Origin of the sequence: Flagellimonas amoyensis, from assembly GCF_003058265.1 — a bacterium.
GTDB lineage: Bacteria > Bacteroidota > Bacteroidia > Flavobacteriales > Flavobacteriaceae > Flagellimonas > Flagellimonas amoyensis.
Window position 1 is genome coordinate 1 of the sequence record NZ_QBUK01000006.1, and the last position, 57671, is coordinate 57671.

54 protein-coding genes and 5 tRNA genes (1 of these 59 running past the window's edge) are annotated in these 57671 nt (G+C 46.0%); 21 read left to right on the forward strand and 38 right to left on the reverse strand.

Annotated elements, in window-relative coordinates:
* From DB398_RS09365 to DB398_RS09380, 4 genes are all read right to left on the reverse strand, one after another.
* Positions 1-698: hypothetical protein (locus DB398_RS09365; RefSeq protein ID WP_159076385.1), on the reverse strand; the 698-nt coding region annotated here is incomplete at its 3' end.
* Positions 699-1219: 521 nt separating this feature from the next.
* Positions 1220-3166, reverse strand: coding sequence for an OmpA family protein (locus tag DB398_RS09370; RefSeq protein WP_108424143.1), 1947 nt, complete (start codon positions 3164-3166; stop codon positions 1220-1222).
* Between the two features lie 12 nt (positions 3167-3178).
* The gene (locus tag DB398_RS09375) at positions 3179-4126 is read right to left on the reverse strand and encodes a PorP/SprF family type IX secretion system membrane protein (RefSeq protein WP_108424144.1); all 948 of its coding nucleotides are present in this window, start codon (positions 4124-4126) and stop codon (positions 3179-3181) included.
* Between the two features lie 11 nt (positions 4127-4137).
* Positions 4138-7335, reverse strand: a complete 3198-nt coding sequence (locus DB398_RS09380; protein ID WP_108424145.1) for a T9SS type B sorting domain-containing protein — start codon at positions 7333-7335, stop codon at positions 4138-4140.
* Between the two features lie 406 nt (positions 7336-7741).
* Here DB398_RS09380 and DB398_RS09385 point away from each other — a divergent pair, with 406 nt between their 5' ends.
* Both DB398_RS09385 and DB398_RS09390 read left to right on the forward strand, forming a co-directional pair.
* Positions 7742-9331, forward strand: coding sequence for a peptide chain release factor 3 (locus DB398_RS09385; protein ID WP_108424146.1), 1590 nt, complete (start codon positions 7742-7744; stop codon positions 9329-9331).
* A gap of 126 nt (positions 9332-9457) precedes the next feature.
* On the forward strand, positions 9458-9892 hold the full coding sequence (locus DB398_RS09390; protein ID WP_108424147.1) for a hypothetical protein: 435 nt from the start codon (positions 9458-9460) through the stop codon (positions 9890-9892).
* Positions 9893-9932: 40 nt separating this feature from the next.
* Here DB398_RS09390 and DB398_RS09395 read toward each other — a convergent pair whose 3' ends face one another.
* The 26 genes from DB398_RS09395 to DB398_RS09520 form a co-directional block, all read right to left on the reverse strand.
* Positions 9933-10238, reverse strand: a complete 306-nt coding sequence (locus DB398_RS09395) for a DUF3467 domain-containing protein (protein WP_108424148.1) — start codon at positions 10236-10238, stop codon at positions 9933-9935.
* A gap of 50 nt (positions 10239-10288) precedes the next feature.
* Entirely contained in the window at positions 10289-14587 is a 4299-nt protein-coding gene (gene rpoC / locus DB398_RS09400; RefSeq protein WP_108424149.1) for a DNA-directed RNA polymerase subunit beta', read from the reverse strand.
* A gap of 36 nt (positions 14588-14623) precedes the next feature.
* A complete protein-coding gene (gene rpoB, locus DB398_RS09405; RefSeq protein ID WP_108424150.1) occupies positions 14624-18433 on the reverse strand; it encodes a DNA-directed RNA polymerase subunit beta in 3810 nt (1269 codons plus the stop codon).
* A gap of 128 nt (positions 18434-18561) precedes the next feature.
* Positions 18562-18942, reverse strand: a complete 381-nt coding sequence (rplL, locus tag DB398_RS09410; protein ID WP_072879628.1) for a 50S ribosomal protein L7/L12 — start codon at positions 18940-18942, stop codon at positions 18562-18564.
* 53 nt (positions 18943-18995) lie between these two features.
* Positions 18996-19511: a 50S ribosomal protein L10 gene (gene rplJ / locus DB398_RS09415; RefSeq protein ID WP_108424151.1), complete on the reverse strand. Its 516-nt coding sequence runs from the start codon at positions 19509-19511 to the stop codon at positions 18996-18998.
* A 26-nt stretch (positions 19512-19537) separates the two neighbouring features.
* Entirely contained in the window at positions 19538-20230 is a 693-nt protein-coding gene (rplA, locus tag DB398_RS09420) for a 50S ribosomal protein L1 (RefSeq protein WP_108424152.1), read from the reverse strand.
* A gap of 19 nt (positions 20231-20249) precedes the next feature.
* The gene (gene rplK, locus DB398_RS09425) at positions 20250-20687 is read right to left on the reverse strand and encodes a 50S ribosomal protein L11 (protein WP_108424153.1); all 438 of its coding nucleotides are present in this window, start codon (positions 20685-20687) and stop codon (positions 20250-20252) included.
* Positions 20688-20755: 68 nt separating this feature from the next.
* Positions 20756-21307 (reverse strand): transcription termination/antitermination protein NusG, encoded by a 552-nt coding sequence (gene nusG, locus DB398_RS09430; protein ID WP_108424154.1) that lies wholly within the window; start codon positions 21305-21307, stop codon positions 20756-20758.
* An 8-nt stretch (positions 21308-21315) separates the two neighbouring features.
* Positions 21316-21504, reverse strand: a complete 189-nt coding sequence (gene secE / locus DB398_RS09435; RefSeq protein WP_108424155.1) for a preprotein translocase subunit SecE — start codon at positions 21502-21504, stop codon at positions 21316-21318.
* Between the two features lie 89 nt (positions 21505-21593).
* A tRNA-Trp gene (locus tag DB398_RS09440) sits at positions 21594-21666 on the reverse strand.
* A gap of 67 nt (positions 21667-21733) precedes the next feature.
* A complete protein-coding gene (tuf, locus tag DB398_RS09445; protein WP_072879615.1) occupies positions 21734-22921 on the reverse strand; it encodes an elongation factor Tu in 1188 nt (395 codons plus the stop codon).
* 48 nt (positions 22922-22969) lie between these two features.
* A tRNA-Thr gene (locus tag DB398_RS09450) sits at positions 22970-23041 on the reverse strand.
* A gap of 90 nt (positions 23042-23131) precedes the next feature.
* Positions 23132-23204: transfer RNA gene (locus DB398_RS09455), tRNA-Gly, on the reverse strand.
* 80 nt (positions 23205-23284) lie between these two features.
* A tRNA-Tyr gene (locus tag DB398_RS09460) sits at positions 23285-23367 on the reverse strand.
* 22 nt (positions 23368-23389) lie between these two features.
* A tRNA-Thr gene (locus DB398_RS09465) sits at positions 23390-23463 on the reverse strand.
* A gap of 102 nt (positions 23464-23565) precedes the next feature.
* On the reverse strand, positions 23566-23868 hold the full coding sequence (hpf, locus tag DB398_RS09470; protein WP_108424156.1) for a ribosome hibernation-promoting factor, HPF/YfiA family: 303 nt from the start codon (positions 23866-23868) through the stop codon (positions 23566-23568).
* A 56-nt stretch (positions 23869-23924) separates the two neighbouring features.
* Entirely contained in the window at positions 23925-24815 is an 891-nt protein-coding gene (locus tag DB398_RS09475) for a tyrosine-type recombinase/integrase (RefSeq protein WP_108424157.1), read from the reverse strand.
* A 98-nt stretch (positions 24816-24913) separates the two neighbouring features.
* The gene (rpsU, locus tag DB398_RS09480) at positions 24914-25108 is read right to left on the reverse strand and encodes a 30S ribosomal protein S21 (protein ID WP_072879609.1); all 195 of its coding nucleotides are present in this window, start codon (positions 25106-25108) and stop codon (positions 24914-24916) included.
* Positions 25109-25178: 70 nt separating this feature from the next.
* On the reverse strand, positions 25179-26318 hold the full coding sequence (locus tag DB398_RS09485) for an acyl-CoA dehydrogenase family protein (protein WP_108424386.1): 1140 nt from the start codon (positions 26316-26318) through the stop codon (positions 25179-25181).
* A gap of 34 nt (positions 26319-26352) precedes the next feature.
* Positions 26353-27213 carry a ComEA family DNA-binding protein gene (locus DB398_RS09490; protein ID WP_108424158.1) on the reverse strand — a complete coding sequence of 287 codons (861 nt, stop codon included), beginning with the start codon at positions 27211-27213 and terminating at the stop codon, positions 26353-26355.
* A gap of 16 nt (positions 27214-27229) precedes the next feature.
* On the reverse strand, positions 27230-29293 hold the full coding sequence (locus tag DB398_RS09495; RefSeq protein WP_108424159.1) for an amino acid carrier protein: 2064 nt from the start codon (positions 29291-29293) through the stop codon (positions 27230-27232).
* Between the two features lie 206 nt (positions 29294-29499).
* Positions 29500-29727, reverse strand: coding sequence for a PspC domain-containing protein (locus tag DB398_RS09500; RefSeq protein ID WP_108424160.1), 228 nt, complete (start codon positions 29725-29727; stop codon positions 29500-29502).
* Between the two features lie 8 nt (positions 29728-29735).
* Complete coding sequence (locus tag DB398_RS09505; protein ID WP_108424161.1) at positions 29736-31016, reverse strand: DUF2851 family protein; 1281 nt, start codon at positions 31014-31016, stop codon at positions 29736-29738.
* A gap of 21 nt (positions 31017-31037) precedes the next feature.
* Entirely contained in the window at positions 31038-31349 is a 312-nt protein-coding gene (locus DB398_RS09510) for a rhodanese-like domain-containing protein (protein ID WP_108424162.1), read from the reverse strand.
* Between the two features lie 84 nt (positions 31350-31433).
* A complete protein-coding gene (locus DB398_RS09515) occupies positions 31434-32057 on the reverse strand; it encodes a thioredoxin family protein (RefSeq protein ID WP_108424163.1) in 624 nt (207 codons plus the stop codon).
* An 8-nt stretch (positions 32058-32065) separates the two neighbouring features.
* Positions 32066-32608: a TlpA family protein disulfide reductase gene (locus DB398_RS09520; protein ID WP_108424164.1), complete on the reverse strand. Its 543-nt coding sequence runs from the start codon at positions 32606-32608 to the stop codon at positions 32066-32068.
* A gap of 134 nt (positions 32609-32742) precedes the next feature.
* Here DB398_RS09520 and DB398_RS09525 point away from each other — a divergent pair, with 134 nt between their 5' ends.
* The 12 genes from DB398_RS09525 to DB398_RS09580 all read left to right on the forward strand — a co-directional run bounded on the left by DB398_RS09525 (position 32743) and on the right by DB398_RS09580 (position 43340).
* Positions 32743-33189 (forward strand): MarR family winged helix-turn-helix transcriptional regulator, encoded by a 447-nt coding sequence (locus DB398_RS09525; RefSeq protein WP_108424165.1) that lies wholly within the window; start codon positions 32743-32745, stop codon positions 33187-33189.
* A 5-nt stretch (positions 33190-33194) separates the two neighbouring features.
* Entirely contained in the window at positions 33195-33827 is a 633-nt protein-coding gene (locus DB398_RS09530) for an NAD(P)H-dependent oxidoreductase (protein WP_108424166.1), read from the forward strand.
* Between the two features lie 36 nt (positions 33828-33863).
* The gene (locus tag DB398_RS09535; RefSeq protein ID WP_108424167.1) at positions 33864-34436 is read left to right on the forward strand and encodes a YceI family protein; all 573 of its coding nucleotides are present in this window, start codon (positions 33864-33866) and stop codon (positions 34434-34436) included.
* A 237-nt stretch (positions 34437-34673) separates the two neighbouring features.
* Complete coding sequence (locus tag DB398_RS09540) at positions 34674-36071, forward strand: anthranilate synthase component I family protein (protein ID WP_108424168.1); 1398 nt, start codon at positions 34674-34676, stop codon at positions 36069-36071.
* Between the two features lie 2 nt (positions 36072-36073).
* Positions 36074-36643 (forward strand): anthranilate synthase component II, encoded by a 570-nt coding sequence (locus DB398_RS09545; RefSeq protein ID WP_108424169.1) that lies wholly within the window; start codon positions 36074-36076, stop codon positions 36641-36643.
* Between the two features lie 66 nt (positions 36644-36709).
* Positions 36710-37702 carry an anthranilate phosphoribosyltransferase gene (trpD, locus tag DB398_RS09550; protein ID WP_108424170.1) on the forward strand — a complete coding sequence of 331 codons (993 nt, stop codon included), beginning with the start codon at positions 36710-36712 and terminating at the stop codon, positions 37700-37702.
* Positions 37703-37750: 48 nt separating this feature from the next.
* Positions 37751-38146 (forward strand): four helix bundle protein, encoded by a 396-nt coding sequence (locus tag DB398_RS09555; RefSeq protein ID WP_234416177.1) that lies wholly within the window; start codon positions 37751-37753, stop codon positions 38144-38146.
* 51 nt (positions 38147-38197) lie between these two features.
* Complete coding sequence (gene trpC, locus DB398_RS09560; RefSeq protein WP_108424171.1) at positions 38198-38983, forward strand: indole-3-glycerol phosphate synthase TrpC; 786 nt, start codon at positions 38198-38200, stop codon at positions 38981-38983.
* 106 nt (positions 38984-39089) lie between these two features.
* Positions 39090-39782, forward strand: coding sequence for a phosphoribosylanthranilate isomerase (locus tag DB398_RS09565; RefSeq protein ID WP_108424172.1), 693 nt, complete (start codon positions 39090-39092; stop codon positions 39780-39782).
* A gap of 2 nt (positions 39783-39784) precedes the next feature.
* A complete protein-coding gene (gene trpB, locus DB398_RS09570; RefSeq protein ID WP_108424173.1) occupies positions 39785-40966 on the forward strand; it encodes a tryptophan synthase subunit beta in 1182 nt (393 codons plus the stop codon).
* 81 nt (positions 40967-41047) lie between these two features.
* Positions 41048-41809 (forward strand): tryptophan synthase subunit alpha, encoded by a 762-nt coding sequence (trpA, locus tag DB398_RS09575; RefSeq protein ID WP_108424174.1) that lies wholly within the window; start codon positions 41048-41050, stop codon positions 41807-41809.
* Between the two features lie 34 nt (positions 41810-41843).
* A complete protein-coding gene (locus DB398_RS09580) occupies positions 41844-43340 on the forward strand; it encodes a M20/M25/M40 family metallo-hydrolase (protein WP_108424175.1) in 1497 nt (498 codons plus the stop codon).
* Between the two features lie 71 nt (positions 43341-43411).
* On the opposite strand, the gene DB398_RS18440 is transcribed toward DB398_RS09580, so the two are convergent.
* The 6 genes from DB398_RS18440 to DB398_RS09605 all read right to left on the reverse strand — a co-directional run bounded on the left by DB398_RS18440 (position 43412) and on the right by DB398_RS09605 (position 49824).
* Entirely contained in the window at positions 43412-43582 is a 171-nt protein-coding gene (locus DB398_RS18440; protein ID WP_199913378.1) for a hypothetical protein, read from the reverse strand.
* A 93-nt stretch (positions 43583-43675) separates the two neighbouring features.
* The gene (locus DB398_RS09585) at positions 43676-44377 is read right to left on the reverse strand and encodes a uracil-DNA glycosylase family protein (protein ID WP_108424176.1); all 702 of its coding nucleotides are present in this window, start codon (positions 44375-44377) and stop codon (positions 43676-43678) included.
* 181 nt (positions 44378-44558) lie between these two features.
* Positions 44559-47105: a phosphoenolpyruvate carboxylase gene (locus DB398_RS09590; RefSeq protein ID WP_108424177.1), complete on the reverse strand. Its 2547-nt coding sequence runs from the start codon at positions 47103-47105 to the stop codon at positions 44559-44561.
* Positions 47106-47279: 174 nt separating this feature from the next.
* Positions 47280-48041 carry a peroxide stress protein YaaA gene (gene yaaA, locus DB398_RS09595; RefSeq protein WP_108424178.1) on the reverse strand — a complete coding sequence of 254 codons (762 nt, stop codon included), beginning with the start codon at positions 48039-48041 and terminating at the stop codon, positions 47280-47282.
* A 164-nt stretch (positions 48042-48205) separates the two neighbouring features.
* Entirely contained in the window at positions 48206-49234 is a 1029-nt protein-coding gene (locus DB398_RS09600; protein WP_108424179.1) for an RluA family pseudouridine synthase, read from the reverse strand.
* A 2-nt stretch (positions 49235-49236) separates the two neighbouring features.
* A complete protein-coding gene (locus tag DB398_RS09605; RefSeq protein WP_108424180.1) occupies positions 49237-49824 on the reverse strand; it encodes a PASTA domain-containing protein in 588 nt (195 codons plus the stop codon).
* A gap of 80 nt (positions 49825-49904) precedes the next feature.
* Between DB398_RS09605 and DB398_RS09610 the strand changes: the two genes are divergently transcribed.
* The 5 genes from DB398_RS09610 to DB398_RS09630 all read left to right on the forward strand — a co-directional run bounded on the left by DB398_RS09610 (position 49905) and on the right by DB398_RS09630 (position 55636).
* On the forward strand, positions 49905-50879 hold the full coding sequence (locus DB398_RS09610; RefSeq protein ID WP_108424181.1) for a D-alanine--D-alanine ligase: 975 nt from the start codon (positions 49905-49907) through the stop codon (positions 50877-50879).
* 31 nt (positions 50880-50910) lie between these two features.
* Complete coding sequence (gene coaD, locus DB398_RS09615) at positions 50911-51369, forward strand: pantetheine-phosphate adenylyltransferase (RefSeq protein ID WP_108424182.1); 459 nt, start codon at positions 50911-50913, stop codon at positions 51367-51369.
* A gap of 187 nt (positions 51370-51556) precedes the next feature.
* A complete protein-coding gene (locus DB398_RS09620) occupies positions 51557-53386 on the forward strand; it encodes a PAS domain-containing sensor histidine kinase (protein ID WP_234416185.1) in 1830 nt (609 codons plus the stop codon).
* On the forward strand, positions 53370-53783 hold the full coding sequence (locus tag DB398_RS09625) for a response regulator (RefSeq protein WP_234416189.1): 414 nt from the start codon (positions 53370-53372) through the stop codon (positions 53781-53783). The genes DB398_RS09620 and DB398_RS09625 overlap by 17 nt, the downstream gene beginning before the upstream one ends.
* Positions 53784-53860: 77 nt before the next feature.
* Positions 53861-55636 (forward strand): M14 family metallopeptidase, encoded by a 1776-nt coding sequence (locus DB398_RS09630; protein WP_108424185.1) that lies wholly within the window; start codon positions 53861-53863, stop codon positions 55634-55636.
* On the opposite strand, the gene DB398_RS09635 is transcribed toward DB398_RS09630, so the two are convergent.
* On the reverse strand, positions 55626-56225 hold the full coding sequence (locus DB398_RS09635) for an NUDIX hydrolase (RefSeq protein WP_108424186.1): 600 nt from the start codon (positions 56223-56225) through the stop codon (positions 55626-55628). The two genes, DB398_RS09630 and DB398_RS09635, sit on opposite strands and share 11 nt — an antisense overlap.
* 7 nt (positions 56226-56232) lie before the next feature.
* Between DB398_RS09635 and pyrE the strand changes: the two genes are divergently transcribed.
* Entirely contained in the window at positions 56233-56871 is a 639-nt protein-coding gene (gene pyrE, locus DB398_RS09640; protein WP_072879547.1) for an orotate phosphoribosyltransferase, read from the forward strand.
* Between the two features lie 9 nt (positions 56872-56880).
* On the forward strand, positions 56881-57273 hold the full coding sequence (locus DB398_RS09645; protein ID WP_108424187.1) for an orotate phosphoribosyltransferase: 393 nt from the start codon (positions 56881-56883) through the stop codon (positions 57271-57273).
* A gap of 195 nt (positions 57274-57468) precedes the next feature.
* Here the strand turns inward: DB398_RS09645 and DB398_RS09650 are convergent, their stop codons facing one another.
* A protein-coding gene (locus DB398_RS09650; protein ID WP_108424188.1) for a biotin--[acetyl-CoA-carboxylase] ligase crosses the window boundary here: on the reverse strand, positions 57469-57671 show its final stretch. The gene runs 544 nt beyond the window's last position; only the last 203 of its 747 coding nucleotides appear in the window; the start codon falls outside the window, past its right edge; it ends in the stop codon at positions 57469-57471.

The window sequence follows — 57671 nt, forward strand, 5'->3', positions numbered from 1 at the left end:
TTGTCCGCATCGTCCACGTTGTCCACATTGTCCGCAAAACCTGCAGGAACTCCCGTTAGGCTGCTCCACTGTCCGTCGAAATCGTCGGTGGAATCCAAGTCCAGATTGGCCGGTACGTTGGTCAGGTCTCCGAAGTCTCCACTGAAGTCATCAGTACTGTCCGTATCCAGGTTCGGGAACTCGTTGTTCACCGCAGTGGCCACTTGGGCGTCTGTTAAAGTAGTATCAGTATCAATCAATGCAGCTAAATCTGCCAAGGCAACCGAAAACGTATTTCCCTCAGAATCAGTTATCACCAAATTCGTGTTCGTGCTATCAATGCCGTATGAAGTGATAATTGTGTTGGTGTCCGTGAACGTATCACTCAAACTGCTCAAATCCACATTAACCGTACCTCCGTTCTCTAAGGTCAATGCCAACGTATTTGTTACCCCATCAAAAGTAAATCCTGTCAATTGCTGGTCATCGGTCGAGGTAAGTTCCCACGAGCTCCCATCCCAAAAATAGATAGTCCCCGTATTGGTATTCACATAAATATCTCCTGTATCGGCACCGGATGGAGTAGTCGCTCCCGGGCTGGATACTGCGGTTCCTTTGAGAACCTCGCAATTGCATTGGTCCTGTAAGGTGACCGTGGTCTGCGAAAAGGCAATTCCAGAAAACAGAAGGAACAATAGGGCTAAAATGCTCTTTTTCATGAGGTCAATATTAGTTGAGGGTCGGTATATGTTATTCTTTGCTTCAAAAGTGTGTTTCTGCAGGCTTTTCTCTTGTTCAGCACTCCGCATTTTACTACACCCTACAAAATTACCTCTACATTCAGCAGCGGAAAATATTTGTTGTGTATGCCCCATATCCAACTGTATAGTCCTTGAATTTTGAGGTTTCATACCAAAAACTGTGATTTTAAAAAACCGTTTATCGATGAAAGCAGTACAGATAGCGGTTACGAAGGGAGAGCACCTTTATGCGAAAAAGATTACATAAACCTAAAAAAAGCCCCATTTATCGAATTCATGGGTTGCATGTGTATTGTGGAGGCTTGTAGCGTTGATCAAACCAAACAGTGTTTTTGGGTGAAAATTCCCCTCATTTTGAAGATGCGGAAATGGCTTATCCCATTTGTGTCCAATCTACTGTTGACCATAAAAAAAACATGCGAACAGGTCCTTATTTTAGACTCATTCGCATGTCCGTTGCCTGTTGATGAGGCTAAAAATTATTCGAAGATGATGAACTCTGATCTACGGTTCAGCTGGTGCTGCTCGTTGGAGCATGGGACACCGTTAAAGCATTCGTTCACCAATCGGGTCTCCCCAAATCCTTCGCCTTGAAGTCTATCAGGAGATATTCCTTTGGATATCATATAATTGACCGTTGATTCCGCTCTTTTTTGTGATAACCAAAGGTTATAGGCGTCGTTTCCTCGGCTATCGGTATGAGAATTCACCTTAATCTTTAAGCTAGGGTATTTTTCCATGGCCACGATCACTTTTTGTATTTCCAGTTCGGCATCCGGACGGATGTTAAATTTGTTCAAATCGAAATAAATCGTGCTCAACTGTAGCAGTTTGGCCAAATCGTCACCAAAGCCACCCGTGATCAGATCCCGCTCCAAATAAAAATCAATAATCCTTGGTTTGCCGTAAGATTTGTTCAAATATTCCTCTGCCGGCACATAGCCATCCCTGGAAGCTCTTACAAAATTACCCTTGGAACAGTCCAATTGAAGGACATAGTTTCCGTTGGAATCGGTTATGGTGGACGAGACTTCCCTGTTTTCCTCATCGATGACCACCACAGTGGCACCGGCCAGCACTTCATTGGAAATACGGTCCCTCACGGTTCCCGTTACTTCTTGAAGGCAATCCAAGACCAAGGGCTCATTCTCCACAAATTGATAGATATCATCATCCCCCATTCCGCCTTCCCTGTTGGAAGAGAAATAGCCCGACTTGCCCTCTATGTCATAAATAAAGGAGAAATCGTCGTTGGGACCGTTGATAGGCTTTCCTACGTTCACGACCGGTTGGTCGTACTCATCAAAGGCAATCTTTGTAGCAAACACGTCCAATCCACCCAAACCTTGATGACCATCCGAAGAAAAATATAGGACACCGTCCTTGGTAATGAACGGAAAGGTCTCCCGGGCCATCGTATTGATGTTCTTGCCCAAATTCACAATGGGGCCATAGGTTCCATCACCTATGATCTGCGTCATGAATATGTCCGACGCCCCCAAGCTTCCGGGCATGTCCGAAACAAAATACAGCCGTTTTTCATCTGGGCTCAACATGGGGTGTGCCACCGAATAGGAATCACTGTTGAACGGCAGTTCTGTAATGTTGGTCCATATCCCATTGATGTTTTCCGCGCTATAGATCTTCAACCGGGTGATGCCTTCTTCATCCTTACGCTTTTTGCCATCCATAAAATTGTTACGGGTGAAGTACATCATCAAGCCATCCTTCGTGACCACAGATGTGGATTCATGGAGCCTTGTATTCACATCCCCTTCCAACTTCACAGCCCTGCCGCTCGACACACTGTCCGCATCGACCTTGTACAGGTCCAAAAAGTCCCTAGAGTTCCAGGTATGCCTATATCTGGCCAAATTCCCTGTGTCCCTATCCGAGGCAAAAATGAGCCCTTTTTCATAGTAAGAGGCAGCAAAATCGGAGTATTTGCTATTGTAGCCGAACGGTTTTACCGTATATCTTCCCGAATTCTTCTCGATCTTGGCCATGTAGTCCTCATCAATGTCAAGGTCTACGGATGTCATCTGTTTGAATTCTGCCATCAGACGGGAGGCTTCTTCGTAATCGCCCAATGTTTTCAAACTTTGTGCGTACCTGAAAATATCCTCCACTTCCATTTCATCGGGATAGGTCTCTTCCAATCGTTTATAAATGGCAGCGGCCTCGGTATACTTGGCATTGAAGTAGTATGAATTCCCCAAACGCTTCAATAGGTCCGAAGAAACGTAGCCCCTATCCAGTACTTTTTTGTAAATATCTATGGCCGGACTGAAAGAATATTCCTTGTATCGCTGGTCTGCCCTTTCCATGACCCTTTCGAGCTGCTTGCCCTGAATGGTATCCTGCCCGGACATCTTTACAACATATCCTGAAAATACAATGAGAAGTATGAGTGTTCTTTTTAACATGCTTGACCCGTATTAAAAGAATCTTGGTGACACGGTTCTTTGAAATCTCTTCAACAGTTCCAATCTGAGGAATATTTCAAACGAGCCATCGTTGAACTGGGTCCCTCCCAATTCTGTGGTCTCCCTATCGTATGCCAGACCTACCATAAGCTGTTCCGTCAACTGAAAACCTACCAGACCGCTCAGAGCGGCATCCCAGCGGTATGCAGCGCCAAAGCTGAACTTGTCGGCAAACAGAAAGCTGGCGGACATATCGACCTGCAAGGGTGCTCCTCCAACTGCCTTGGTCAACAAAGCGGGCTTGAACTTCAAATCGGGGCCCATATCGAACACATATCCGGTAATGAAGTAAAAATTCATTCGCTCCGCGGATTGAAAATTGACCGACCCATCTGAATTATCATTGTCGAAATACTCGGATTCCAGCACATTTGGTGCGGACAAGCCTGCATAAAAGCGATCGGTATGATAGTATACCCCCAGTCCAAAATTTGGATTGAACTTGTTATCGATATTGTCCTGGCTCACCACTTCTTGGTCAAAGTTCCTCAAACCATTAAAATCCAAGCTGAGCATGTTTCCGCCCAACTTCAGCCCGAAGGACAACTTGGCGTCCATGGACACTGGTATGGTATAGGATATGGCGGCATCCAAATACGTTTCCTGCACCACACCATCACCTATGTTATCGTTTACGATGGATATACCGTATCCCAACCTGCTGTTCCTGATCGGGGAGTGAAGGTTCAAGGTAAAGGTCTCCGGTGCCCCGTCCAAACCTACCCATTGCGAGCGGTATAGTCCGGCAAAGCTCAACTGCCCCCTAGATCCGGCATAAGCAGGGTTCACACTCATGGTGTTGTACATATATTGCGTGTACTGCGCATCTTGCTGGGCCATAAGGCCCTGAAATGTTATTCCAATGAACAAAAACGGAATTAAAAAACTCTTTTTTATCATTCTATCTATGGTTACCTGCTTATATATATGTATTCGGAGTCCGTAAAACTTCCTTCCGCCGTTTCATAATTAAAGATATAAAAATACACCCCGGCAGGAAGATAACTGTTCACCCCAATGGACGACCTTCCCCTGGAACGACCATCAAACACATTGTTGATATTGTCATAATTTTTTCCTTCGTAAACCGCCACACCCCATCGGTTAAAGATTTTCAGGGAACTTGACCGTATCTTGTTCACTCCCCTGATGAAAAGGAAATCATTCTTCAGATCTCCATTGGGTGTTAGCATTTGGTTCACTTCAATTTTCTCATCATCGGTACCATCATTTTCAACCTCCACCGTCACAATTGCCGTGTCGCAGTTTTCCGGATTGGCCGCTTCACAGATCGTATAGCTAATGGTATAGGTACCTTCGGCAGTATCAGGTTCCACACTTATGCTACCGTCCGGGTTGATGGTCAACACATCTGTTGGTGTGCTGGTCAAGATCACATCCGCAAAATCTATCGACTCCCCGTTCAAGGTATCGTTGGACAATACATTGCTGTCAGGGATTACCCCACCAGTCTCGCCATCCGCGGTATAGGAATCGTCCACCGCATCGATGATATTCCCCATGCCTGAGCTCACCTCAACGGTCACCGTGGCCGTGTCGCAATTGTCCACATTGGCCGCTTCGCAGATGGTATAGTTGATGGTATAGGTGCCATCGGCAGTACCTGGCTCCACACTCACGCTACCATCAGGGTTGATGGTCAACACATCTGTTGGTGTGCTGGTCAAGATCACATCCGAAAGGTCTATCGACTCCCCGTTCAGGGTATCGTTGGACAATACATTGCTGTCAGGGATTACCCCACCAGTCTCGCCATCCGCGGTATAGGAATCGTCCACCGCATCGATGATATTCCCCATGCCTGAGCTCACCTCAACGGTCACCGTGGCCGTGTCGCAATTGTCCACATTGGCCGCTTCGCAGATGGTATAGTTGATGGTGTATGTGCCATCAGCCGTTCCAGGCTCCACGCTCACGCTACCGTCCGGGTTGATGGTCAACACGTCCGTTGGTGTCGAGGTCAGGATCACATCGGAAGGGTCAATCGCTTCCCCATTCAAGGTATCGTTGGACAACACATTGCTGTCGGGAATCACCCCACCCGTTTCACCATCCGCGGTATAGGAATCGTCCACTGCATCAATGGTATTTGCACCAACTTGAATATAAACTGTTGCCGAAGCACAGACGCTAGGATCTGGCAGCACATTACATACTTCATAGACAATAGTGACCGTGGTGTTGGATTCAGATGCTACCGGGGTATAGGTCATGAAACCCGTTTCGGCATCAAAAGAAACCGTGCCCAAGGCATTTCCCCCTATTCTGGACAAATTGGTCACCCCTAAGTTATTTCCATCATTGTTTGGAAGATAATCGTCGTTTTCCAAAATATTTAGGGCCACTTCTGTAAGGGCGGGGGTAGCACCTGAATCATCCCGTGCGGTTGCCACCAAGGGGTCTGGGTCGGTTCCATTTGGATTGCCATCATCATCACAATCCAATGCGTTCCAATCGACAGAAGGTGTCAATGTAATGCTATCCGGGTTGTAATCACAAGGATCCAACGGATCGGTGCCATCCTCTTTTTCGTCTTCGTTGGTCACGCCATCGCCATCACAGTCCGATGTGTTCCATGTAGAAGATGGGTCCACGGTTTGGCTGCCCAACACAAAACTACAGGGGTCCTGAGGGTCCGTTCCGTCCTCTTCCTCATCTTCATTGGTAACACCGTCACCGTCACAATCGGCATCAAGGTAATCGCCACTTTGTGGCAAGGTCACGCTCTCTGGTTTATAGTCGCAAGGATCCAACGGATCGGTGCCATCCTCTTTTTCGTCTTCGTTGGTCACGCCATCACCATCACAGTCTGATGTGTTCCATGTTGAAGATGGGTCCACGGTTTGGCTGCCCAACACAAAACTACAAGGGTCCTGGGGGTCCGTTCCGTCCTTTTCCTCATCTTCATTGGTAACACCATCACCGTCACAATCAGCATCAAGGTAATCGCCACTTTGTGGCAAGGTGACACTCTCTGGCTTATAGTCGCAAGGATCCAACGGATCGGTGCCATCCTCTTTTTCGTCTTCGTTGGTCACGCCATCACCATCACAGTCTGATGTGTTCCATGTTGAAGATGGGTCCACGGTTTGGCTGCCCAACACAAAACTACAGGGGTCCTGAGGGTCCGTTCCGTCCTCTTCCTCATCTTCGTTGGTGACACCGTCACCGTCACAATCCGCAGTACGGTAATCGCCACTTTGTGGCAAGGTCACACTCTCCGGTTTATAGTCGCAGGGATCCAACGGATCGGTGCCATCCTCTTTTTCATCTTCGTTGGTCACGCCATCGCCATCGCAGTCTTCCTTTTTCCACTTGTCGGAAGGCTCACAGTCCTGATGCTCCAAAACAAAATCACAGGAATCTAACGGGTCGGTGCCATCTTCCTTCTCTTGGCCATTGCTTACGCCATCGCCATCACAGTCTTCCTTCTTCCACTTGTAAGAAGGTTCACAATCCTGGTGCTCCATCACAAAATCACAGGGATCCAACGGATCGGTGCCATCTTCCTTCTCTTGTCCATTGCTTACGCCATCGCCATCACAGTCATCCTTCTTCCATTTGTCGGAAGGAGTACAGTTTTGATGTGCCAATATAAAATCACAAGGATCCAACGGATCGGTACCGTCCTCTTTTTCTTTTCCGTTGGTCACGCCGTCACCATCACAATCCTCTTTTTTCCACTTGTCGGATGGAGTACAGTTTTGATGTGCCAATATAAAATCACAGGAATCCAATGGGTCGGTCCCGTCTTCCTTTTCTTTTCCGTTGGTCACACCATCACCGTCACAGTCATCCTTCTTCCATTTGTCCGAAGGTTCACAGTCCTGATGTGCCAAAATGAAATCGCAAGGATCGTTCGGGTCGGTCCCATCCTTGGCTTCTTGATCACAGCTTACACCATCTCCATCGGCATCCTTTAATGACGTTGCGGAAAATAAGCTTGCCCCTGTTCGCGGCATATACTCCTTAGTATCAAAAGAAGCATTGCTGTATGCGGAAACAGGCACTGCACTGCAATAAAGTGTTATGAATAAAATACCACGGACCGCTCTTTTTAGAGTCCGCTCAAAAGTAATGTTCTCCATAAATGATTAAGTTTTGGTCAACTAATCACCATGGCTTTGTAGTTGTTCTCGTTTGTGTAAGAAAATTGGGGTTTTCTTATTTTTTGTACTCTAGCCCTTTCGACACATGTTCATACAAAACGGTCACATAATTAAAGTTTTTGCGGTTCACCTCCTATTTTTCTCGATAAAAGGCGCAATACTCATTATTATGTACCCATTTATGATCTATTGCAGTTTTCGTCAATAGAATGTACGACACAAGCCCAACGGACAGATGTCAAAAAACAGGCTGAAATTACTTTTCTTTTCGATCTTACCCGCCTTTGTCCCATCATTTTTTTCCAATGATATCAACAATGGGATATCTCTTACAAAATGAGTACTGAAACATATAATTCCCCTATTTTTGCCCAAATTTTTGTTGATGGATTTTGAAAAGGAAATAAATAGACGAAGGACATTTGGGATCATCTCCCACCCTGATGCGGGAAAGACAACGCTTACGGAAAAATTGCTCTTGTTCGGAGGGGCCATCCAAGAGGCCGGTGCCGTAAAAAGCAACAAGATCAAAAAATCCGCCACCAGTGACTTTATGGAGATAGAGCGCCAAAGGGGAATCTCCGTGGCCACTTCCGTATTGGCCTTTATCTATAAGGACAAAAAAATCAACATTCTGGACACGCCCGGACACAAGGATTTTGCAGAGGACACCTTTAGGACACTGACCGCTGTGGACAGTGTGATTGTCGTCATCGATGTGGCAAAGGGTGTGGAGGAACAAACGGAGAAGTTGGTAGAGGTGTGCCGTATGCGCAACATCCCCATGATCGTTTTCATCAACAAATTGGACCGTGAAGGTAAGGATGCCTTCGACCTTCTGGATGAAGTGGAACAAAAATTGGGATTGTCCGTCACCCCATTGAGTTTTCCCATCGGCATGGGTTATGACTTCAAGGGAATCTACAATATCTACGAGAAAAACATCAACCTCTTTAGCGGTAGTAGCAAAAAGAACATTGAGGAAACCATTGCCTTTGATGACCTGGACAGTCCTGAACTGGAAAAGATCATTGGCACAAAGGCCGCTGAAAACCTGAGGGACAACCTGGAACTGGTGAGCGGCGTGTACCCTCCCTTTGACACCGAAACTTATTTGAAAGGACAGCAACAACCTGTCTTTTTTGGTTCGGCCCTGAACAATTTTGGAGTGCGTGAGCTGTTGGACTGTTTTGTGGATATTGCCCCACCACCGCGTGCAAAAATGGCCGAGGAGCGTTTGGTCAAAGCCAATGAAAAGGATTTTTCCGGTTTTGTGTTTAAGATCCATGCCAATATGGACCCCAAGCACAGGGACCGACTTGCTTTTATCAAAGTGGTTTCCGGCACTTTTGAACGGAACACTCCGTATCTCCATGTACGTCATGACAAAAAACTGAAGTTCTCCAGCCCCAACGCCTTTTTTGCTGAAAAAAAGGAAATCGTGGACATTTCCTATCCTGGTGATATTGTCGGGTTGCACGATACGGGCAACTTCAAGATCGGGGATACCCTGACCAGTGGAGAGCAATTGCACTATAAGGGTATTCCCAGCTTCTCCCCGGAACATTTCAGGTACATCAACAATGCCGACCCCATGAAGGCCAAGCAATTGTATAAGGGCATCGACCAGTTGATGGACGAGGGTGTGGCACAGTTGTTCACCTTGGAACTGAACGGAAGAAAAGTGATAGGAACCGTGGGCGCCCTCCAATATGAAGTGATCCAATACCGATTGGAGCATGAATACGGGGCCAAATGCACCTACGAAAATTTCCCAGTGCACAAAGCGTGCTGGGTGGAACCCACGGACAAGAACAATGAGGAGTTTGCCGAGTTCAAACGGGTGAAGCAGAAGTTTTTGGCCACAGACAAACGCGGACAACTGGTCTTTTTGGCAGACTCCCCATTTTCCCTACAAATGACCCAACAGAAATATCCCTCGGTAAAACTACATTTCACCTCGGAGTTCGAATAGAAGCTGAATTCCGAAGAAGGCATTGTGGTTGCGACCATGGGATTATTCCCTTGGATATGAGCCCATTGTACCCACCATTCATCTTTTTTTGTACATTGGCTGTAAGTAACCAATACATAAAAAGATATGACTACAACAACGGTAAAACCACCTACTTGGTTCTGGGTGGTGGGCGTTATCGCTCTTTTGTGGAACTTGATGGGTGTTTTCAACTATCTGAGCCAAGCCTTCAACAAACAGCTTATCCTGGAAGGTCTGGACGAAGCACAGCGCGGGGTTTTTGAAGGTATCCCGGCCTGGGCAACAGCTGCCTTTGCAATTGCCGTATTCTCGGGAACACTGGGCTGCATTGGTCTTTTGCTCCGAAAAAAATGGGCACGCCCCCTTTTTATCATTTCATTGCTTGCCGCGATAGCACAGTTTGGCCATTGGCTTTTCATCAACAATGCCGTGGAAGCGTTTGGCCCTTCCTCCTATGCCATGCCCATCATCGTTATCCTAATTGGGATCTATCTGATCTTCTTTTCCAAACAGGGAATCCAAAAAGGTTGGTTGAAGTAAGTACATAAAAAAAGCCCCAAACTTTGTTTGGGGCTTTTTTTTATGCTTCTCCCGTAGGTCCGAAGTTCAAGGGAATGGCAGGTTGCTCATAATCCTTGATGGTCCCGTGGGTCTTTTCGAACCGGGCCACATTATCGTTCAGTGCCTTTAAAAATTTTTTGGCGTGCTGGGGCGTCAGGATGATGCGGCTTTTCACCTTTGCCTTGGGCGCACCGGGCATCATACTGATAAAGTCCACCACAAACTCCGACACGGAGTGGTTGATGATCGCCAAATTGGAATAGGTTCCCTCAGCGGTCTTCTCGTCCAGTTCAATATTGATCTGTTTCTGTTTTTCTTCTGCCATTGGCTTATTTTATAAAAAGAAAACCCCGGCCAATGGCCAGGGTTCTTTATTTAGAATTTGAATTCCTCTTTTCGGGCCATGATCTCATCGTACTCCTCTTTGGAACCTACGATGATGCTGTCATAATCCCTCATACCGGTACCGGCAGGAATCTTGTGTCCAACGATCACATTCTCCTTCAATCCTTCCAAGGTGTCCACTTTACCGTTTACAGCGGCTTCGTTCAACACTTTGGTGGTTTCCTGGAACGATGCTGCAGAAATGAATGACTTGGTCTGCAACGATGCCCTTGTGATACCCTGAAGAATCGGAGTGGCAGTGGCTGCCACAGCGTCCCTTGCAGTCACCAAGGTCTTGTCCTCTCTCCTTAGGATCGAGTTCTCATCCCTCAATTGACGGGCCGTTACAATCTGACCAGGCTTCAACCTTTCGGAATCCCCTGCATCCTCGACAACTTTCTTACCAAAGATTTCATCGTTCTCATTGATGAAGTCATCCTTGTGCACCAATTGGTTCTCTAAGAAAGTGGTATCCCCAGAATCCTGGATCTGGACTTTACGCATCATTTGTCGAACTACAACCTCGAAGTGTTTGTCGTTGATCTTCACACCTTGCAAACGATATACTTCCTGTACTTCGTTCACCAAGTATTGCTGTACGGCAGATGGTCCTTTGATAGCCAAGATATCCTCTGGGGTAATAGATCCATCGGACAATGCCATACCGGCGCGTACGTAGTCGTTTTCCTGTACCAAGATCTGGTTGGAAAGTTTCACCAAGTACTTCTTCACCTCTCCGGCCTTGGACTCGATGACGATCTCACGGTTACCACGCTTGATCTTACCGAAGGACACTACACCGTCAATTTCCGTTACCACTGCTGGGTTGGATGGGTTACGTGCCTCGAAAAGCTCGGTCACCCTTGGAAGACCTCCGGTAATATCCCCTGCCTTGGCAGATTTACGTGGGATCTTCACCAAGATCTTACCTTCCTTGATCTTCTCACCGTCGTCCACCATCAAGTGGGAACCAACCGGCAAGTTGTATGAACGTATGGTCTCTCCCTTACCATCCTTGATCAAAAGGGTTGGAATCAATCTCTTGTTCCTGGATTCGGAAATTACTTTTTCCTGGAAACCGGTCTGTTCATCGATTTCCACCTGATAGGTCATACCTTGCTCAATATTCTCATAGGCGATCTGTCCTGTGAATTCGGACACGATGACACCATTATAGGGATCCCATTGACAGATAACGGTTCCTTTGGCTATCTTCTCACCGTTCTTGACGAACAATTGGGAACCATAAGGAATGTTATTGGTACTCAACGTAATGCCTGTCTTGGCATCCATGATCTTGATCTCAGATGTTCTGGAAATCACGATATCGGATTTGCTTCCGCCATTGTCAACTCCTTCAACAACCCTGAGGTCTTCGATCTCGGCAACACCATCAAATTTGGCTTCCAACTTGCTGTCCTCGGAAATGTTCCCTGCAATACCCCCAACGTGGAAGGTACGCAGTGTCAACTGTGTTCCAGGTTCTCCAATGGACTGCGCCGCAACTACACCAACGGCTTCACCGCGCTGTACCATTTTGTTGGTGGCCAAGTTTCTTCCGTAACATTTTGCACAGATTCCTTGGGCCGCCTCACAGGTCAATGGTGACCTTACCTCGACCTTCTCTATTGGAGCTACTTCCACCTTTTTTACATCGGCTTCAGAAATTTCCTGGCCTGCTTTAAGGATAAGCTCCTCGGTCAATGGATTATATACATCGTGCAGCGATACCCTACCCAAGATTCGTTCACCAAGGGTCTCCACTACTTCTTCGTTCTTCTTCAAGGCTTCCACCTCGATGCCCCTCAATGTTCCACAATCCTCGGTATTGATGATCACGTCTTGGGAAACATCCACCAAACGACGGGTCAAGTATCCAGCATCCGCAGTTTTCAAAGCGGTATCCGCAAGACCTTTACGCGCACCGTGGGTAGAGATAAAGTATTCCAAGATGGACAATCCTTCCTTAAAGTTGGAAAGAATCGGGTTTTCAATGATCTCTCCACCACCTGCAGTCGATTTTTTAGGCTTGGCCATCAAACCACGCATACCGGTCAACTGGCGGATCTGCTCCTTGGAGCCCCTCGCACCAGAATCCAACATCATATACACGGAGTTGAACCCTTGCTTGTCCTCACGGATACGCTTCATGGCCAATTCGGTCAACATGGCGTTGGTAGAGGTCCAAACATCAATGACCTGGTTGTATCGCTCATTGAAGGTGATCAGACCCATGTTATAGTTCATCATGATGCCATCCACCTGTTCGTTGGCCTCGGCGATCATTTCGTGTTTTTCCTTTGGAATGATGATATCTCCCAAACTGAAGGACAGACCTCCTTTGAAAGCGAAATCATATCCCATGGATTTGATCTTGTCCAAGAAATCGGCCGTGGTAGGCACATCGGTCACCGCAAGGATGTCCCCGATGATGTTCCTCAAGGATTTCTTGTTCAGAACCGTGTTGATGTATCCTGCTTGTTCAGGCACCACGGTGTTGAACAATACACGTCCCACAGTGGTCTCGATGATCTTGTTCACCAACTCCCCAGCTTCATTGAAATCCTTGGTCCTTACCTTGATAATGGCATTAAGGGCAACCTTTCTTTCATTGAAGGCAATTTCCACTTCCTCGGAAGAATAGAAGGTAAGCCCTTCTCCCATTACTGGCTCTTCTGGAGTAGATCTTTTCTCTTTGGTCATGTAGTACAGACCCAAAACCATGTCCTGGGAAGGTACGGTGATTGGAGAACCGTTCGCTGGGTTAAGGATGTTCTGCGAAGCCAACATCAATAGCTGTGCTTCCAAAATGGCCTCTGGCCCCAATGGCAAGTGAACTGCCATCTGGTCCCCATCAAAATCCGCGTTGAATGCGGTACAGGCCAATGGATGCAGACGAATCGCCTTTCCTTCGATCAGTTTAGGCTGGAACGCTTGGATACCCAATCGGTGCAATGTGGGGGCCCGGTTCAACAATACGGGGTGTCCTTTAAGGACGTTTTCAAGGATATCCCAAACTACGGGCTCCTTTTTATCAATGATCTTCTTGGCAGATTTTACGGTCTTTACGATACCTCTTTCGATCAACTTACGGATGATGAACGGTTTGTAAAGCTCAGCCGCCATGTCTTTTGGCAGACCACATTCGTACAGTTTCATTTCCGGTCCAACGACGATCACGGAACGAGCGGAATAATCCACACGTTTACCCAAAAGGTTTTGACGGAAACGACCCTGCTTACCTTTCAAGGAATCTGAAAGGGATTTCAATGGCCTGTTCGATTCTGTTTTTACCGCAGAGGCTTTTCTGGTGTTATCGAAAAGGGAATCCACAGCTTCCTGAAGCATACGTTTTTCGTTCCTCAAGATCACCTCTGGTGCCTTGATCTCCATCAAACGCTTCAAACGGTTGTTACGGATGATCACTCGTCTGTACAAATCGTTCAAATCGGAAGTGGCGAAACGACCACCATCCAACGGCACCAATGGACGCAATTCCGGTGGGATCACAGGGATCACCTTCATGATCATCCACTCTGGGTTGTTCTCACGGTTGTCCTGCGACTCACGCAATGCCTCAACCACTTGAAGACGTTTCAATGCCTCGGTCTTACGCTGCTTTGAGGTCTCGGTGTTGGCCTTGTGACGAAGTTCGTACGACAATTGTTCCAAATCGATCCGAGCCAATAGGTCGATCAAACACTCGGCACCCATTTTGGCGATGAACTTGTTGGGGTCGGTCTCTTCCAAGTACTGGTTCTCGGTTGGAAGCGACTCCAAAATGTTCAAATATTCCTCTTCGGTCAAGAAATCCAACTTTTGAATCTCCTCTCCTTCAGGACCTTTGGCAATACCGGGCTGGATAACCACATACCTTTCGTAGTAGATGATCATGTCCAACTTTTTGGAAGGCAATCCCAAAAGGTATCCTATTTTGTTCGGCAACGAACGGAAGTACCAGATGTGTGCTACGGGTACAACAAGATTGATGTGACCCACACGATCTCTACGTACTTTCTTTTCTGTTACCTCTACACCACAACGATCACAAACGATTCCACGGTAACGGATACGCTTATACTTTCCACAGGCACATTCATAATCCTTTACGGGACCGAAAATACGCTCACAGAACAATCCATCACGCTCGGGCTTGTGCGTTCTATAGTTAATGGTTTCAGGCTTCAACACTTCGCCACGGGACTCGGCCAAGATGGACTCTGGTGAGGCCAATCCGATGGAGATCTTGTTAAACCTTTTTGGTGCGTTATTGTCTTTTATTCTAGCCATAACAATATGGTGATGATATAATTAATGTATAGTGTTCTATTCTTCCAATCTGATATCCAAGCCCAAACCTTTAAGTTCGTGCATCAATACGTTGAAAGATTCCGGCAAGCCGGGTTCTGGCATAGTCTCACCTTTTACGATGGATTCATAGGTCTTGGCCCTACCGATAACGTCATCCGACTTCACGGTCAGGATTTCCCTAAGGGTAGATGAAGCTCCATAGGCTTCCAATGCCCATACCTCCATCTCTCCAAAACGCTGACCACCAAACTGGGCCTTACCACCCAATGGTTGTTGTGTGATCAATGAGTATGGCCCGATGGAACGTGCGTGCATCTTATCGTCCACCATGTGGCCCAATTTCAGCATGTAGATCACACCAACCGTGGCCGCTTGGTCAAAACGTTGACCAGTTCCACCATCATATAGGTAGGTATGCCCAAATCTTGGAACACCAGCCTTATCGGTAAGCTCGTTGATATCGTCCAAGGTGGCTCCGTCAAAAATTGGGGTACCATATTTCTGGCCCAATTTCAAACCTGCCCAACCCAAAACGGTCTCATAGATCTGACCAATGTTCATCCTTGAAGGTACACCCAATGGGTTCAACACAATGTCCACAGGGGTTCCGTCTTCCAAGAAAGGCATGTCCTCTTGACGGACGATACGGGCAACGATACCTTTGTTACCGTGACGTCCTGCCATTTTATCACCTACTTTCAACTTACGTTTCTTGGCGATATACACTTTGGCCAACTTCATGATGCCTGCAGGAAGCTCATCCCCTACGGAGATAGTGAACTTGTCCCTTCTCAGGTTTCCTTGGATGTCGTTCAACTTGATCTTGTAGTTGTGCAACAGATCGGCCACCAAAGCATTGGTATCCTCATCGGTTGTCCAGCTACCTCCTACCAAGTGGGCGAAATCGTCAACGGCGTTCAACATCTTGATGGTGTATTTCTTTCCTTTTGGAAGTACCTCTTCACCCAAATCGTTGATGACACCTTGCGATGTCTTTCCATTGACCAGACCGAACAATTTTTCGATTAGCACATCTTTCAGTTGTTGGAACTTCACTTCGTAGTCCATTTCCAACCTAGAGATCGCTTCTTTATCCTCGGAACGTTTTCTCTTGTCCTTGATGGAACGTGAGAACAATTTCTTGTCGATGACCACACCCCTCAAAGATGGTGATGCCTTCAAGGAAGCATCCTTCACATCTCCTGCCTTGTCACCAAAAATGGCACGCAACAGTTTTTCCTCAGGTGTAGGGTCGGATTCTCCTTTTGGAGTGATCTTACCGATCAAGATATCACCAGGTTTTACTTCGGCACCGATACGGATCATACCGTACTCGTCCAAATCCCTAGTGGCCTCTTCGGATACGTTGGGAATGTCATTGGTCAATTCCTCTGCTCCCAATTTGGTATCCCTTACTTCCAAGGCATACTCATCGATATGCACCGAAGTAAAGATATCCTCGCGGACCACTTTTTCAGAGATCACGATCGCATCCTCGAAGTTGTACCCTTTCCAAGGCATGAAGGCAACCTTCATGTTCCTACCCAAGGCCAATTCTCCCTTTTCGGTAGCATATCCTTCACAAAGTACCTGTCCTTTTTTCACCTTGTCTCCTTTTCTTACGATGGGTTTCAAGTTGATGCTGGTACCTTGGTTGGTCTTTCTGAATTTCACCAATTCGTAGGTCTTGGAGTCTTCTTCGAAGCTTACCAAGCGCTCTTCCTCGGTTCTGTCATATTTGATGGTGATCTTCTGTGCATCCACATATTCCACAACTCCATCTCCCTCAGCATTGATCAATACCCTGGAATCGGTAGCCACCTGTCTTTCCAAACCGGTACCCACGATTGGGGATTCTGGACGCAACAATGGTACGGCCTGGCGCATCATGTTGGATCCCATCAAGGCACGGTTCGCATCATCATGCTCCAAGAATGGGATCAAGGATGCGGAAATGGATGCAATCTGGTTCGGGGCAACGTCGGTGTAGTTGATCTCCACTGGGTCTACCACTGGGAAATCCCCTTCATCACGGGCGATGACCTTCTCCCTGTCAATGGTTCCATCGTCTTTCAATGGAATATTGGCCTGGGCGATCTTCATACCTTCTTCTTCCTCTGCACTCAGGTAGATGTGTTCTTTCACATCGACCTTACCATCAACAACTTTACGGTATGGAGTTTCCAAGAAGCCCATGCTGTTCACCTTCGCAAATACGGAAAGTGAGGAGATCAAACCAATGTTCGGTCCTTCAGGTGTCTCGATCGGACACAACCTTCCGTAGTGGGTATAGTGAACGTCACGCACCTCGAATCCGGCTCTTTCGCGGGAAAGACCACCTGGTCCTAGGGCGGACAATCTTCTCTTGTGTGTAATCTCTGCCAACGGGTTGGTCTGGTCCATGAACTGGGACAACTGGTTGGTCCCGAAGAAAGAGTTGATCACGGATGACAAGGTCTTCGCGTTGATCAAATCGATCGGGGTGAACACTTCGTTGTCACGAACGTTCATACGCTCACGGATGGTACGGGCCATACGGGCCAAACCTACACCAAACTGTTGGGACAATTGCTCTCCAACGGTACGTACACGACGGTTGGACAAGTGGTCGATATCATCGATCTCTGCCTTGGAGTTGATCAACTCGATCAAATACTTGATGATCGTGATGATGTCTTCTTTGGTAAGGACCTCTTTGTCCATACCGATGTCCAAGCCCAATTTCTTGTTCATTCTGTAACGACCGACCTCTCCCAAGGAGTAACGTTGATCGGAGAAGAACAATTTCTCGATAATACCACGAGCGGTCTCCTCATCGGGCGGCTCGGCATTACGCAATTGTCTATAGATGTGCTCTACCGCTTCTTTTTCAGAGTTGGTAGGGTCTTTTTGTAATGTATTGTGGATGATGGCATAATCCGACTGCGCATTGTTCTCCTTGTGAAGAAGGATGGCCTTCACATCGGCATCAATGATCTCATCGATATGCTCTTTTTCCAAAATGGTATCACGATCTAGGATGATCTCGTTACGCTCGATGGACACTACTTCTCCAGTATCTTCGTCCACGAAATCCTCATGCCATGTGTTCAGCACCCTAGCGGCCAGTTTACGGCCCAATACCTTTTTCAATCCGGCCTTGGACACCTTGATCTCTTCGGAAAGGTCGAAGATCTCGAGGATATCCTTGTCCCTTTCAAAGCCAATGGCACGGAAAAGGGTGGTCACCGGTAATTTTTTCTTTCTATCGATATAGGCGTACATGACACCATTGATATCGGTAGCGAACTCGATCCAAGATCCTTTGAAAGGGATTACCCTGGCCGAATATAGTTTTGTCCCGTTCGCGTGGAACGACTGTCCGAAGAAGACCCCTGGAGATCGGTGCAACTGGGAAACCACCACACGTTCCGCTCCGTTGATCACAAACGTTCCGCTGGGAGTCATGTATGGGATGGTGCCCAAGTACACGTCCTGCACTATGGTCTCAAAGTCCTCGTGCTCGGGATCGGTACAGTACAGTTTAAGGCGCGCCTTTAGGGGAACGCTATAGGTAAGTCCACGCTCGATACACTCTTGGATGGAATATCTGGGTGGATCTATAAAGTAATCCAAAAATTCCAGGACGAACTGGTTTCTGGTATCGGTGATTGGAAAATTCTCCATGAAGGTGTTGTAGAGACCTTCGTTCCCTCTTTCGTCAGATTTAGTTTCTAATTGGAAGAAATCCTGAAACGATTTTATCTGAATGTCCAAGAAATCCGGGTATTCCGGTATGTTCTTAGCGGATGCGAAATTAACTCTTTCAATAGTGTTTGTGAACATCTATGGACAAATTTTGAACGTGAATACTATGTGGGTCGGTGTACGGCTTTATACACTCCTTATTAAAATAGGCTAAGGTCTAACCAAAAAATGGAAAGACCTTAACCAAACTTATATGGGAAAAGCTATTATTTAAGCTCAACTTCTGCTCCTGCTTCTTCCAATGATTTTTTGATGCCTTCGGCTTCGTCTTTAGAAATACCTTCCTTAACAGCTTTAGGTGCGCTGTCAACGATGTCCTTAGCTTCTTTCAATCCAAGACCAGTCAATTCTTTGACCAATTTAACCACTGCCAATTTAGAGGCACCGGCTGCCTTAAGGATCACATCAAATTCGGTTTTTTCCTCAGCGGCTTCAGCATCACCACCAGCAGCACCGCCAGCAGCAACAGCTACTGCAGCAGCAGCAGGCTCGATACCGTATTCGTTCTTAAGGATGTCGGCCAATTCATTTACCTCTTTTACTGTAAGGTTTACCAACTGTTCTGCAAAATCTTTTAAATCTGCCATTTTTCTATCGTTTAATAAAATTTTAAAAATATACTTAGTTTATTGTGCGCGAATTATTTCTCAGATAATGTCTTGAGGATTCCAGCCAGTTTGCCACCACCGGACTTAAGTCCAGAGATAACGTTCTTGGCAGGAGACTGCAACAATCCGATGATATCCCCGATGACCTCTTCTTTGGACTTGATGTTCACAAGTGCCTCAAGGTTTTCGTCTCCAACGTAGATCGCCTCAGCTATAAAAGCTCCTTTCAACAAAGGTTTATCTGATTTTTTTCTAAAGTCCTTGATAAGTTTCGCAGGTGCGTTCCCTGTTTCGGACAACATCAAAGATGTATTACCTTTCAACACGTTGGGAAGTTCACCAAATTCCTTATCAGAGGCTTCCATTGCTTTTGCAAGCAAGGTGTTCTTGACCACCGCAAGTTTAATGTTCGCCTTGAAACATGCCCTTCTTAGGTTGGAAGTGGCAACAGCGTCCAATCCGGAGATATCCGCCAAATAGATATTAGCGCTCTCGGCCAACTGTGCAGTCAAATCTTCTATTACGATTGCTTTTTCTTCTCTTGTCATAGTTAAAATATTGAACTACCAGCTAATTAAACTACTGCTTTTGGATCCAATTGAACACTGGGACTCATGGTGCTGGACAAGTAGATGCTCTTCATGTACACTCCTTTTGCTGCGGAAGGCTTCAGTTTCACCAAAGTATCGATCAATTCTTTGGCGTTGCCAGCGATCTTATCCGCTGAGAAAGATGCCTTACCAATTGCAGCATGTACAATTCCGGTCTTATCTACTTTGAAGTCGATTTTACCAGCCTTCACTTCGGAAACAGCCTTACCAACCTCCATGGTCACAGTTCCTGTTTTTGGATTGGGCATCAATCCCCTTGGTCCCAAAACGCGACCCAATGGACCCAATTTACCCATAACGCTTGGCATGGTGATGATCACATCCACATCGGTCCAACCGCCTTTGATCTTATCCAAATAATCGTCCAACCCTACAAAGTCAGCGCCAGCTTCTTTAGCTTCCGCTTCTTTGTCCGGGGTCACCAATGCCAAAACCTTAACGTCCTTACCAGTTCCATGTGGAAGGGTAACCACGCCACGCACCATTTGGTTCGCTTTTCGTGGATCTACACCCAAACGAACTGCAATATCAATGGAAGCGTCAAATTTTACATTGGTTATTTCTTTTACCAAAGCTGATGCCTCTTGCAAAGAATAGAGTTTGTTCTTCTCTATCTTAGCCTGGGCCTCTTTCTGCTTTTTCGTCAATCTTGCCATTTATAAATGCTTTACGATTTTAAAAAGGTTTGGTACCCGATACTTTTAGGCCCATTGATCTGGCAGTACCTGCTACCATGCTCATTGCAGATTCAATGGTGAATGCGTTCAAATCCGCCATTTTGTCCTCTGCGATGGTTTTCACTTGGTCCCATGATACGGTACCGTTCTTGACCCTGTTAGGTTCGCCCGATCCTTTTTTAATCTTAGCTGCTTCCATCAATTGAACTGCCGCAGGTGGTGTTTTTACGACAAACTCGAAAGATTTGTCCATGTAGACGGTGATAACAACAGGCAATACCTTGCCCTGTTTGTCCTGCGTACGAGCATTGAACTGCTTGCAGAACTCCATGATGTTAACACCAGCAGCACCTAAGGCGGGTCCAACCGGTGGCGATGGGTTCGCAGCACCTCCCCTAACTTGTAATTTAACTACCTTACTTACTTCTTTTGCCATTGTTTCTAATTAAATTTAAAGTTGTGTCAATTGGAAGCAACACAGCTTTATCTATGTAACAGCTCTTGTTATACTTTTTCTACTTGCATATAGCTGAGCTCCAATGGTGTCTTTCTTCCGAAAATCTTCACCATCACTTCCAGCTTACGCTTTTCTTCATTGATTTTTTCAACGGTTCCATTGAATCCATTGAAAGGCCCATCAATAACCTTCACCGTTTCTCCCAACACAAATGGAATGGATACGTTGTCCGTATTGACAGCCAACTCGTCCACTTTCCCCAACATACGGTTCACCTCTGATTTTCGCAAAGGCACGGGATCACCTCCTTTGGTTTCTCCCAAAAAGCCGATCACATTGGTAATGGAACGGATAATGTGCACCATTTCACCACCCAAATTGGCCTTTATCATGATATAACCCGGAAAGTAAACCCTTTCCTTGTTGATCTTCTTTCCGTTTCTGATCTGTACGACTTTTTCGGTAGGCACAAGAACTTCTTCAAGGTAATCGCCAAAACCATTTCGCTCCACCTCTGTTTCAATATAGCCCTTGATCTTGTTTTCCTGACCACTGACCGCTCTTACCACATACCATTTTTTCTCCAGAACCTCAGACATACCGATCGTTATCCTATTAATTTATCAAAATACAATCTGATCAACTTACTGAACAGGGAATCCACTCCCCAAGTGGCCAATGCGAACAGGATTGAAAAAACCGCCACGATGACCATTAGGTTGGAGGCTTTGCCTTTTTCCAACCAAGTAACATTGTTCTTTAGCTCTTCGAAAGATTCTTTTATGTAAGTGATCATAATCTTCTTTGAATTAACTTGCATGCTTCGGCTGTGCTCAGCACAGGCTTCAGAGAGATTTTAATCCCGTCATCATGCTTTTACCTTTGCACGGGAGGAGAGACTCGAACTCCCGACACCTGGTTTTGGAGACCAGTGCTCTACCAACTGAGCTACACCCGTTTATATTTACACTGAAAGGTATCCCGATAGCTCAGGACACCCTTTAGTGCAATACTTTTATATATGATTAATCTAGAATCTCAGTAACCTGACCAGCACCTACTGTTCTACCACCCTCACGGATAGCGAAACGTAGACCTACGTTCAAGGCGATAGGCTGGATCAAATCAACGGTGATTGTCAAGTTGTCACCAGGCATAACCATTTCAACTCCATCAGGAAGGTTGATGTTTCCTGTTACGTCAGTTGTACGAACGTAGAACTGAGGACGGTAGTTGTTGTGGAATGGAGTGTGACGTCCACCTTCTTCTTTCTTAAGGATATAGACCTCAGCTTTGAATTTGGCATGTGGCTTAACGGAACCTGGCTTACAGATTACCATACCTCTTTTGATATCGGATTTCTCGATACCCCTCAAAAGAAGACCAACGTTGTCACCAGCTTCACCCCTATCCAAAATCTTACGGAACATCTCAACACCAGTGATAGTGGAAGTCAATTTCTCAGCACCCATACCGATAATCTCTACAGGGTCACCTGTGTTGGCAACACCAGTTTCGATACGACCTGTTGCAACAGTACCACGACCTGTGATAGTGAACACGTCTTCGATAGGCATCAAGAAAGGCTTATCAACATCCCTTTCAGGAAGTTCGATCCAGCTGTCAACAGCATCCATCAACTGCATTACAGTGTCAACCCATTTTTGCTCACCGTTCAAAGCACCAAGTGCAGAACCAGCGATAACAGGACCGTTGTCACCATCGTACTCGTAGAAAGAAAGCAATTCCCTTACTTCCATTTCAACAAGCTCCAAAAGCTCCTCATCATCCACCATGTCAACTTTGTTCAAGAAAACAACGATACGTGGAATACCTACCTGACGACCCAAAAGGATGTGCTCGCGGGTTTGTGGCATAGGACCATCAGTTGCAGCAACAACCAAGATGGCACCGTCCATCTGAGCAGCACCTGTAACCATGTTCTTTACGTAATCCGCGTGACCAGGACAGTCAACGTGAGCGTAGTGACGGTTAGCAGTTTGATACTCAACGTGTGAAGTATTGATAGTAATACCTCTTTCTTTCTCCTCCGGCGCATTGTCGATGGAGTCAAAGCTCCTCATCTCAGAAAGACCTGCGTTCGCCAATACAGTTGTAATAGCGGCAGTCAATGTAGTTTTACCGTGATCCACGTGTCCAATGGTACCAATATTTAAGTGGGGTTTGGAACGATCGAAAGTTTCCTTTGCCATTTTAAAATAATTTAATTCTTAGTTTATATTAGTGTACAAATCGTTTTGAGCCAATGAGGGGAATTGAACCCCTGACCTCTTCCTTACCAAGGAAACGCTCTACCCCTGAGCTACACCGGCCTATGGGTTAATCAGGTTTAGAGTTTAAAGTCGCGAGCGCGCTCGCGAAAACTTTAACCTTATTAAATGAAACCACAGTTTCAAATCTAGAGCGGGAGACCGGGTTCGAACCGGCGACATTCAGCTTGGAAGGCTGACGCTCTACCAACTGAGCTACTCCCGCATTTTTTTCGGGGCCTGAACCCCAAGTAATCATAATTTCAAAAAACTTCCACTCTTCAAATTGCCCGACGGCAATTTTCGTGGGGAGAGCAGGATTCGAACCTGCGAAGGTGAAAACCAACAGATTTACAGTCTGTCCTCGTTGGCCGCTTGAGTATCTCCCCGCCTTATTTTCAGTACCTTACGAGCCGATAGAGGGACTCGAACCCACGACCCCGAGATTACAAATCACGTGCTCTAGCCAACTGAGCTATATCGGCATTTTGAACCCCTTTCGGTCACAAAAAAAGTCCGCTATTTCTAACGGACTGCAAATGTAGAGATATTTTCTTTTAATCAAAATAAAATTTCAAAAATTTTGATCAGGCCTTGGCCCTTAATTTTTCCTTTCGTTTGACCAACCGTCTTTCCAATGAACTACAGGCCGAATCCACTGCTTCCTCAAAGGACTTGCACTGCTTTTTTACCATAAATTTATCCCTGGGCACGGAAACCATGATTTCCACTATTTTGTTCTCCTTAGTACTCGTGTTGTCCACTTTCAAAAAAACTTCCGAATCAATGACCCTGTCATAGAACAATTCCATCTTATCCATTCTTTTCTGGATAAAGTCGATGAGCTTACCATCAGCTACAAAATTTACCGATTGTGCGTTTACCTTCATAGGACTTAGTTTTTAGTACTGCCAGCGGCAGCGGTGTTAAACAATACAAGAAAGGTCTATTTCTTGTTTCTGGGATGGGCCTTTTGATGAACTTTCTTCAGTTCGGCAATGCTATTGTGTGTGTACACCTGCGTGGATGCCAAACTTGAATGGCCCAATAATTCCTTGACCGAATTCAAATCAGCCCCCCTGTTCAGCAAGTGTGTTGCGAAGGTATGCCGCAGTATGTGCGGGCTCTTTTTTACCTTGGGGGACACTAAACTAAAATACTTATTTATAACGCGATAAACAAGTGTTTCGTAAATTTTAAGACCGTTTTCTGTTAAAAAAAAGTAAAGCGACCCTGCGCTGTTTTCCACCCCGGAACGCAGCTCCAAATAGCCCTTTATGAGTTCTATGGTTGAAGGCAAAAGTGGCAAGATGCGCTCCTTGTTTCTCTTGCCCAGCACTTTTAGGGTGCCCCTGCCCAAGTCCACATCGCCCACCTTAAGATTGACCATTTCCGCCCTTCGCATTCCAGAGGCATATAGGAGCTCTATGATGAGTTTGTCCCGAGTGCCCTCAAAATTGTCCGGGAAAGGTATTTCGGAAAGAATAACGGCCATTTCACGCTCCGAAAAGGGCACTTCCACCTTCTTCTCGGTCTTGAGCGCCCTGTGCTTCCCCAAAGGCGAAACAGTGATTTGCCCCACCTTCATCAAAAATTTGTAATAAGCCTGCAGGGAAGATACTTTTCTATTGATGCTCCTATTGGACATTCCTCCATTGGACAGGGAAACGATCCAGTTTCGGATCAGCGGGTATCCTATATCGGTTATGGAAGATGTGTCGTGGTGTTCTTCGCAAAAGCTGGAAAACTCCGCGATATCCCGCTCATAGGCCTTTATGGTATGGGGCGAGTAGTTCTTCTCCAGTTTGAGATACGATATGAAAGCCGGTACGGACATATCTCAAAAATAGCGAAATCCCAATCGGCCCAGTATATAAAACAAAAAAATCCCGTTCCAATGATGGAACGGGATGGTATATATTGTTCAGTTGAACCCTATACTTCTTCTTGGTCCCTAAGACCTTGAATATACTGCGCTTTCTGAATTTGAGCTCTACGCTCTACAGAAGGCTTGGTGAACTGCTGCCTGCTTCTCAACTGACGCATGGTTCCCGTTTTGTCAAACTTTCGCTTGAAACGCTTCAGGGCTCTATCGATGTTCTCTCCTTCTTTAACTGGTATTATTAACATGGGCTACAACCTCCTTTCTTTTAGAATTTTGGAGTGCAAATATAGGGTTATTAATTTTTAACGCGCAAAATTACTTGAGAATATTTCTTGAAATCACTAATTTTTGGATTTCGGTGGTTCCCTCTCCTATCGTACAGAGTTTTGAATCGCGGTAAAACTTTTCCACGGGAAAGTCTTTGGTGTAGCCATACCCTCCATGGATCTGGACGGCCTCATTGGCCACTTTTACACAGACTTCCGAAGCGTACATCTTGGACATGGCACTCCATTTGGTCATGGGCCTTCCCTCGTTCTTGAGGAAGGCAGCTTTGTGCAACAGCAGTTCCGACGCCTCTATTTCCGTGGCCATATCTGCCAATTTGAAGGAAATGCCCTGGAACTCACATATCGGTTTTCCGAACTGCACCCGTTCCTTGGAATATTTCAGAGCAGCTTCGTAGGCCCCTTTGGCAATACCCAACGACAGGGCCCCTATGGAAATACGGCCGCCGTCCAATACTTTCATGGACTGTACAAAGCCATCGCCCACTTCCCCCAAACGGTTGGTATCGGGAATCCTACAATCGGTAAAGATGAGCTCGGCCGTTTCGCTGGCCCTCATGCCCAGTTTGTCTTCTTTTTTACCACTCGTAAAACCCGGAGTGCCTTTTTCTATCACAAAGGCCGTCATCCCGTGACTATCCCCCTTCTCCCCTGTTCTGGCGATCACTACAGCAATATCACCACTCTTTCCGTGGGTAATAAAGTTCTTGGCACCATTCAGCACCCAATGATCCCCATCCTTCACCGCAGTGGTGTTCATTCCACCTGCATCCGACCCTGTGTTGTGTTCCGTGAGCCCCCACGCCCCTATCCATTCCGCACTGGCCAATTTTGGGATCCAACGGTGCTTTTGCTCCGCATTCCCAAACGACAGGATATGGTTGGTGCATAGCGAATTGTGTGCCGCCACGGAAAGTCCAATGGAGGGGTCCACTTTGGAGATTTCCTCCAAAATGGCGATATATTCATGATAGCCCAATCCAGAACCTCCCAGCTCCTCTGGCACCAAAATTCCCATAAAACCAAACTCCCCTGCCTTCTTGAAGACTTCAACGGGAAAGGTCTGGGCCTCGTCCCATTCCATCACATGGGGAAGAATATATTGCTGGGCAAAATCCCGCGCAGATTCAGCTACCATTTTTTGGGTCTCTGAATAATCAAAGTTCATCATGGACATAGTTTCCGTAACCATTCGTGCAATTTTATAGGGTCAAATATAGCTTAATTCTATCAATCCTTTCCTTTGGAAAGGTCTTAACGTTCGCTAATTCGTCCCATGTTGAAAAGACCCCATTGCCCTCCCTATAGGATACAATTTCCCTAGCCAAGTCACGGTTGATGTACACCAAGGCTGAAAGTTGCTGCACCGAAGCGGTGTTGATGTTGAGCTTGTCCACCGTTGGCGGCTTTAACACCTGAAAGTTGACCAACGCCCTTTTTACAACTTCCGGGTCCAGGCCATACACATCGTAGAGCTGCTCGTTCACCAAAAATCCACCGAGCCGCTCCCTAAAATTGATGATTCGGTCCGATAGCTTATCCCCAATGCCGTTCACGCGCATCAATTCCTCTTTGGTGGCAAGGTTCAGGTCCTTTGGGGCAACTACCTTCTTTTCTTTTTGGGCAAATGGTTTCGATGGCCGTACAGTTTCCCTCTGTCGCCATACAGGAAATTTGAAATAGGGAGAGATAGTTTCCAAAAGAGAATCTGATATCTGGGTCACTTCCTGAAAATCTTCTGCGGAATTCACATACCTTCCCTGTTTCCTGAAAGCGACCAATCTGTCCAGCTCGTCCGTGGAGAGCCCGAGCACATACCCCCTATAATCGCTCATGTAGTTGGGGTTGAACTGGGCCAGTTGCAACGTGTCTTTTGGAACGCTATGCTTCAAACTGTCCAATTGGGGCAAGGCCAGGGCATCCTCGGTAAAATTCGTGCCATCGCCAAAAGGTTTTGACTGCACCACATAATAAACCCCTTGCACCAAAACCACAAGGAGCAATAAAAAGAAAATCCCACTCCGTTCTTGTTTGTTGAACCTAAAGTGGGATGATCTCATCATTATTTTAAACCAATGCTTAGCTCTTCGCTTTTTTGAAAAGCTGGTTGGATTTCAATTTTTGCAAATAGCCGTCCAAATCTTTTCTCACCTCACCGGACATAATGTACAATCCTATGATGTTAGGGAAGGACATTGCCAAGATCATCATATCGGAAAAATCCAACACGGCTCCCAAACTTACAGAAGCACCAACGACCACAAACACCAAGAACAGCATTTTGTAGAACATTTCGGAACGCTTGCTCTTCCCAAAAAGGTAGGTCCAGGCCCTCATTCCGTAATAAGACCATGAAATCATGGTGGAGAAGGCAAAAAGGAACACTGCCAAGGCCAATATGTAAGGGAACCAAGAAATCTGGCTTCCGAAGGCGTCAGATGTCAACTGGGCACCTGCCATACCCTCTACTTCGTGCATTCCTGTAAAGATCAATACCAATGCGGTCAGCGTACACACGACCACTGTATCTATAAAAGGCTCCAACAAGGCCACGAATCCTTCAGAAGGCGGATTGTTGGTCTTGGCCGTACTGTGGGCAATGGCAGCGGAACCGACCCCTGCTTCATTGGAAAAGGCCGCCCTTTGGAAACCGATGACCAATACACCCAAAATACCCCCTTTTAGCGCAGAAGGACTGAACGCCCCATCAAAAATGGCTGAAAAGGCAGGGCCTATGTTCTGAATGTTCATGATGATAACGGCAAGGGCCGCTACAATATAAATAGATGCCATGATGGGCACTATCTTACCTGTTACTTTGGCAATGCTGCTGATCCCACCGATGATGACCACCCCGACCAAAATTGCGGTGACCACACCGAACCAGAATCCGTTGCCCGCCAAAACGGGGAACTGTCCTGCCAATTGCTCAAAGGATTGGTTGGCCTGGAACATGTTTCCTCCTCCAAAGGAGGCACCGATGGCCAACACGGCAAAAACACCTGCCAACACCTTTCCAAAACCTTTCATGTTTCTTTTCTCGAGACCGTAACGCAAATAGTTCATCGGGCCACCGAACACACGCCCGTCAGGCAATATGTCTCGATACTTGACCCCAAGCGTACACTCCACAAACTTGGAGGACATCCCAAGCAATCCACAAACGATCATCCAGAAAGTGGCCCCTGCACCTCCCAACGAGACTGCCACAGCAACTCCTGCGATGTTTCCAAGACCCACGGTACCTGAAACGGCAGTGGCCAAAGCTTGGAAGTGGGTCACTTGCCCAGGTGCATCCGGGTCATCATATTTTCCTTTGGCCAGATCAATGGAGTGCCTAAACCCACGAATGTTGATAAAGCCCATACGGATGGTGAAGAACAAGGCTCCCAAAACCAACCAGATCACGATAAAGGGGATACCTTTTATAATGGGATCTCCATTGGGGTGGACCATGGCGATTGGCTCATCATACTCCACTTCCGCAAAATAGTGCGCGCCCTGCTCGATGACGTGCTCTTGGTTCTCGGAATTGTATATCACCTTTCCTTCCTTCACTTTGTGATGGAGCTTTCCTTTTGCGGTGGCCTTGATGGTGATGTCACCGTTCTTGTCACTGGTGATGATGGCAATATCGTCCCCGACCGCAACATTTTGTCCATCGGTCTTCAGCCATTGCTTCATCACAAACTTGTCCTGGGTCTCATTGCTCCAATCGGGCACCCCGATCAGCTTGACATCTGCATAGGCCACGGGATCGTAGACTCCGATGGCTGCAAAAGGGTCCCAAAAAAGAACAGACCCCAAAGCGCTTACTGCCGGGGTCATGGTTCCATTGAAAATTTCGGTGATGGATTCTGTCTTGATCTCAAATTCCTTTGTCACGGAATTTCCGGCCGCGTCGGTCACCACAACACTGTAGGGTATCCCTTCCACAAGGCCCTGTGCCCTTTTTGAGGTCAGGGGCGTACTTTGGTTGCTCCATTTATAGGTATAAGGCTCAACCCCTCCGCTCACTTCAAGTTCTATGGCCCCGTCATTGATGTTCTTGGAGACATTGTAGGTCTTGCCCTCAACGGTCAATTCCTGTGAAAAGCCCACGGACAGGGCAAAAAAAGACATTAGAGTAAGAAAATACTTCATATGTTGGTATTAGTTAGTTTTTGGTATGGTAAAGGCAGCAATATCCAAAAAAAAATCAACGCTATCAAATTTTATGTTTTTTTAACTATGCGATCTGGAAAATTTTGTATTGGCATCAAAAATGACATCCCATTTTCTTTTAACAGATGTCCAAATGATTCAAAAAACTTGATTTCAGCAAGAGGTTGTACTGGTTTCCGATAACGTTACAGGTCAAAAACAGAAGTGCGCTTTGTATAGACCAAATCCTTGATGCGGAGCCAAAAGGCAATGAAAAGATAGAGTGCAAAACCAAATCCCAAGGTCACAAAGGTCAGATAGATGAAACTGGTGCGTACCACCCTTGCACGGATTCCCAATCGCTCGGCAATACGCCTACAGACCTCGAAGCCTCGTTTTTGGAAATAATAAAGGGTGTTATAGAACAAAGACATGCTCAAAATTAGGTATTTCTGTTCAATAATTGGGTGCCCAAACTGCACTGCAGGCATTTATTCTTGGCGCAATAATTTGTGTACAGTTCCAATTGGGCCTGGCTTTCCAAAGCATTCTTGGCTTTTGCCCCGAGTCTTTCAAAATTTCCAATGATGGAATTGTTCTCTTTTTCCACTTCCGCCACCAGAGCGAGCAGTTCTTCGTTCCAATCTTTCCCCAATTGTTTGCCATAGCAGAACTTGAGCGGCACAAGGGTATTGATGACCAACAGGTCGATGAATTTTTTCGAAAGCTTCTTTGCACTTTTCCGGGATGTCTTCCCAAAGGTGAAATGGTCATGCCAGTACGGGCTGGCCCCCACATCAAAAATGCGATGGACATCCTTCAAGGAAAGGCTGGCCATCAGTTCTGAGAATAGGCCCTGCCTGCCATGGTACAGGTTGGCCAATTGCGAAACCCGAAGGGTGGGAAAATTGGGCGGGCGGAGACCAAAAAATTCCGGTTTCCCCGTGCGCATGGGCAGGTCGTATTTTCTGGAGAGGTAATCGTATTCCTTTTGGAGTTGCAGGTAATATCCATCCGTACAATCCTTCTCATCCAGAAGCCCAAAATGTCCGAACAGCAGACTTTCCAATTGATAAGGTTCGTTACTGGTTTTTCTCACGATGGAAAAATCCAATTGCTGTGCCCGTTCCAAAAAGAAGGGTCCGTTCACTTTGGACCCAAAATTCTTGGCCAACATCATAAAGAGAACCGCTTCCCAATCGTTGTTCGACTTTTTCAACAGGTCGAGTATGAGTTCGGATTTATGCTCTAACCGTTCAATATACAATCGGTGCAACCAACTCTCGACCAAAAAAGAATCGATTGTCCCAAAATCCTTTTCACAATTGATGAAGCCAGGCTTGGAATTTTCCATAAGCCCCCTGTATGCCACCAAAAGCTGCCCTGTCACATAACGGCTCAGCTCCAAGGCGGGAATCTGGGAACCGTCCTTCCTAAAAACGGCAACGTCATCTTCCCAAACTACATGGAGGATGACGCTGTCGTAATTTTCATCTGTCTCGTGGTGGTGTGCATACCAATCGGATGATTTGATGTGCATTTCTACATTGCCTGCCCAAAGCTGGCCATTGATCTCCACTTGGGCATTGAAAAAGTCGGGGCCTGCATAGGGATTCTGGGTTCCTGCGGCCTTGATGGCCACACTCCCGTTTTCCCCAGCGCATAGTCCATTCTTTGGAAGCTTGTTGTGCCTCCAAATAAAATGTAGTAGGTCTTCTCGCATCGATTTGGGATGAATGGAGGTCTACTCTGCCACTTCGCCTTCCCAGTTCATAAAGCCGCCTTCCAGGTTATATGCATTTTCTATTCCTATACTGTTCATGATGGCACAGGCCTGCCCACTTCGGTTGCCCGATCTGCAATACACATAATAGTTTTTGGACTTGTCCAGTTTTTCCAGTTCGTCCAGAAACTCTTGCCCCAAATAGATATCGATGTTGGTGGCTCCGGGGATATACCCATCTTCCACTTCCTCGGGGGTACGCACATCCAATATGAAGGCGTTATCATCATTTTCGAGCTGCTCAGCCCATTCCTCTTGTGATAGATCTGACATAGTATGCTGTTTTTATCCCTACAAAAATAAAAATCCGGAGCGTTACTCCGGATTTCCTTGTGTTTTATTTTAGAACAGCCCCCTTTACTTGATGCCACATCCAATGGCCTTGGTAGTGCTGGGATCTATTTCTTTTCCGGCCAACATGGCGTCCACTGCGTTTTCCACAAACTTTTCATCCACCTGTGATGCGTCTTGGTAATTGTCATCGATGGCACCAATGTAGCGCACCACATTTCCTGTTTGAGTCTTTTCCAGCAAGAACACGTGAGGAGTTTTGGTAGCCCCATACTGCGGGTATACTTTTTGTCCCTCATCATGAAGATAGGGATAAGTGAATCCTTTTTCCTTGGCCCTTTGTTTCATTTCCGCAAATCCATCCCCAGATTTCGTATTTGGGTTGATGGCAATCACGGGCACCCCCTGGGACTTGTATTTCTTGTCCAGTGCCATGATACGATCTTCATAAGCCTTCGCATATGGGCAGGTGTTGCAGGTGAAAATGACCAAAAATCCCTTGGCATTGGCATAGTCGGACAAAGAAACCATCTTGCCATCCACATTTTTCAATGAAAAATCCGCGGCAACATCACCGATTTCATAACCATCGTCTGCAATGTGGTCTTTGGCCGCACTTATTCCCATGGCAAACGATGCCCCAAAAATGAGTATCAATGCCAAAAATCCGAGCATCCTACTTAATTTCATAGTCGTCTTTATTTGGTGAATTTGTTCAATGCTTCGTTGAGTTCCTCGTAGGTAAATCCTTTTTCAAAAAATTGCCGCTTGTCCTTATTATATATTAAGGTAGCGGGAATGCCACCGCCCCATGCTTCGTCCACTTTGGGAATCCACTCATTTTGTTTGGGGTCGTCCAAGATCACCACTTCCGATTGGATCTTTTTATTTTTCACGTAAGGCTCCAATCGGGGTTTCCACATATGGGGCATGTCCAGACTTACCAAGATCACCTTTACATTATTGTTCTTTTGCTCCTCCCTGATTCGTTCAAAATGGGGAAGTTCCTCCAAACAGGGTTTGCACCACGTGGCCCAAAAGTTAATGATATAGGTCTGGTCATCCTCTTTATGGAGCAATGGTTCCAACCCTTTAAAATCATAAATGGGAAAAGCCACCTTTTCGTCATTTTGGGATCCCACAGCAACTTCTTGGTTGTCAGCCACATCTTTTGGCTTTTTACCATCGCCACAACCCACCACCAAGGAAAATGTCAAAAACAAAATCAATAACCTATTCATTCACTGCTATTTACAACCTTAAAATTAATTAATGAACCATCCCCATGATTCCTTTTAACAAAATTTTATCTGTTAAATGTAAGGTGGGAATCAAATAATCGACATACATTTGTATATACAAATATTGTTTGTACATGAATGTGGAGGAAATCATAAAAACGTCAAAGAAAATGCCCTTGGAAAGTAGGACATTGATTCATATGACCTTGGTGAACAACAAGCTCAATGAATTGACAAACAATGCGCTAAAACCATTTGATGTTTCCCTTCAACAGTTCAATGTGTTGCGCATTCTGAGGGGACAACACGGCAAACCTGCCAATCTTTCCACCTTGAACGATCGGATGGTCACCAAAATGAGCAACACCACACGACTGGTGGACAAACTATTGGCCAAAGATTATGTGGTCAGGAATGTGTGCCCATCCAACCGGCGCAAAGTTGAAATCTTGATCACGGAAAAAGGCTCCAATGCCCTATCTGAAATGGACAAAGCCTTGGCTGAGGCCGAAAATGATATTGTAAAAAATTTCAACAAAGAGGAACTGGAACAATTGAATACCCTATTGGATAAATTTTAGAGATAATGAACAGCGTAATTGAACATAGAACTTGGCGCTACGCCACCAAAAAATTCGATCCCACTAAAAAAGTGTCGGATCAGGACTTGGAAACCCTTTTGGAAGCAACCCGTTTGAGTGCTTCTTCCTACGGATTGCAACCTTATCACATTTTTGTGATTTCGGACCAAGAGACCAAAGAAAAGTTGAAGCCTGCCTCATGGAACCAATCCCAGATCACGGATGCATCGCACCTGATCGTTTTTGCCAATGCATCGGATTTTGGAGAGGAACTGGTGGATGATTATTTGACCAATGTTGTGGAAACCAGAAACATCCCTGCCGAAAACCTTAAGGGATACTCTGATTTCATGAAGTCAAAATTGATTTCGCTTCCCATTGAGGCCAAGGACACCTGGACCGCCAAGCAGGCCTATATTGCCTTTGGCAACTTGATGCAGGCGGCTGCCGAGCTTAAAATAGACACCTGCCCCATGGAAGGTTTTGAAGCGGATAAGTACAATGAGATTTTGGGACTGGTCGAAAAGAACCTTAATGCCGCCGTGGTCCTTCCCATTGGTTACAGATCGGAAGAGGACCAGACCCAACACCTTCCCAAAGTAAGAAAATCGACAGAAGAATTATTTACCCTTATATAAATCAATAACAATTAAAAACAGACATTTAAAACAATCATGAAAAAGACAATCTTAAGTTTAGCCTTGATCACCCTTTTTGGAGCTTCTGCTATTGCAAATCCAATTGAAAAAGAAACCAAAGAAGTGAAAGCCTCTGAAAGCACCGTAACCTGGAAAGGGTACAAAGTGGGCGGTTCACACACCGGCACCATCTCCCTTCAATCAGGAGCCCTCGAGTTTGACGGTGAAAAATTGGTAGGAGGACAGTTTGTGGTAGACATGACCAGCATCAACACCACCGACCTGGAAGGTGATTACAAAGGAAAATTGGATGGCCACTTGGGTTCTGACGACTTTTTTGGCATCGAAAAACACCCAACTGCCAAATTGGTGTTCACCAAAGTGAAAGCTACTGGCAAAAACTCGTATGCTGTTACCGGCGACCTTACCATCAAAGGCACTACAAAACCCGTGACTTTCGATGTATCTGTTTACGGTGACAAGGCCACTGCCTCTTTGAAAGTGGACCGAACCAACTACGATGTAAAATACGGTTCTGGCATCATTGGTACCGCCAAGGACAAGTTGATCTATGACGAATTTGATTTGGTAGTTGATCTACAGATGTAATCAGCTCCAGTTTAGTGTGTGAAAATCCCGTCCAGGAAAATCTTGGACGGGATTTTGATTTTACACAAAACAATGTTTGCCCGTTAAAAATTCCTCCCTATATTTGAGGCAATGAAATTATTTATAGCAAATAACTGGTGGTGGAACAACTTACGTCAAACGTCGTGAGCTAAGTCCCCGTTATAACCATACAAGAGGCTTGTCATCACGACAGGCCTTTTTCTTTTTTAGGACCTTATGAAATACAATTTAGAAACACATTACAAAAAAATCTTGGCCGACACCATCACCCCGGTGAGTGTCTATCTCAAGATCAGGGACAAGTTCCCGAACAGTATTCTGCTGGAAAGTAGCGACTACCATGCCAACGACAACAGCTTCTCGTACATCTGCTGCAATCCCATTGCCTACATCAAAGTGGAGCAAGAGACCATCACGCAACAATTCCCTGATGGTAAAAAATTGGAAACTGCCATTGATTCTTCTACCGATGTGACCGAGGTCATCCACAACTTTGCCAATCAATTCTCGGTGGCCCAAAATGGTTTTAAATTCATCAACAATGGCCTTTTTGGCTATATGGCCTATGATGCGGTCCGGTATTTTGAGGATGTGGACATTTCTAAAAAAGAAGATTCGGTAAGCATTCCGGACATCTATTACGCGGTGTACAAGAACATCATTGCCATCAACCATTTTAAGAATGAGGCTTATCTGTTCGCCCATTGTTATGATTCGGAAAGTAATGTGGAGGAGATTGCGCAACTTTTCAATGTACGAACCTTTTCTTCCTACAATTTCAACAAGGAAGGTGAGCCCAAATCCAATTTGAAGGACGAGGAATACAAAGAACATGTGGAACTCGCCAAAAAGCACTGTCAGCGTGGCGATGTGTTCCAATTGGTACTTTCTAGAAGGTTCACCCAAAAATTCAAGGGGGATGAATTCAATGTGTACCGTGCTTTGCGTTCCATCAACCCCTCCCCTTACCTATTCTATTTTGATTACGGCAACTTCAAGATTTTTGGAAGTTCGCCCGAAGCACAATTAATCGTGAAAGAAGGCAAGGCAGAGATCCATCCCATCGCCGGCACCTACAAGCGTACCGGAAATGATGAAAAGGATGCCGAACTGGCCAAAAAATTGGCCCAAGACGATAAGGAAAATAGCGAGCATGTGATGCTGGTAGATCTGGCCCGAAACGACCTCAGCCGAAATGGCAACACGGTGAACGTGGAAACGTATCGAGAGGTACAATACTTCTCGCACGTGATCCATTTGGTTTCCAAAGTAACCGGACAAAAAAAGAAGGACATCAGCACCATGAAAGTGGTGGCCGATACGTTCCCAGCGGGAACCTTGAGTGGCGCGCCCAAACATATGGCCATGCAACTCATTGAAAAATACGAGAAAACCAGCCGTTCCTATTATGGTGGAGCCATTGGGTTCATGGATTTTGAAGGCAATTTTAACCACGCCATCATGATCCGCACCTTTTTGAGCAAAAACCACGAACTACACTATCAGGCTGGAGCTGGATTGGTGGCTGCATCCAACGCCGAAGACGAACTACAGGAAACCTATAACAAACTGGGCGCCTTAACCAAGGCCCTTGAAATTGCCGAAACGATCTGACCATGGGAAGAAAGATTTTAATGATAGACAATTACGATAGTTTCACCTACAATTTGGTGCACTATCTGGAAGATTTGGATTGTGAGGTCACTGTAAAACGGAACGACCAACTCACTTTGGACGAAGTGGAACCGTTCCAATACATTGTGTTGTCCCCCGGACCGGGCATTCCTGATGAAGCCGGATTGTTGAAGGAAATCATCAAAACATACGCCCCTACCAAAAGCATTTTTGGCGTCTGCTTGGGATTGCAGGCCATTGGCGAAGTTTTTGGCGGCACATTGGTGAACCTGGACAAGGTGTACCATGGGGTGGCTACCACCATCACTGTGACCAAGGACGACCCTATTTTCAAAGGAATGGCTAAAAACCTTCAAGTGGGAAGGTATCACTCCTGGGTGGTAGACACAAAAGTGCCGGAAGTCCTTGAAATTACCTCTGTGGATGAAAACGGACAGATCATGTCACTTCGACATACGAAATATGATGTGACCGCAGTACAGTTTCACCCGGAATCCGTCTTGACCCCCGAAGGAAAACAAATGCTTAAAAATTGGCTCAATAGAGATTAGACATGAGAATTTAGAAGTGAGAAATGTAATCTCAATACTCACTTCTAATATCCAAATACTATCAGAATGAAAGAGACTTTAAACAAACTGATCAATCACGAAATACTGCCCAAGGAAGAAGCCAAACAGGTGCTGGTGAACATTGCCAAGGGTGATTACAACACCTCCCAGATTGCCGCATTCCTTACCGTGTATATGATGCGGAGTGTCACCATTGAGGAGCTCGAAGGTTTCCGTGATGCACTTTTGGACCTTTGCTTGGCAGTGGACCTATCCGACTATGACCCTATCGACCTTTGCGGCACCGGGGGTGATGGTAAGGACACTTTCAACATTTCCACTTTGGCCTCCTTTGTAACGGCAGGAGCAGGAATTCCCGTGACCAAACATGGCAATTATGGGGTTTCTTCCAAATGTGGCAGTAGCAATGTGATAGAATTTTTGGGCATCAAGTTCAGTAATGACCATGATTTTTTAAAGCGGTCCATTGAAGAAGCAGGGATTTGTGTGCTACACGCTCCTCTCTTCCACCCTGCCATGAAAAATGTGGGACCCATCCGAAGGGAACTGGCCGTGAAGACCTTTTTCAATATGTTGGGACCCATGGTCAATCCTGCTTTTCCGAAGAACCAGATGGTAGGAGTTTATAATTTGGAGCTGGCACGGATGTACGGGTATCTCTATCAGAACACCGATAAAAAATTCACCATTTTGAACGCCTTGGATGGCTATGATGAAATTTCGTTGACAGGTGACACCAAGACCATTTCCAACAACTCCGAAGCCATGTTGACCCCTGCCGACTTTGGAGTGGAAAAAGTAACCCAAGAAGAGATTACCGGTGGAGAGGACATTTCCGAATCGGCCCAAATCTTTATGAATGTGTTGCAAGGAAAGGGAACCGAGGCCCAGAACAATGTGGTCTGCGCCAATGCCGGGGTGGCCATTGCCACGGTAAAGGGCATCACCCCAAAGCAAGGATTTGAAAACGCCAAGGAATCACTATTGGGCGGAAAAGGATTGGAGGCGTTGAAGAAGTTGCAATCTTTGTCCCAATAGGTCGGGAGTCAGAAGTCGGGAGTCAGGAGTTTGAACTCAAATCAGAACTTGATCGAAAAAATAAAAATCATTCAACTGTCAATGTTAGAATCAAAATTTAAGTTCGAAAAAATCATTGTTTGGCAAAAAGCTATGGATTATGGCGAAGCCATCAATGAAATAACCCAACTTTTCCCAAAAGAGGAAATATATAATCTCAGTTCTCAACTAAGAAGGGCAGTTGATTCCATTGCATTAAATATTTCCGAGGGTTCAACAGGACAGACCAATCCAGAATTTAAAAAATTCATGGCCTATGCCATTCGCTCCTTGGCCGAAGTTGTCACTTGTTTACATAAAGCCAAAAGAAGAAAATATATCCCAACCGAAAGCTTTGATACCCTATATGAAGAAGCATTCAATTTAATGAATATGATGGTCGCCTTTCGAAAAAACATCAAATGACAATAATGAACTTCCGACTTCGGACTTCCGGCTTCGGACAATGATTAAAAAATGAACATACTAGACAAAATAGTAGCCGACAAACGCAAAGAAGTCGATTTGAAAAAATCCTTGATCACCATTTCCAAACTGGAAGCCTCGGTGATGGTGGAAAGCACTTCAATGTCCTTGGCAGCACTTTTGCGAAAAAGCAATACGGGAATCATTGCCGAACACAAGAGGCGATCTCCGTCCAAATCGGTCATCAACCAAAATTTGAACGTGCAGGATGTGGCCAAAGGCTATGCAGATGCAGGCGTTTGTGGCATGTCCGTTTTAACGGATGGAAAATATTTTGGAGGTTCTTTGGACGACTTGGTTTTAGCGAGGGCAGCCGTGAACATTCCGCTCTTACGTAAGGAATTCATCATAGATGAATATCAAATTGTGGAGGCCAAGGCCTATGGTGCCGATGTGATTTTGTTGATCGCGGCCATTTTGTCACGCGATGAAATCAAGACACTTTCCGAATTGGCCAAAAGTTTGGGCTTGGATGTATTGTTGGAAATCCACAACGAAGAGGAACTCCATAAATCCATCATGCCCAGTCTGGATATGTTAGGCGTGAACAACAGAAATTTGAAAACCTTCGAGGTGAGCCTGGATACCAGCAAAACCCTATCGGAACAGATTCCGGATGACTTTGTAAAAGTGTCCGAAAGCGGCATCAGTTCCATTGAAGCAATCAGAGATTTAAAAGAATACGGCTACCAAGGATTTTTGATTGGAGAGAATTTCATGAAGACGGATGATCCTGGCGCCAGTGCGAAAACATTTATTGATGAATTAGAAAAATAAAGTCACTTCGAGTGATTTACCAAAGGTAAATTGTATCGAGAAGTGAAATGGTCTCGATACATTTTGAAACAAGCTTCAAAACACTCGACCTGACAAAATAGAAACTATGAAACTAAAAGTTTGCGGCATGAATCAAAACCCAACTGAGGTGGCACAATTGCAACCCGATTACTTGGGTTTTATTTTCTGGGAACCTTCCTCACGCTATTTTAAGGGAGCAATGCCGCAATTGCCAAAATCCATCAAAAAAGTAGGGGTTTTTGTGGATGCCCCTGTGGAAGAAGTTTTGGAAAAAGTGAATCACTACGGATTGGATGCCGTGCAACTGCATGGGAAGGAAAGTGTGGAGTATTGCCGCACCTTGCGTCACCCCGAACTTGTTTCGGGGTCTCACCCGAGTGAGATGCTGAATCAAGTTCAGCATGACGAACTTAAAATCATCAAGGTCTTTTCCATTAAAGATAATTTTGATTTTTCGGTCTTGAAAGATTATGAATCCGTTTGCGATTATTTCCTTTTCGACACCAAAGGAAAATTACCTGGAGGCAATGGGTATACTTTTGACTGGTCCGTTTTGGAACACTATCCGTCCACCAAACCCTTCTTTTTAAGTGGGGGAATCGGATTGGATTCCGTGGAGAACTTAAAGGAATTTTTGAACAGTCCAGCTTCGAAATATTGCTTTGCCCTAGATGTGAACAGCAAATTCGAAATCGAACCCGGACTAAAAGACATTACGTCATTGAAAACATTCATCAATGAACTCAGTGACGACTTACAACTTAAAACTGACAACTGATGATGAGTTATCACGCTGATGAACGAGGCTATTATGGGGAATATGGAGGGGCTTTTATCCCCGAAATGCTGTACCCCAATTGTGAGGAGCTACGGCAGAATTACCTAAAGATTATGGCGGAACCTTCCTTTCAAGAAGAATTCCATCAATTGCTAAAGGATTATGTGGGCCGACCCACACCCCTATATTTTGCGGAACGCCTATCCAAAAAGTACAACACCAAGATCTACCTCAAACGGGAAGATTTGTGCCACACCGGTGCGCACAAGGTCAACAACACCATCGGGCAGATTTTGATGGCGAAACGATTGGGCAAACACCGCATCATTGCAGAGACCGGTGCCGGTCAGCATGGTGTTGCCACGGCAACGGTTTGTGCCCTTATGGGAATCGAGTGTGTGGTGTATATGGGCGAGATTGATATTGCCCGACAAGCACCCAATGTGGCCCGTATGAAAATGTTGGGCGCAGAGGTACGACCTGCCACTTCAGGCAGTAAAACCCTGAAGGATGCCACCAATGAAGCTATCCGTGATTGGATCAATAACCCTGTGGACACGCATTACATTATCGGTTCGGTGGTTGGGCCGCACCCTTACCCTGATATGGTAGCTCGATTTCAATCGGTCATTTCTGAAGAAGTAAAATCCCAATTATTGGAAAAAGAAGGTCGTGAAGATCCAGATTTTGTTGTCGCCTGTGTAGGTGGTGGTAGTAACGCTGCTGGAGCTTTCTACCATTTTCTGGATACTCCCGAAGTGGGGATTATTGCTGTGGAAGCGGCAGGAAAAGGCATCCATTCAGGTGAAAGTGCCGCAACTTCTGCCTTGGGAAAGGTAGGCATCATCCACGGAAGCAAAACCTTGTTGATGCAGACTCCCGACGGACAGATTACCGAACCCTACTCCATTTCCGCTGGATTGGATTACCCTGGTGTGGGACCCTTGCATGCACATTTGTACACTTCGGGTCGTGGGGAATTCATTTCCATCACCGATGACGAGGCCATGAAAGCCGGATTGGACCTTTGCAAATTGGAAGGCATCATTCCAGCCATCGAATCCTCCCATGCCTTGGCCATTTTTAAGGACCGGAAGTTTAAAGAAGATGACGTGGTGGTAGTGAACCTTTCAGGCCGCGGAGACAAAGATTTACAGAACTATATCGATTATTTTAATTTGTAACTGTCCCCTTGAGGGGACTTTAGGGGTGTTTCCACATCCCCTGTACCCCCTTCAAAGGGGGATTAGACACAACATAACATGATGAACAGAATCAAACTAAAACTTCAGGAGAATAAAAAAATCCTCTCCATATATTTCACTGCCGGTTACCCTTCATTGAACGACACGGTAAAAATCATCCAAGATTTGGAAGAAAGTGGGGTGGACCTCATCGAGATAGGATTACCCTTTAGTGACCCTTTGGCGGATGGCCCTACCATTCAAGCAAGTTCCACGGCCGCTCTTAAAAATGGAATGACCACCACCCTGCTCTTCGAGCAACTGAAGGATATTCGTAAATCAGTTTCCATTCCCTTGATTTTGATGGGGTATTTCAATCCTGTTTTGCAATATGGCGTAGAGGAGTTTTGCCAAAAATGCGAAGAAATTGGCATTGACGGACTCATTCTTCCGGATCTACCCCTTGATGTGTATCAGGAGGAATATGAAACCATCTTCAAAAAGCACGGTTTGATCAATGTGTTTTTGATTACTCCCCAGACCAGTGATGCCCGTATCAGGGCCATTGATGATGCTTCGGAAGGGTTTATCTACATGGTAAGCTCCGCCAGTACCACAGGGACCAAGGAAGGTTTCGGAACGGAACAAGCCACTTATTTTGAACGCATTGCAGGGATGAAATTGAAGAACCCACAGATTGTTGGGTTTGGGATCAGCAATGCACAGACCTTTCAGCAAGCTACGGAACAGGCCAAAGGAGCCATCATCGGCTCGGCCTTCATCAAACATTTAACACAAAATGGGGTGAACGGAATCGGTGGTTTTGTGGGTCAAATTCGTTAAATTTCAGGTTTTAAAATGAATCCTGATCTGTCTCATGAAAAAGACCCTTTCATTCCTCTCAATCCTACTTTCATTCTCCCTTTTTGCCCAAGATGACGTGTCCGTCAAATCCCAAGTGGCGGATGTCATAAAGGAACTCCAAGAATTCATCGCCATTCCGAACGATGCCCTTAAGCCGGACGATATTGACAAGAACATCATGTGGCTGAAACGAAAGTTCGGGGAGCGCAATTTCAATACGGCGGTCCTAGAAACGGAAAATCTGCCCCTGTTCTTTGCAGCTACCCCTGTGGACAATGAAAAACCCACGGTCTTGATCTACATGCACTTGGATGGACAGTCGGTGGACCCTAGCAAATGGGACCAACCGGACCCTTATAAAATGGTGCTGAAGGCTCCCGAGGGCGACAGTTTCAAAACCGTTTCCTTTGATGAACTCGGCGACGACATCAATTACGATTGGCGTTTGTTCGGCCGCTCCACATCGGATGACAAATCTCCCATCGTGACCTTGTTGAACACCTTCGACCTGTTAAAGAATGACGGAAAGGAAATCCCGTTCAACGTAAAGGTGATTTTGGACAGTGAGGAGGAAAAGAGCAGCAAACCTTTGCCCAAGGCGGTGAAACAGTACCGCGAATTGTTGGAAGCCGATTTTCTGATGATCGTGGATGGCCCAGTGCATGCCACTGGCGCACCGACCATCGTTTATGGTTGTAGGGGCATCACCACACTTTCCCTGACCACCTATGGCCCCATTAGACCACAGCACAGTGGACATTATGGAAACTACGCCCCAAACCCTGGCTTCCAATTGGCCCAATTACTGGCCAGCATGAAGGATGCCGATGGCAAAGTCACCATTGCTGGTTACTATGATGGGATTACCCTTGACGAGGCCACTAAGGAAATCTTGAAAAGTGTTCCGGACAGCGATGAAGAGATTGCCGAAAGATTGCAATTCAAGTCAGCGGAAAAAGTGGGCGGGTTTTACCAAGAAGCATTGCAATACCCCTCTTTGAACATCCGTGGACTTGGCTCTGGATGGATCGGGGAAAAGGCAAGGACCATTGTTCCCGAGAGCGCAACCGCCGAACTGGACCTTCGTTTGGTAGTGGAAACCGATGGAAACCGCTTGAAAAAATTGGTGAAGGACCATATGGCACAACAAGGTTTCAAAGTGTTGGACCACGAACCCTCCAAAGAAGAACGCATGCAGTACGACAAAATAGTCACTGTAAAAGAAGGGAGCGTCACCGATGCGTTCCGCACCGAACTGGATAACCCTTATGGCCTATTCTTGACCGAGACCTTAAAAAACACCTTTGGTTCCAATGTGGTACAAATACGCACCATGGGTGGAACGGTCCCTATAGCCCCTTTCATCAATGAACTGAAGATTCCCGCCTTCATCGTTCCGATGGTCAACCCCGACAACAACCAACACAGCCCGAACGAAAATGTAAAGATTGGCCAGTTGGCCTATGGGATAAAAATGTTCTATGGCATTCTGTCGACCCCAAAAAGCTAAAGCCGAATACCTGAAAAAAACAAAAAGGCCCCTATAAATAGGGGCCTTTTTTATTTGAATCTGTCCAATGACTAATTTTTCTTTTGCTGACCGGGAGCGTATGCCTTTGCACTCTTTGCCCCGGTTATTTTTTTCGCCTGTCCTGGCGGGATACCATTTTTATTGGCATGGTAATGTGCAGAACATGAAGCCATAAGTGTAACAACGAAAATGATTCCGATAAATTTATGGATTGCTTTCATTTTTTCGAATTTTAGGTTTTGTGATTGAAGTATATACGTAGAAAGAGACTTAAAATTGTCTTAACTAAATCGTAAAAGTTCTAAAAATCGAGTTTACTGCTCATCTTCAAAAAAAGAACGATATTGCATCACCCTGAAATCCAACGTATTGAATTCCGGATGTTTAGCCTTGAGGTCTTTGTAGGCCTGTAAACTCCCCACAGCACGGTTGGCGGCACCCGAAGGGGCGGTCAGGGATATGGTTTTGATGGTTCGATGCTTCTCGACTCCCCTCGAAGTGACAGGCAATTCGAATTGATGGATCCGTGGTACTTCATCATTCACCACATCCAATTTTAGGTTATGTTCCTTCAAGAGTTTCCGGAAGAAATATTCCGGGCCGTTCTTGCTGTTGCCCCCCATAAAAAGAACGGTATGGATGTTCCCATACTTTTTAAGATATCCGACCAAATCCCGAAGTTCCACATTTTGCATCCCCAGATCGGATGCATCAATTTTGGTACGCTCGGCACTGGCAACAATATCGCAAACCCCGATCTTATGCTTCCGGAGGAATGTTTCCCGCTGTGAGATGGCCTCAAACGTGGTCTCGTACTTCAATCCCAGATCAAAGATGCGGTCCAGAATGGGCCAGAGCATGCCATTGCAACTCCCATAGCAAAAATCGACATCTTCCTTCCTGAGATCGCCCGTAGTGAAACGGGGTGGCGGCAAGGTTCCCACAATCAATTTGGTGGCCTCTGGAAACAAAAAAGGTTCGTAGGGGTGTGTATGTTTGAATGGTTCTGGGTTCAAGGTCTAAAGTTGAAAATTTTAAACAAAACTCGTTTAAACTTGTTGGACTTTCTGGACAATGAGTGAAAAAAGTCAAGAGTCAGACAAAAAAAAACCACCACACTAATAATCTAAAAAATTAGCGTGATGGTGTTTTCCTCTTTAACTTTTTAACTCTTTGGCAAAACCCAAACATTTTGGTTTACGCCGAATTCCTACTGGCGTTGATGTTCCCGTACAGAGAACGTGTCACTATCTTTTCGTACAGTTCCTTGAATTCCGAATCCTGTGTAATATGATACAGGGCATTCTGCTGGATCACCAACAGTGGCAACACTATTTTTTCCCTGATCTTTACGGATTCCCGGGATACCTCCTCATCTTCCATCAAGATCTTGAGCCCTGAAATCTGGAGGAGCATTTTCTTGGAAAGTTGGAATTCTTGATGGAGAATGTGCCAAAACTCCCCAAATTCAGGATCGTCCTTCATGTAACTGGTCAGGTTGAAGTTGGTCTTGGCCAAGGACATCATACTGTTGTGCATCAGTGCCCTGAAAAAGGGAACTTCCTTGTACAGCTTCTTGACCTCATTGAGCCTTCCTTCGTCCTTGAGTTGCTGAATGGCAGTCCCTAGACCGAAATATCCGGGCACGTTCTGTTTCAACTGGCTCCAGGACCCCACAAAGGAGATGGCCCTAAGGTCCGACAGGGTCAGCTTTGCCTTGTTGCCCCTCTTGCCCGGCCTACTGCCAATGTTCGCTTTGGTGTAATATTTCAAGGTACTGCGGTGCTCCAAGTAAGGAATGAACTTTTCATGCTGCTTCAGGGCATCGTATTTATCAAAGCTCAGATCCGAAAGTTCCTCGATCAATTTTCGCTGCGCAGTGGTTATGACAAGCTCCTTTCCAAAGATATTGTTGCTGAGCCCAGCGGTGAGCAACTGTTCGGAGTTATGCTTGAACTGTTCCTTGGTGCCATAGGTACTGGTTATGGTCTGCCCTTGGATGGTCAGTTGGATCTCATGGTTGGCCACATCCTTGGTCTGGGCGGCATAGAACCTGTGGGTCTTGCCCCCTCCCCTTGCCGGTGGTCCTCCCCTTCCGTCAAAGAAAATGGCCTTGATCCCGTTCTTCTTGCAGACCTTGCTCAGTGTTTCCTTGGTCTTCAATATGGACCAGTTGGCCTTCAAGTAGCCCCCATCCTTGGTCCCATCGGAAAATCCGAGCATGATGGTGTGCATTTCGTTTCGTTTCTCCAGATGCTTTCGATACTGTGGAATGTCAAAAAGGGTCTGCATGACTTCTTCGGACACTTCCATCCCTTTCATGGTCTCAAAAAGGGGAACAATATCGAAGGTGATGTCCTTCTCGTCCCAACCACACCATCTGAACAGCCCGAAGACGAACAATACGGCAAAAATATCCTCGGAGTTACTGATGATGTACCTATTGCAACCATCTTCCCCGTTCGTGTTCTGTATTTCCCGTAGCTGTTGGATATTGGCAATGGTATCCTTCACGATTTCATCATCAAAATCCGCAGCATCCAACTTCAGGTTCTTTTGGAGCAACCATTTCACCAAATCCTTTTCCTTGAGTTCTTCCAAGTTCTCCTTGATGGCCCCTTCCTTCTTCAATACCGTTTCCACCACCAATTTGTGCTTGCTATGGTCCTGACGGATATCCAAAGTGGCAAAATGGGTCTTGAAGATGTGTACCTTGTCCGTGAAACTATCCAAAAGGTCCAAGTACAGTCCGTGATAGTCCGCTATCAGTTTTTCCCTGATGACCCCCAAAAGTCCAATGATCTCCGCGTAGGTAATCGGAACCGTCGGGTCAAACATGGCCTTGTACAGTTTGTCGCTCAGCGCAACCAGGTCGCCCTGCATACTTTTGAAGGTGAGCTTTTTACGAAGTTCCTTCAACTCATTGTAATAACACTTCATCAAGGTGAGCCTCAGTTCATCGGCCACTTGTCGAGTAATATCCGCCGTAACATACGGGTTTCCATCCCGGTCACCACCTGGCCAAAAGCCCAGTTTGATGATGTTGTAATTCTCAAAATCCTCATCCTTGATATTGCTCTTCACATACTGGTACAACTCCCCAACGGCATTGTAATAGGTATTTCGGAGGATATAGATGATGTTCTTGGCCTCGTCCAAAGGAGTCGGCTTTTTCGCATTGATCAATGAGGTGAGGCCCAACTGTTGAAGGGTCACATCAATGTCGTAGATCCTGTCCTCGTCTATGAGCGAACGCAACTCGGCGATGATGTCCAGAACAGCGGGGGTATAAAACTGTGTGGGGTGTGCCGTCAAAACGATCCGCGCACTGAAGGTGGACAGTTTTTTGGAAACCTTGTCCCAATTCTTGGTACGGTTCACCAATTCAAAGTAATCCTTGATGGTGAGCGAGTTGCTGTATTTTTGGAGCTGGGGAAAGGCAGAATCCTCCACACTATCATAAAGTACCACCTGGCGTTCCACGTATTGGATGATGCGGAACATAAAATCCAAACGTTCCCTTTCGTCCTTGATATTGGCGAAGTTGGTGAAAAAGACCTCCAAAATCTCTTTGGGGTCCTTGCCCTCCCTTAGCCCCCTTTCGCACTGATCGAGCAAAACGGGAATGAGGATCCCCACATTTTCAATATTCTTATACGGCAAGCTCAAGAAAAGGCTATTGTATATATTGAACTTGTTGGTGACCGACTTTTTGAACTCTTCTAACCGTCTGGACTGCTGCATGGATGTTTCGGTGTTTGTGTTTGTATATTGAATGATGTCCTCAAAGATCGTGATTATAGCGCAACCTTTGGGGCAAATTTGAATGTATCACAATTTAGGGCAGGTGTCCCATAAACGTAACAGCTCGCCCCATTTTTCCAGAACATAGGAAATCTGGCAGTTTTCCCCAAAAAATCAGCGCACAAAAACCGGCTCGTTGGGTTTTTGGGTGTGTTCTTGGCTGAACGTATAGCCATCACGATCAAAACCTTTGATGTCCTCCAAGGTCATGGCATCGGTGTCCAGGATATAGCGCACCATGGACCCCCTTGCTTTCTTGGCGAAGAAACTGATGACCTTTAGCTTGTCGTCCTTCCAATCCTTAAAAATGGGTGTGATCACGGGCACCTTCAGTTTTTTCCCATCAACGGCCCCGAAATATTCGTTGCTGGCCAGGTTCACAAACAGTTCACCATCTTCCAACTCGGCATTCAAGTGGTCGGTGAGCTGCTTTTTCCAAAACTCGTGCAGGTTTTTTTTGCGTCCCACTTTCAATTGGGTCCCCATTTCCAACCGATAGGGCTGCATCAGGTCCAAAGGCTTTAATATTCCATAAAGACCGGACAAAATCCGGAGCGTGTCCTGTAATTGATCCAATTTTTTCTCCGGGATGGTGTAGGCATCAAGGCCTTGGTACACATCGCCATTAAAAGCATACACGGCCGGTCTTGCATTTTCCGGGGTAAAAGGGGGCTCGAACTCTTGGTTGCGCTCCCAGTTCAGTTGGGCCAGATTGTCAGAAATGGACATCAACTGGGAGAGTGCCTTTGGCTTTTTCTTTTTCAGGACCCCGTTCAACTTTTGGGCTTCTTCCAAAAACTGTGGCTGGCTATATTGTGATGTGGGCAACGCCGTTTCAAAATCGAGCGACTTGGCCGGGGATACAACAATTTTCATGTGTTCTAATTTTACTGTTTTTAAAACTTGCCTAAGCTATCTTGATGGCACCAAGAATGGTCATGGCTCATTCCATTTACCTCAATATTTGGTAAAAATAACGAAGGATTTGGTTTCATGGAAAGATACGCAAAAGGTGTTTTCAATCTAAAGATTGAAAGAAACTATGATTCGTGGTGCTTGGCATATCCACGCCATTTTTCGATACAGTTCACCATATCTTCGGGCAACTCGGTATTGAACCGCATGAACTCTCCTGTCACAGGATGCTCAAAGCCCAAGGTCTTGGCGTGCAATGCCTGTCTGGGCAATACCTTGAAGGCGTTTTCCACAAACTGTTTGTACTTGGTGAAAGTGGTCCCCTTCAATATTTTTTCGCCACCATAGCGTTCATCATTGAAAAGCGTGTGCCCAATATATTTCATGTGCACCCGTATCTGGTGGGTCCTGCCCGTTTCCAGTCGGCATGAGATCAGGGTAACATAGCCAAACCGCTCCAGCACCTTGTAATGGGTCACGGCTTCCTTGCCATCATCCCCATTGGGATAGACCATCATCTGCAAACGGTTCTTGGGGTTTCGCCCAATGTGCCCCTCAACGGTGCCTTCATTTTCTTCCACATTGCCCCAGACCAGTGCCACGTATTCCCGTTCACTGCTCTTGTCAAAAAATTGTTGGGCCAAATGGGTCATGGCCCCTTCGGTCTTGGCGATGACCAACAATCCAGAGGTGTCCTTATCGATTCGGTGTACCAATCCCGGTCTTTCCGAGCTGTTATTGGGCAAGTTTTCAAAATGGTACACCAATGCATTGATGAGGGTCCCGGAGTAATTGCCATGCCCCGGATGGACCACCATACCGGCAGGCTTGTTCACCACCAAAAGGGAATCGTCCTCATAGACAATATCCAATGGAATGTTCTCAGGGGTCAACAGAAATTCATAGGGAGGATGCTCGAACATGACCTTGACCTCATCCCCGGCCTTCACTTTATAGTTCTGTTTTACCGTGGTGCCATTGACCCAGATATGTCCTTGCTTGGCCGCCTGTTGTATCTTGTTCCGGGTGGCATACTCGATAAAGTTCATCAAGAATTTGTCCACGCGTAGCGGTTCCTGCCCTTTGGAGGCCACGAACCTGTAATGCTCAAAGAGTTCGTCCTGAGAGAGTTCTTGGTTATCCTCGAAATCCATGGCTATTGGGAATCTGCCTGTACACGTGCACTTTCGGGTATGGTCCCATTGCCACAGATCAGTTCAATCTTGGAGGTCTTGGGCAACTTGTCGCCAGGCTTTACATATTTTCCCCTGAACTTCATGTTATAGACCATGTCCTTGCCCAGTTGGTCGATATAGGTGACCCGTTCCACTTCCAATCCCACGGCCCTGAGCATGGCCGTTGCGTTGCGCTGGGTAACTTGGATGATATCGGGAACGCTCACTTTTTTATAGCCTGAGGGATTTACGGTAAAATAGATCTTACGATTGTCCTTTACCTTGTTGCCCGCTGGTGGGTTCTGGGCCAAAATGGAAAATCTTGGATAATCGGGGTTGTATTCGGACGAGTCGAGCACCTGATAGCGCAATCCCACTTCCTCGACCGCTTTTCGCATTTCGGCCACCGACATTTTTGAAAAGTCCGGGACTTCCACGAACTCACCGTGGTTGGTCGTGCCCTTGAGCCATTGCAAGGTGGCAAAAACAATCACCACCATGGCCACAACGGCCAGTCCCAACTGTATGAGGAACGTTTTACTTTTTAAGAACTCCAAAAAATTTTTCATGCGGAAAACCTTATCGGAACAAATATAGGAAAGCCTTCCCTTTTTTCTTTACTTTGGCAAAGCGATATTTTGAAAAGCAGATGAAAAAGAACATTGCCATTATCATGGGCGGCCACTCCAGTGAATACAATATTTCCATCAAGAGCGGCAACGTGGTGCACAAATTTTTGGATACCCAAAAATACAATACCTACCGAATCGTCATCAACAGGGAAAAATGGATCTATCTCGATGCATCCAACCAAGAATTCCCAGTGGACAAGGCAGATTTCAGCATCCAACCCAATGGCACCAAGATCCATTTCGATTGTGTTTTCAATGCCATCCATGGCACACCCGGCGAAGATGGGCTATTGCAGGCCTATTTTGAACTGCTGGGCATTCCCCACACTTCTTGCAACCATTACGAATCTGCCCTTACCTTCAACAAAAGGGATTTGCTGAGCACGCTGAAGCCCTATGGCGTACCCTGTGCCACTTCCTACTATCTGAACAAGGGTCAGGCCGTGGATGAGGCGGGCATCGTGGAAAAAGTGGGACTCCCCTGTTTTGTAAAGGCCAATCGGTCCGGTAGTAGCTATGGGATTTCAAAAGTGTACCAAAAGGAAGAACTGGCCGGTGCCATAGACACAGCTTTCAAAGAGGACAGCCAAGTGATCATCGAATCTTTTCTGGACGGCACCGAAGTATCTGTCGGCGTGATCACCTACAAGGGCGAAGTGACCGTACTGCCCATTACCGAAATAGTCTCCGAGAACGATTTTTTTGATTTTGAGGCCAAGTACATGGGCAAATCACAGGAAATCACACCTGCCCGGATATCGGCCGCGCAGGAGACCAATGTGAGGAAAATGGCTGAATTCATTTATAGGACACTGGGACTGAAAGGCTTCACGCGAAGTGAATTCATCTTTATCGGGGATGTGCCCCATCTTTTGGAGGTCAACACAACGCCCGGACTGACAGAGGAAAGCCTACTGCCCCAACAGGCCGGCGTAGCTGGAATTTCCTTAAAAACCTTGTTCGACAGCGCCATTGAGGAGGCCTTACGATAGAAAACCGTATTTTTGATAAAAACCTTCAACCATGAGACGTGCAGTGTTCCCCGGTTCTTTTGACCCCCTTACCCTTGGGCATTTCGACATCATAAACAGGGGCGTCACCCTCTTTGATGAACTGGTGATTGCCATCGGGATCAATGCCGACAAAAAATACATGTTCTCCCTGGAGGAACGTACAAAGTTCATTGAGGAGGCCTTCAAGGACCAGCCCAAGATAAAGGTGATGACCTATGAGGGCATGACCGTGGACTTCTGTAAAAAAATCGGGGCAAGTTTTATTTTGAGGGGGCTCCGGAACCCTGCTGACTTTGAGTTTGAAAAGGCCATAGCCCACACCAACCGCAAACTTTCCGAAATAGAGACCGTGTTTTTATTGACCTCATCAGGCAAATCCTACATCAGCTCTTCCATCGTTAGGGACGTTATTCGCAACGGTGGTGACTATACGGGGCTGGTTCCCGAAACAGTCGTAGTCAACTTCTGATTCTTTTACTACATATTTTTCTGTCATTTTCAATATTTCCATTGAAATACCACCACAATATTGACATATGTCAAGAAAACAACATTTTTCGGGCCTTTCACAACAATAAATAAGTAGGCTGACACATTACCCTTACATTGGTCAGAAATTTCTTTAGAGCATAAAGTTTCCCTAATACCCCCGAGTTTTGAAAGCAGTCGAGAGAATTGCACAACACTACTTACTGAAACAATTGCCCAAAGCAACTGCCCTGGTCGCTATGGACGGAATGGTTTCGGACGCCTCAGATTCATGGCTGAATATTTTTGGGATAGCCCCAAAGGACAGTATTGGGGTCAATATTTTTGCCCTCTACGGAGAAAGTGATGCCCTAAGGGAAAAGCTAATGGAGAGTCGAACATTTTCCTTAAGACATTGTATTGGGAAAGAGATGGACAAGCGTTGGCTTGAAAGCACCTTTGCTCCTTGGTACGATGAAAAGGAAAATATAATAGGCACCATTATCCAGACCGATGACATTTCCCGAGAAGTGGAGAAAGAACGGGAGTTGGAGAAGGTAAACCACATCCTGAAGACCAAATCCGAGGTATCACAAGTGGGTTGCTGGGAATATACGATCGAGACAGAAGAACTTTTTTGGTGCGATGAAACCAAGAAGATTCACCATGTAGACCCATCCTACACTCCCAATGTGACCGATGCCATAGCCTTTTACAAACAGGGATATAGCCGCAACAAAATAGCAATGCTCGTCCACAGTGCCATCAACGAGGGAACCCCTTTCAATAAAAAATTGACCATTGTGACCCAAGATGGTGAAGAAAAATGGGTAAGTGCCGCAGGAAAACCGGTACTTGAAAATGGCAAGATCGTAAAATTGTTCGGGACCATTCAGGACATCAATGTGCAGGTCACTACCGAAACCAGGATCAAGCACCACCAGCAATTGCTCACCGCCCTTATTGACAACCTTCCACTGAACGTGTTCGTGAAGGACTTGGATTCCAGAAAAATCTTGGTCAACAAGGCCGAATGTCAATATTTGGAAAAAAGTGCCAAGGACCTTATTGGCAAAACCGATTTTGACCTTTATGAAACGGAGGTCGCCAAAATATCGAGGGAAGAGGACCTTGAAGTGATCAGGACCCTAAAGCCCATGCTCGGGAAGGAGACCATCAGCATCAAGAAAAATGGAAAGGCCACCAATTTCCTGACCTCCAAGATACCCCTCTTCGACCTCGAAGGAAAGATAAGTGGCCTCATCGGCATAGGCATGGACATCACGGCCATGAAGAAAAAGGAGGATCAGTTGAGGAACTTGATCAACATTACCTCCGTACAGAACAAAAAGCTCATCAATTTTGCCCACATCGTATCGCACAACCTGCGTTCGCACTCGGCAAACTTCTCCATGCTGCTGAAGTTTTTGTCCGAAGAGGAAAATGAAACGGAAAAGGCACATATCATGGAAATGCTCAACCAAGCATCCGACAGTTTGCTGGAGACCTTGGAGAACCTCAACCAGGTCGTGGACATCAACACCAATGTGACCTTGAGCAAACAACCGCTCAACCTGAACTTAAGTATATCCAAAGTACGTCAGAACCTTTCCGCTTTCCTGGAAAAGAACAAGGTAAACATCATCAACAACATCCCAGCGGACATGATGGTATGGAGCGTTCCCGCCTATTTGGACAGCATTATACTGAACTTGGTCACCAATGCCGTAAAATACAGCAGTCCGGACAGGAACCCTATCATTACCATGGATGCAAAAAAGGGAGAGAAAACATTAATTTTCAGCGTATCGGACAACGGTATGGGAATAGACCTTGAAAGATATGGCGATAAAATATTTGGCATGTATAAAACGTTCCATAATAGGAAGGATGCCAAAGGTATAGGCCTATATATCATCAAAAATCAGATAGAGGCCATGGGCGGAAGTATAACAGTTAATAGTGAAGTGGACAAAGGTGCTACCTTCAATGTATATTTTAATGAAGAAAGTAAGTAGTATTTTTATTGTGGACGATGATCCCATAACCGTATTTGGCATTAAAAAAGTACTGAAACCAGTGGCCATGTGCGATGATGTGCAAATTTTCCAAAACGGAAAGGAAGCCTTTGACGCCCTGAAGGAACGGACCGAGAAAGACCAATGCATTCCCGAAGTGATCTTTTTGGACATCAACATGCCCATCATGGACGGTTGGGATTTTCTGGAAGAACTCATCCGCTTGGACATCAAGGAACACATCATCATCAACATGATCACGTCTTCCATAGACCCATTGGACTATCAAAAGTGGAACGAATTCAAGGACAAGTGCCCACACACGCTCAATTTTAAGAACAAGCCCATCTTCAAAATTGAGACCAGCGATTTGGACAGCATCAACATGGCCTCGTAAGCAGATAATTCGTTATTTTTGGGATTGCCAAAAGGTCAATTCCTTTTTGGTCCAACTGATAACAAATACGTGCCACCTTGAAACATATCCTCTTTTTTGCAGTCCTGCTCCTGTTCATTTCCTGTGAAACCGAAACACAGAACAAGGAAACCTCTTACCAGACCGTTTACGAAGCATCTGGGGAGAAAGAGACCGCTACCTACGCCGAGACCATTGATTTCTATATAAAGTTGGCCCGTGACTTTCCCCAGATAAACATACACACCATTGGAAAGACAGATAGTGGACAACCCCTTCACATGGTGACCTTCAACCCGGATGGCGACTTCAACTTTGAGAACATCCGAAAAGAAAAATCGATCATCCTCATCAACAATGGCATACACCCAGGAGAAAGTGATGGCATAGACGCCACGATGATGCTCTATAGGGACCTTGCCACCAAGAATGTGCCGGCACCCGAAAAAACGGTATTGGTCACCATACCTATCTACAATATTGGAGGTGCCCTCAACAGGAACTCCACCACCAGGGCCAACCAAAATGGTCCGCTGGAATATGGTTTTCGGGGAAATGCCCTGAACTATGACCTGAACAGGGACTTCATCAAAATGGACTCCAAGAACGCCAAGACCTTCGCGGACATCTTCCATTTGGTAAAGCCCGATGTGTTCATAGACAATCACGTCAGCAACGGCGCCGACTATCAATACACATTGACCCATTTGTTCACCCAACACAACAAGTTGGGCGGAGATCTCGGAAAATACCTCTACAGTTCCTTCATGCCCGACATTGAAAAGTCGTTGGCCGAAAAAGATTGGGACATCACGCCTTATGTGAACGTTTTCAATATGCCCCCGGAGTTGGGTTTCAGTCAATTTATAGACCATCCCAGGTATTCCACAGGCTATACCACACTTTGGAGCACTTTGGGACTGATGGTGGAAACCCATATGCTAAAACCCTACAAACAAAGGGTAGATGGCACCTACGAGATCATGGAAAGCTTGATTGCCGTAGTGGAAAAAGAGCATGAAAACATAAAGAACCTACGCAAAGAGACCTTGGAAAAAAACCTCGATCTCACCGAATATTACCTGAACTGGCAAGTGGACACCACACAAAGTTCCACACTCCAGTTTAAAGGATTTGAAGCGGAGCAGCTTACGAGCGAGGTGACCGGACTTCCGCGTTTAAAATATGACCGGACAAAACCCTTTACCAAAGAAGTGGTCTATCAGGACCAATATTACCCCACCGATACTGTTTCCGTTCCCGATGCCTACATCATCAGACAGAGCCAACAGAAGGTCATAGAAAGATTGGAGGCCAACAAGATCCAATACTTCAAACTGGACAAGGATACTTCCCTGAACGTGGAGACCTATACCATCTTGGACTACAAGACCCGGAACGCACCCTACGAAGGACATTACCTCCATTATGGCACCAAGGTGGAGAAAAACACCAAAAAGGTCAGTTTTAAACCAGGGGATTATGTGATACCTACCCGTCAACCGGGCATAAGGTACCTTCTGGAAACCTTGGAGCCACATGCCGTGGACTCCTTTTTCAACTGGAACTTCTTTGACACCTTCCTTCAGCAGAAAGAGGGCTTTTCGCCCTATGTTTTTGAAGATGTCGCCTTGGATATGCTACAGAAAGATACCATACTTCGCCAAAATTTTGAGACCAAAAAGAAGCTGGACCTCAATTTTGCGAACAACTGGTACGCACAACTGGATTGGATTTTTGAACGCTCCGTACATCTGGAGGAAGCCTATCTCTCCTACCCTGTATATCGGGTGGCAAAGGGTAGCGAAGCCTCTGGCATATTGGCTAGGAAATAAAGGGGTCGGCAAACAATATCCTGATATTGTTGTACGAATTTTTTAGGGCCTTTGCAGCCTTTTCAGGGCCTTTCCATTTCACCTTTTTGATACCTTCGGCCTTCTCGGCAACCAATTTTCCGGTATAGTCCGTGGACATGAGGAACCAATGGGTCTGCTTTAACCGATATTCCCCATTCCGTTTGAAAACATGGTAGGTGGTACGCAGAAATTTTTCAATCACGAGGTCTTTCACCCCGGTCTCCTCCTCCACTTCGCGGATAGCGGCTCTTTCAATGGATTCCCCTTTGTCCACCTTTCCCTTCGGCAGGTCCCATTTTCCATTTCTGTGGATGAACAGTACCTTGCCCTTTGCGTTCACCACAAAGCCTCCACCTGCGACCACCACGGGAATCTTGTGCATGAAAAGCTTGAGTATCTTGTCCCTGTCCGGATGGTACAGGTAGGCCTTTTTCAATTTCTTTTTGGACAACAGCTCAATGGCCTCCATAATGGAATCACCGTCCAATGAAAACAGGTTTCCGTTGGATTTTTCAGGGCGCTCGTTTGTTAAGATCAGTGGGGACTCATTAACAAAAACTTCATACATTTGCGCAATGGTTTTAGATAAGGGAATTGCTAAAAAGACAGCGGAGCTGCTTTTACAAATTAATGCAATAAAGTTGGAACCCGAAAATCCGTTTACATGGGCATCCGGGTGGAAATCCCCAATTTATTGCGACAATAGGATTATGCTCTCCTATCCGGAAATCCGGAATTTTGTGAGAGAGGAAATGGCCAAACAAGTGGAAAACCTCTACGGAAAGCCCGATGTGATCGCCGGGGTGGCCACAGGTGCCATAGGCATAGGCATTTTGGTGGCAGAAGCACTGGGATTGCCCTTCATCTATGTGAGGCCCGAACCCAAATCCCATGGACGGCAGAACCAGATAGAAGGCCAATTTGAATCCGGCCAATCCGTTGTGGTCATCGAAGACCTTATCAGTACCGGGAAAAGCAGTCTCAATGCCGTTAAGGCCCTAAAGGACCAAAATGCAAAAGTAAAGGGCATGCTGGCCATCTTTACCTACGGTTTCCCCGTGGCGACCACCAATTTTGAGCAGGAAGGTGTGGAACTGCACACACTCTCCGACTACGAACATTTGGTGGAGCAGGCCTCCGAGACCCATTACATCAAAGAATCACAATTGAAGACCCTGCTGGAGTGGAGATCCAATCCGCAGGAATGGAAATAAACGAACATCATGCACATAGAGACCTCCAAAAAGAAAGTATCCAAGAACGATAAGGACGTTTTTGATTTCCTCACGGACATCAAAAACTTTGAGACCCTGATGCCAGACAATATCGACAAGTTTGAGGTTCTGGATGAAAACACCTTCAAGTTTGCCCTAAAGGGCATGCCGGAAATCGTGCTTAGGTTGAAGGAACAATACCCCAATGACAAAGTGGTCCTTGGTGCCGCCAGTGACAAACTTCCCTTTACGTTGACGGCGGACATTACACCCTTGGGAGAAAATGAAAGCGAAGTGGGCCTAAGTTTTGAAGGTCAGTTCAACGCCATGATGGCCATGATGATCAAATCGCCCATCACGAATTTCATGGAGACCCTTTCCAAAAACTTGGACAAAATATAATCAAAAACGGCGGTGGGTTTGAGGCGGTAGTTTGCTGTATCCCCGTTCAAGTTCAAGCTGAAGTTTCAAGTTCAAGAACAAATCCCAAGTTCCAGGCTTCGGAAGGCAGGCAGGAAACTTCAAACCATTCCGACTTCAAACATCGTCTAGCGAGCACCAACCTCCTGACTCTAAATTCCCATAACGAACAACAGTTCAATAGAGCAGGGTTACCTCTTTCAGGTCAAATTCCCTAAAAATGTGGTCCTCAAGCTCCAAAACCAGCTTACCCATGGACGACACTCCACGGATGAACCCCATGAACAGCTCGCCATCGGCATGGGTAAAAGTGGAAGGCTTGTCCTTTCGGAACAGTCGATTTTCATAGGCAGGCAAGAGCTGTTCCATCGTTTGGCCCT

Bases quoted from the DNA above. Each gene is read 5' to 3' on its own strand.
- DB398_RS09540 (WP_108424168.1), top strand. From the start codon at position 34,674: ATGAAATACAATTTAGAAACACATTACAAAAAAATCTTGGCCGACACC.
- DB398_RS09515 (WP_108424163.1), bottom strand. From the start codon at position 32,057: ATGAAATTAAGTAGGATGCTCGGATTTTTGGCATTGATACTCATTTTT.
- DB398_RS09505 (WP_108424161.1), bottom strand. From the start codon at position 31,016: ATGCGAGAAGACCTACTACATTTTATTTGGAGGCACAACAAGCTTCCA.
- nusG (WP_108424154.1), bottom strand. From the start codon at position 21,307: ATGTCTGAGGTTCTGGAGAAAAAATGGTATGTGGTAAGAGCGGTCAGT.
- DB398_RS09545 (WP_108424169.1), top strand. From the start codon at position 36,074: ATGGGAAGAAAGATTTTAATGATAGACAATTACGATAGTTTCACCTAC.
- rplJ (WP_108424151.1), bottom strand. From the start codon at position 19,511: ATGACAAGAGAAGAAAAAGCAATCGTAATAGAAGATTTGACTGCACAG.
- rpoB (WP_108424150.1), bottom strand. From the start codon at position 18,433: ATGTTCACAAACACTATTGAAAGAGTTAATTTCGCATCCGCTAAGAAC.
- DB398_RS09610 (WP_108424181.1), top strand. From the start codon at position 49,905: ATGAAAAAGAACATTGCCATTATCATGGGCGGCCACTCCAGTGAATAC.
- coaD (WP_108424182.1), top strand. From the start codon at position 50,911: ATGAGACGTGCAGTGTTCCCCGGTTCTTTTGACCCCCTTACCCTTGGG.
- DB398_RS09510 (WP_108424162.1), bottom strand. From the start codon at position 31,349: ATGTCAGATCTATCACAAGAGGAATGGGCTGAGCAGCTCGAAAATGAT.
- DB398_RS09475 (WP_108424157.1), bottom strand. From the start codon at position 24,815: ATGTCCGTACCGGCTTTCATATCGTATCTCAAACTGGAGAAGAACTAC.
- DB398_RS09535 (WP_108424167.1), top strand. From the start codon at position 33,864: ATGAAAAAGACAATCTTAAGTTTAGCCTTGATCACCCTTTTTGGAGCT.
- DB398_RS09605 (WP_108424180.1), bottom strand. From the start codon at position 49,824: ATGAAAAATTTTTTGGAGTTCTTAAAAAGTAAAACGTTCCTCATACAG.
- DB398_RS09370 (WP_108424143.1), bottom strand. From the start codon at position 3,166: ATGTTAAAAAGAACACTCATACTTCTCATTGTATTTTCAGGATATGTT.
- DB398_RS09485 (WP_108424386.1), bottom strand. From the start codon at position 26,318: ATGAACTTTGATTATTCAGAGACCCAAAAAATGGTAGCTGAATCTGCG.
- DB398_RS09600 (WP_108424179.1), bottom strand. From the start codon at position 49,234: ATGGATTTCGAGGATAACCAAGAACTCTCTCAGGACGAACTCTTTGAG.
- tuf (WP_072879615.1), bottom strand. From the start codon at position 22,921: ATGGCAAAGGAAACTTTCGATCGTTCCAAACCCCACTTAAATATTGGT.
- DB398_RS09580 (WP_108424175.1), top strand. From the start codon at position 41,844: ATGAAAAAGACCCTTTCATTCCTCTCAATCCTACTTTCATTCTCCCTT.
- DB398_RS09495 (WP_108424159.1), bottom strand. From the start codon at position 29,293: ATGAAGTATTTTCTTACTCTAATGTCTTTTTTTGCCCTGTCCGTGGGC.
- DB398_RS09525 (WP_108424165.1), top strand. From the start codon at position 32,743: ATGAATGTGGAGGAAATCATAAAAACGTCAAAGAAAATGCCCTTGGAA.
- DB398_RS09380 (WP_108424145.1), bottom strand. From the start codon at position 7,335: ATGGAGAACATTACTTTTGAGCGGACTCTAAAAAGAGCGGTCCGTGGT.
- DB398_RS09385 (WP_108424146.1), top strand. From the start codon at position 7,742: ATGGATTTTGAAAAGGAAATAAATAGACGAAGGACATTTGGGATCATC.
- DB398_RS09530 (WP_108424166.1), top strand. From the start codon at position 33,195: ATGAACAGCGTAATTGAACATAGAACTTGGCGCTACGCCACCAAAAAA.
- yaaA (WP_108424178.1), bottom strand. From the start codon at position 48,041: ATGAAAATTGTTGTATCCCCGGCCAAGTCGCTCGATTTTGAAACGGCG.
- DB398_RS09520 (WP_108424164.1), bottom strand. From the start codon at position 32,608: ATGAATAGGTTATTGATTTTGTTTTTGACATTTTCCTTGGTGGTGGGT.
- DB398_RS09490 (WP_108424158.1), bottom strand. From the start codon at position 27,213: ATGATGAGATCATCCCACTTTAGGTTCAACAAACAAGAACGGAGTGGG.
- rplL (WP_072879628.1), bottom strand. From the start codon at position 18,942: ATGGCAGATTTAAAAGATTTTGCAGAACAGTTGGTAAACCTTACAGTA.
- rpoC (WP_108424149.1), bottom strand. From the start codon at position 14,587: ATGGCTAGAATAAAAGACAATAACGCACCAAAAAGGTTTAACAAGATC.
- hpf (WP_108424156.1), bottom strand. From the start codon at position 23,868: ATGAAGGTAAACGCACAATCGGTAAATTTTGTAGCTGATGGTAAGCTC.
- trpB (WP_108424173.1), top strand. From the start codon at position 39,785: ATGAGTTATCACGCTGATGAACGAGGCTATTATGGGGAATATGGAGGG.
- DB398_RS09635 (WP_108424186.1), bottom strand. From the start codon at position 56,225: ATGTATGAAGTTTTTGTTAATGAGTCCCCACTGATCTTAACAAACGAG.
- DB398_RS09645 (WP_108424187.1), top strand. From the start codon at position 56,881: ATGCACATAGAGACCTCCAAAAAGAAAGTATCCAAGAACGATAAGGAC.
- DB398_RS09590 (WP_108424177.1), bottom strand. From the start codon at position 47,105: ATGCAGCAGTCCAGACGGTTAGAAGAGTTCAAAAAGTCGGTCACCAAC.
- DB398_RS09395 (WP_108424148.1), bottom strand. From the start codon at position 10,238: ATGGCAGAAGAAAAACAGAAACAGATCAATATTGAACTGGACGAGAAG.
- pyrE (WP_072879547.1), top strand. From the start codon at position 56,233: ATGGTTTTAGATAAGGGAATTGCTAAAAAGACAGCGGAGCTGCTTTTA.
- trpC (WP_108424171.1), top strand. From the start codon at position 38,198: ATGAACATACTAGACAAAATAGTAGCCGACAAACGCAAAGAAGTCGAT.
- DB398_RS09625 (WP_234416189.1), top strand. From the start codon at position 53,370: ATGAAGAAAGTAAGTAGTATTTTTATTGTGGACGATGATCCCATAACC.
- trpA (WP_108424174.1), top strand. From the start codon at position 41,048: ATGAACAGAATCAAACTAAAACTTCAGGAGAATAAAAAAATCCTCTCC.
- secE (WP_108424155.1), bottom strand. From the start codon at position 21,504: ATGATCACTTACATAAAAGAATCTTTCGAAGAGCTAAAGAACAATGTT.
- DB398_RS09500 (WP_108424160.1), bottom strand. From the start codon at position 29,727: ATGTCTTTGTTCTATAACACCCTTTATTATTTCCAAAAACGAGGCTTC.
- rplA (WP_108424152.1), bottom strand. From the start codon at position 20,230: ATGGCAAGATTGACGAAAAAGCAGAAAGAGGCCCAGGCTAAGATAGAG.
- DB398_RS09565 (WP_108424172.1), top strand. From the start codon at position 39,090: ATGAAACTAAAAGTTTGCGGCATGAATCAAAACCCAACTGAGGTGGCA.
- DB398_RS09375 (WP_108424144.1), bottom strand. From the start codon at position 4,126: ATGATAAAAAAGAGTTTTTTAATTCCGTTTTTGTTCATTGGAATAACA.
- DB398_RS18440 (WP_199913378.1), bottom strand. From the start codon at position 43,582: ATGAAAGCAATCCATAAATTTATCGGAATCATTTTCGTTGTTACACTT.
- DB398_RS09390 (WP_108424147.1), top strand. From the start codon at position 9,458: ATGACTACAACAACGGTAAAACCACCTACTTGGTTCTGGGTGGTGGGC.
- rplK (WP_108424153.1), bottom strand. From the start codon at position 20,687: ATGGCAAAAGAAGTAAGTAAGGTAGTTAAATTACAAGTTAGGGGAGGT.
- rpsU (WP_072879609.1), bottom strand. From the start codon at position 25,108: ATGTTAATAATACCAGTTAAAGAAGGAGAGAACATCGATAGAGCCCTG.
- trpD (WP_108424170.1), top strand. From the start codon at position 36,710: ATGAAAGAGACTTTAAACAAACTGATCAATCACGAAATACTGCCCAAG.